This is a genomic window from Humitalea rosea, assembly GCF_003253705.1.
Taxonomy (GTDB): Bacteria; Pseudomonadota; Alphaproteobacteria; order Acetobacterales; family Acetobacteraceae; genus Humitalea; species Humitalea rosea.
Map to the genome: position 1 here is coordinate 53453 of NZ_QKYU01000008.1, position 57671 is coordinate 111123.

Below are 57671 nucleotides of genomic sequence, written 5' to 3' on the forward strand. Positions count from 1 at the left end.
TTCAAGGCATGCGCGACGTGCTGCCGCTGCTACGGCCGGATGTGGAGATCCTCGTGGAGGTCAACCAATCCGCGCTGGAAGGTCTCGGCGGCTCGCTCGACGCCTTCCTCGCCATCTTCGCCGAGGCCGGATTCTCGGCCTTTGAAGTGGCGAATGCCTATCAGGGCGGCTTCTACATCCAGCCGCCGCCGAGCCGCCTGGTGCCGCTGCAGCGACGGGACTTCGAGATGGCCGATCTGGTGTTCCGCCGGACGGCCGCGAAGGGCTGACGCCGATGCTGGCGACCCCTGCCGCCAGCATCAGCGTCGTGGTGCCGAGCTACAACCGCGCGGCGCTGCTGCCGGAAACCCTGGATGCGATCCTGGCGCAGACGCTGCCGGCTGTGGAGATCATCGTCGTCGATGATGGTTCGACCGATGCCACCCCGACAATTCTGGCCACACGATATGCCGGCCAGGTCAAACTGATCCGCATCCGGAACTCGGGCGATCTCGTTGCGCGCAATGTGGGGCTGCGGGAGGCGCGTGGCGAGCTTGTCGCCTTCTGTGACAGCGACGATGTCTGGCGCCCTGGCTTCCTTGCCGCGATGGCGGTGCTCTGGGTCGCCGAGCCACGCACCCGCGTCGCCTTCGCCGATTTCGCCATCATCCGCGACGGGCGGTGGCAGGACGCGCGCAAGTTCGACGCAGCCCCGGCCGGTTTCTGGAGTGGGCTGCGACGGGTGGGTTGCAGCGGTCTCGGCGTGTTCGATTCGCCCATCGTCGAACGGCTGATCAGGTTTCAGCCGTTCTTCCCGTCCTGCATGGTGGCGGAGCGGCGCTTCCTGCTCGGGATCGGCGGGTGGGATACCTCGGTCGGGCGCATCATGGGCACGGATTTCGCGACCGCGCTGCTGCTCGCGGAGCATGCGCCCTTCGGCGTGGTGCGGGACTCGCCGCTGGAGGCCGTGCCGCAGCCGCTGGTCGGCATCCGTAAGCATGCCAATAATTTCTCCGCCGATGTGCAGGCGATGAACCTTGGCGATGCCGCCATTCTCGAACATGTGCTGGCCCGACGGCCATCGCTGGCGCGCCATGCCGCGGCCATCCGCGACAGCGTCGCGCGCCGCCGCGCGGATGCGCTGGAACTGGCCTTCGCGCGGCACGACCATGACTCGGTGCGCCGCATCTATCCGCTGCTGCCGCCCACCCACCGCCGCTGGCCGCTGCGGCTCAAGGCCGGTGTCTCGGCGATGCCGGTGCCACTGCGGGAACGGATCGGGCGCACGCTGCTGGCGCTCGGCACATGGCGCGCGCGGACGGGTTGAGGCGGGGCGCTACAGCGGCGCGAAATACCGGGGCGCGGCCGGGGTCGCCGGCACCAGCTTGGGAAAGCCCCGGGTCACGATGCCGCGCCAGATGCGGGACAGCGCCTCCGGGCCGCGGCCATCGCGCAGCCGCGCGAGTGCGGCGGTCTGCTGGCCATATCGCGCGGTATCCATGCCGGCCATCACCGCATGCAAGGCCGCCTGCATCCCTTCGAGATCATCGCAGAGATGGCCGATGTCCTCGCCCTGGCGGAAGAGCGATTCGGTGATCGGCACGCGGCTGGCGATGACGGGCTTGCCCCAGGCCACGGCATCCATCAGCCCCCCGCTGGGCGACAGGCTGTAATACCCAGGCTGCAGCGGCAGGAAAACGTAGTGCAGCCGCGCCAGACCGGCCACGAATTTCTCCCGGCTGATGTGCCCGATCTCGACCTCATGCGCGATGTCGGCGAAGCGCTCGCGCGGCGTGGTATGCGGCCGGCCGCCGATGATGTGGAATTCGATCGCATCGCCATAGCGCTGCCGGAACAGCCGCGCGGTATCGAGGAAGGCGGTCAGCCCCTTCGCCTCCGTCGCCATGCCGACCAGGCCGACGCGCAGCGGCACCCCCAGCCCCGGTGCCGGATGCCCCGCGGCCTCTCGCCCATCCACCGGATGCGGCAACACATCGGTGCGCAGCGCGGTCTCGGGCAGGATCATGGCCAAGGCGTCGCGGATGCAATCCTCGAAGACCAGGAACCGCAGCATCGGATTCGGCAGGCTCAGCATGGAGCGCAGGTCGAAGCGCCGCGCCACCGGGTTGCGCGGCCGCCAGCCGATCACCTCATTCAGGTTCCCATGCAGCCCGACCTGCACCGCAACCGGCATGGGCGCCGCCGCGGCCGCCATCACCGCCGCGGCGATGGCCGTGGGCGTCGCGGAGGCGAGGACGATGAGATGCGGCTGCCGCACCGGCGCCGCCGCCAGTGCCGCGCGCAGCACCCGCCACTCATGCAGGAAGCGCCGTGCCGAGACGACATGCGTCTTCCAGCGGTACAGCGGCGACAGCGCGATCGGCTTGAATTCGACATTCAGCAGCCGCTCGATCGCGCGGTCGTCCCGAAGTGCGGCCAGATGATCGGCATCGGCATGCATGCGGATCTGCTGGCGCGGAAAGGCCAGCGACATCGCCTGGAGCAAGCCACGGTTGATCGGCACATGCCCGGTGCCGGTATTGGTCATGTCGAAGACCAGGATCATGGCTGCCTCACCGGGCGCAGGGCCGCGCTTCGCCACGCGGCACGATGTGGAGGATCGGATCGCGGATGAAATCCTGCCGCCGGGTGAAGGGCGGCGCCTCGGCCAGCAGCGCGACATAGGTGCCGCGCGCCTCGGCCGAGCCCAGCACATCCGACACCGCCGCCAGGGATTGCAGCGCGAGCTGGCCGTAATCGCCCTCGGTCTTGCTCCAGCCCTGGCCATTCGACAGGCCGCGCGCCCGCGTGGCGGCGCCGATCTCGGACCAGCTGCGCAGCGGCTGCCCGTTCGGCGACTGGATCGCGATCAGATAGGCCGCGCCATCATGCATGGCGAAGCCGCGCGGGGCGGCGTTGAAGCGCCCGACAAGGAAGCTCGCCATCCAGCCCAGCACCACGCGCGCATCCTCGCCACCGCGCCGGGCCGCATTCGCGGCGGTGGAGGCGAAGTAGTCCTGCTGCCACGGCGGCAGCACGCCCGGCGCGCCATATTCGCCGGGGATCCAGCCATGGGCGTCGCCCTGCTGAATGGTCCAGCCACGGATCTGGGCGCGGACCCAGCCCCAGTTGCCGGCGGCGGCGCCGCGCAGCCAGGGCAGGTTGGGGTCGTCCGCAGGGCTCGCCCATGCGGCATTGTCGAGCTGGCGCAGCGACCAGGCGGCCCCGCGCACCTGGTTGCCGCGCACGACATTCACGCCCTCGCCGATGCCGCCATCGCGCCCGCCGCCCCGGGCCGCCGCCGCGGGCCATTGCGAGATGACGCACCAGGAGGCCTGGGCCTGCACTTCATCGAGGAAGGCGCGCCGGCCGGTCAGCAGATAGGGCACGAAGGCGAGGTCAGGCTGATGCGCGCAATCGGCCGCCCAGCCGGTATCGCCGGCGATCGGCTGCAACAGCCCGCCCGGCGCCGGCCCGCCGCGCCCATCGCTCCAGAGCCGCGGCCAATGATCGGTGTCGATCCAGCCCCCCGCCCCGCCGGCGCCGCCTGCCGGGTCCCAGTAGTGCCAGGGGATGGCGCCGGCCGCCTCGGCCTGGCCAATGGCGAAGGACGCGGCGCGGGCATCGCCGCTGATCAGCCACACCGCCTGCGGCATGGTCGCCGGGCCGATATCGGCCCGGGCCCCGGTCTGCCCCATGTTCTGGGTGATCCCGCGTGTATCGAAGGGCTCCTGCCAGGCCGGTGCGGCCATCAGCCGCGCCATGCGGCCCACCAGCGCGTCATCGACCCCGGTCGAGACGTCATAGCGGGCGATGGCCCCGGCATCGGCGAGATACTCGGCATCATGCCGCACATGGGCGGGCGCGGGCGCCGCACCGCCACGCGCCGCCGCCGCCTCGCGGCCCCAGGCGGTGTACTGGTGGTGGCGCGGGATATCCGCGCGGATCGCCTCGCGCCCATCCAGCACCAGCCGGGCGCCATAGGCGGCCTCACCGCCACCGGGCCGCATCGCGACATCATTGCGGAACCAGCAATCGACCCAGAGCGTGCCATCGGCGCGCAGGGCGACATCGGCCACGACCCGCAGCGAGGTCACTCCCCCCGCGACCTCCGGCGGCACCGGCGCCACCACCCGTGCCGCGACCGCGAGCGGCCCGGCCTGCCACGGCGGCGTGGTCACGGCGGCGCCGAAGGGGCGCAGCAGGTCGAGTTCCCAGGCGCGCCCCCCGGCGAGCGGCCGGACCCCCACCACCGCCTGCCGCCCGGCCAGTGCCGCCGTGGGATCCATCCGCCATGCCGGTGGCGCCGCCGCGCGCGACAGCACCACCCCGGCCCGCGCCCCCGCCGCCAACGCCGGGCAGGCCAGCGCGATCACCGCCAGCCGCACCGAGCCGTCGGGATGCCGCGCCTTCGCATCCATCTGCACCGCCAGGGTGCCACCGCCCGTGAGCCGCGCGGCAAGCCCCGCCTCCGCCGGCACATCGCCCGGCCGGAAGGCCTGGCCGAAGACGGCGATGCTGCCGGCGGGGGTGCCCCTGCCCTCCAGCACCAGGCCGAGCACATCGCCCTCCTGCCCGGCGCAGGGCATCGGCGGGCTCCGCACCTCCGCTTGCGCGGCATGGGGCAGCGCGAGGCTCGCGCCCCCGGCGGCGAGCAGGATGCGGCGCCTCAGCATCGCGCGGCCATGACCCGGCGGAACAGCGCGAGCTGGCCTTCCGTGGTCGCCTCCCAACTGAAGCCCTCCGCATAGGCGCGGGTCGCGGCACGGTCGGGCGGGCTTGCCAGCAGCCGCCGCACGCCCTCGGCGATGGCGGCCGGGCTTGCCTCCTCCAGCACCAGCCCGGCGGCGGGCGCGGCCACCGCCTCGCGGCTGCCCCAGGCCGGGCTCGCCACCACCGGCGTGCCGCAGGCCATGGCTTCGAGCAGCACATTCGCCCAGCCCTCGCGGCTGGAGGCGAGCACCAGCGCATCCGCCGCGCCGAAATACAGCGGCAGCAGCGCATGCGGCTGGGCGCCCGCGAACTGGACCCGCTCGGCGACGCCCAGGCTCTGGGCCAGCGCGCCAAGGGCCGCGCGATCCGGCCCCTCCCCCACGATCAGCAGCCGATGCCCGGGCAGCGCCGGCAGCGCGGCGATGATGTGGTGGTGGCCCTTGCGCTCGATCAGATGGCCGACCGAGAGCAGCACCGGCTCCGCCCCCAGCCCCAAGGCGGCGCGCGCGGTGCGGCGGCAGGAGGGCGGGCGGAAGCTGCGCAGATCGACGCCGTTGCGGAGCACCGTGACCTTCCCCGGCGGCGCGCCCAGCGCCACCAGCCCCTCCTTCAGCCCGGCGCTGACGGCGATCAGCGCATCCGCCCCGACGATGGCCCGCCGGATCGCGCGGCGCGGCAGGCGGTAGCCGGGCAGTTGGCTCACATCCGAGCCGCGTGCGGTCAGCACCACCGGCTTGCCGAACTCCAGCCCCAGCCAGACCGCGACGATGCCGTCGGGGTAGAGGTAGTGGCCGTCGATCGCATCGATCTCCAGCCCCTCCGCCAGCAGCCGCGCCAGCGCGGCCCGGGCGGCGAGATAGAGGCTCGCCGGGCCGGTCAGCAGCCCCAGCCCCGGCAGCGCCAGGAAGCGCGGATGCAGCAGGCGCAGCCCGTGCCGCCGCTCCTCCGCCGGCACGGCGGCGTAGCGGGCCCAGCGGCCGAAGCGATCGGCGCGGGAGGGGAACCAGGGGGTCGGCGCGAGCACAAGGCTCCGCGCCTCACCGCTGGCGACGAGGTGGCGCAGCCTGCTCTCGACGAAGACGCCGTGATTGGGCTGCGCGGCGTTGGGGTAGAGCGTGCTGAAGGTCAGCAGGCGGATCGGCCGCTGCGCCGCGCCGGCCGGGTTGGGGCGGAGCAGCGTCCCGCCAGCCGCGGCGGTGGATGCGGGGGCTGCCTCGTTCTGTCGTGTCATGTTCGTCCGTCCCGCCCGCCGCATCCTTCATGTCGAAGGGCGCCCATGCCGTGCTGGTGGGTGGTGTCGCCGCCGCCCACCAGGCCAGCCAGCCGATGCCGATCAGCATCGCCAGGAAGTACAGACCATCCATGCGGGGCCTCCTCGGGGGTCATTGCGGCGCGGCCCGGGCAAAGGCCGGCGGCGCGGCGGCACGGCGCCGCCAGCCCGGCATCGCCACCGCGGCCTGCCCTGTCGGTGCAGCTTGCGCCAGCGCGGCCCGCGCCAGCCCATAGGCCCCCGCGACCACGACCAGCAGCGTCCAGTAGAAATCCCAATAGGACAGCGAAAGGAATGTCCCGCTGACCAGGTAAGCCACGATGGAGACCTGCGCCATGCGGCCAAGGTCATGCGCCCAGGCAAGCTCCGGCCGGTCGCGCGTCATGCGCTGAAGGCGCAAGGCATAGATCACGGTCATCACCGTCAGCCCGAACCAGACGAGGAAGGTCGGGAAGCCGTGTTCGCCCAGCATCTCGAACCAGATGCTGTGCACGGCGCGGGCGGGGCCGCCGGGGGCCACGGTATCCACCGCCGATTGCGTATAGGGGCCGGTGAAGCCCGCCCCCACCAGCGGCCGGCTCAGCGCGAGCTTGAAGGAGATGCCCCAGAGCACCAGCCGTTCGGAGGCGGATTCATCCTGCTGGTAGGTGGAGATGGTGTTCATCCGGCTGGTCCAGCCATCGGGCATGAAGGAGATCGCGCCCGCGACGCAGCCGGCGAGCACGATGCCGGAGACGACCTTGCCCTTGCTCCGCACCCACATCATCAGGGTCACCGCCGCGAGGCCGAGCAGCGCGCCGCGGGAATAGCTCGCGATGGTCGCGAGCAGGGTCAGCGCCATGGCGATGGCCAGCCCGACCCGCACGATGTGCCGCGCGGATTGCATCCGCAGATAGTTCATCAGCGGCAAGGTCACCAGCATGGCCGCGGCCAGATGGTTGTTGTCGGTGATCATCGTCTGCGCCGGGCCCCAGACCCGGTAGTTGCCGCCATTGACGATGGCGAAGATGCCGCCGCGCACGCCGTAATAGCCCAGCGAGATCGCCATGACCCAGACCAGCGCATGGATGCGCCGCCGGTCGGTGAGCAGCGCCGCCGTCACCAGCAGCCCGATCAGCACCTTGAAGACATGCTCCCACTTGGTCCAGACCGCCGCAGGATCGCCGAGCGCCACCGCCGAGGTGAGGGTGAAGCCGAACATCATCACCAGCAGCAGCACCGTCACCCCATTCCAGGCGAAGCGCTTCGGCTCCCCCGCGAGCAGGCAGCCGAGCAGGGTCGCGAGGAACACCGTCATCGCCCAGGGCAGTTCCGAGGCCGGACCCCAGACCAGCCGGTGCGGGTTCATGAAGGAGATCCACGACCACAGCAGGATGCCGGCGAAGGGCCGCGCCACCGCCAGCGCCAGCAGCAGCAGCATCGCCAGGATGAAGATGGCATCACGCATCTTCGCTATCCCGGCTCAACGCCCGCCGCGCAGGTCGCGCAGCAGCCGCTCGGCCTCGGCCCGTTCAGCGAAGGGCTGCGCGTCGGACATCACCGGCGCCAGCACCGACAGCGCCTCCTCCCGCGCCCCCGTCGCCTGCAGGGCATAGGCGAGGCGGAAGGAGGCCGCGGGGTCGGGCCGGGACATCGCGGCCCGCGCCACGGCGGCCTGCCGCAGCAGCGGCACCGCCTGTGCCGGCTGGCCGCCCCGCGCCAGGATCCAGCCCAGCGTATCCGCGGTGTCGATATTGGGTGCGAGGTAATAGGCGCGTTCCGCCAGGGCCCGGGCCGTCGCGTCATTGCGCTGGCCGAGCAGCCAGGCGAGGTTGTTCAGCGCCACCGCATCATCGGGCCGGTGCGCCACCACCTGACCGAGACGGGTCTCCGCCTCCTCCAGCCGGCCGGCGCCGATGTCGAGCTGCGACAGCAGCAGCAAGGCATCATCATTGGCCGGTTCCCGCTGCAGCCAGTCGCGCAGGGCAAGGGCCGCCTCGTCGAACTGGCGCGCGGCGATGCGGGCGCGGGCCAGACGCAGGGCGAGCGGCGCCGAGGGCGTCTCGGCATAGGCCGCGGCAAAGGCCTGGGCCGCATCCTGCGGCCGCTCCGCCGCCATCAGCAGATCGCCGCGCAGGGTCCGCGACGCCGGCTGCGCCTCGGCCTGCCGCGCCAGCCGGTCGGCCAGCTCCAGCGCCGCATCCGTGCCGCGCGCGCGCAGCACGAGGGTCGCCAGCGTGGCTTGCAGCGCCGCATCGCCGGGCTTCCGCCGCAGGCCAAGCTGGATCAGCGTCTCCGCGCCCGACAGGTCACCGGCATGGACCAGAATCCCCGCAAGCTGCTGCCGCGCCACGGTGGAGTCCGGCGTCTCGGCCAGGGCCTGGCGGCTGGCCGCCTCGGCCAGCGCCCATTGGTCGGCGGCGGCATGCGCATCCGCCCGGGCGATGAGCAAGGCCGGGCTGTGCTGCTCGCGCAGCAGCGGCCCCGCGGTCAACACCTCGGCGGCTTGCGCGGCCTCACCATGCCGCATCAGCACGTGCGCCAGCAGGAGGGCGAGGCGCGCGTCGCCCGGCGCCGCGGCCTGTGCCTGCGCCAGCACGGCGCGGGCCTCGGCCGCGCGGGGGCTGCCGGGCATCGCGGCGGCGGCCAGCTGCGCGGCGGCCTCGGCATTGCCGGGCACGGCGCGCAGCGCCTCGCCCAGCAGGCGCTCGGCCTCCGCCGGCTGCCCCCCGATCCGCGCCAGCCGGACAAGGCCAAGCCGGGCCGGCACCGAATTGGGATGATCCGCCAGGACCTTGGTGAAGGTGGCGCGCGACTGTTCGAGCTGTAGCTGCATCAGCTGCGCGGTGCCGGCCAGCACGCCCGCCGCCTCGCCATCGCGCGCCGCCGGGTCCAGCCGTTCCAGCTCGCTGCGCACGGTCGCGAGATCGCCCCGGTAGAGCGCGGCAAAGGCCAGCAGCTCCCGCGCGCCGTGACGCGAGGGATCGGCCCGCAGCACCTCCCCCGCCGTCGCCGCGGTGCCGGCGACATCGCCCGCGACCAGCCGCGCCGCCGCGAGATGCGACAGGATCTCGGCGTTTTGCGGCGCCAGCCCGGCGGCGCGCTCGAAGGCGGCGATGGCCTCCTGCCGCCTGCCCGCGGCACCATGCAGCCGGCCCAGCAGGTCGAGGCTTTCGGCATCCGCCCCGCCCCGCTCCGCCAGCCGCGTCAGCACCGCCGTCGCATCGCCGAGCCGGTTCGCCGCGAGATCGAAGGCGGCCACCAGCCTGGCGCCGCGCGGATCATCGGGACGCCGGGCGAGGTGGCGCCGGGCGGCATCCTCGGCCTGCGCCGTCTGGCCCAGGCCGCGCTTGGCCATGGCCTGCAACAGATAGCCATCGGGAAAATCACCGAGCACGGGCCCGATCCGCTGGATCTCGGCATCGACCCCGGCCCAGTCCCGCGACTGCGCCAGCAGCATCGCCCGCAGGTAGTGGCCGGCAACGCTGCCGGGCAGCACGGCCAGGGCGGCATCGATGTCCTGCTTCGCCTCGGCGGCCTGGTTGAGCCGCAGCAGGATCTCCGCCCGCCGCAGCCGGGCCGGGACATTGCCCGGCGCGATCGCCACGATGCGGCCGAAGGTTTCCGCCGCGGCACGGGCCTCGTTGCGGTCCAGCAGCAGCACGCCCTTCCGCACCAGGGCGTCGATGGAGGCCGGATCGCGGGCCAGCACGGCATCGACCCGCGCCTCGGCGCCGGCGCGATCGCCGGTCGCCGCGGCCACGGCGGCGGCGGCCAGTTCCGGCTGCGTCGCGCCCGGCGCCAGGCGAACCGCCAGTTCCGCGGTCTCGCGCGCCTCATCCTTCCGCCCCAGCGCCAACTGCGCCAAGGCCCGCCCCGCCGCGACCTGGCCCCCGGCCGGGGTGCCCGGCCCGGGCTCGGGGAAGGCATCGAGCAAGGGGTTGAAGCGGCCGGCGAGGAGATAGGCGCGCATCAGCAGCGTGGTGCCGGCCGCGGGGTCGTAGCCCCGCTCCAGCGCCGCGCGGGCCTCCCGCTCAGCGGTCTCGCCATCGCCGAGTTCGAGGCTGGTGGCTGCAAGAGAGGCGCGCCGCGCGGCGGAGGCCGGCTCCTCGCGCACGGCATTGCGCCATTCGATCTGCGCCGCCCGCAGATCGCCGCGCGCCGCCGCCGCCTCGGCCCGTTCCAGCGCCGCCGCCATCGCATCCGGCGCCCCCGCCAGGAGCACGCCGCCGAGAAAGGCGGCACCGAACAGGCCATGCGCGGTGCGGCGGGAGGAGGGGTTCATGCGGGACATGGCGGTCCTCCGGTCATTCCGTTTCGGGTGAGGCGGGCGGCGCGGGCGTTTCGACGACCGATCCGCGACTGACCGACAGACCATGCGTTTCGAGCAAGGCGTAGATCGTGGGGCGGCTGACGCCGAGCAGCCGCGCCGCGACCGACAGGCTGCCGTTGCTGCGGGCCAGGGCGCGCTCGATCATGGCGCGCTCGGCCCGCAACCGCGCGGCGCGCAGGTCGAGGTCGGTGTCGGAATTATCCGGCGGTTCGGCAAGTTCCATGTCGGCCGCGGTGATCATCTGGCCATCGGCCATCAGCGCCGCGCGCCGCACCCGGTTGCCCAGTTCGCGGACATTGCCCGGCCAGCGATGCGCCATGATCGCCTGCGCCGCCGTGGGATCGAGGCCACGCAGGCGACGAGCGAATTCGCGGGCGTAGCGCGCCAGGAACCAGCGCCCCAGCAGCAGCGCATCCTCGCCCCGGTCGCGCAGCGGCGGCACGCGGATGGTGAGGGAGTTGAGACGATAGAGCAGGTCGGCGCGGAAGCGCCCCCCCTCCGCCTGCTCCTCCAACGGTTGGTTGGTGGCCGAGACCACCCGCACATCGACGCGGATCGGGACCCGGCCGCCGACCCGTTCGATCACCTGGTCCTGCAGGAAGCGCAGCAGCTTGGCCTGCAAGGCCGGCGGCAGGTCGCCGATCTCATCGAGGAAGAGCGTGCCGCCATTGGCGGCCTCGATACGGCCCGTGACCTGGCGCACCGCGCCGGTGAAGGCGCCGCGCTCGTGGCCGAACAGCTCGCTCTCCAGCAGCGGCTCGGGGATCGCGGCGCAGTTGAGGGCGACGAAGTTGCCGCTCGCCCGCGGCCCCATTTCATGCAGGGCCCGCGCCAAGGCTTCCTTGCCGGTGCCGCTTTCGCCGAGCAGCAGCACGGGTGCGGACACCTGGGCAAGGCGCTCGACGGTGCGGCAGATCTTCAGCATCGCCTCGTCGCCGGTGATGATGTCGCGGATCGGGCTGGAGCGCGGCATCGAGGCGAGGCGGAGGTTCTCCTCCTCCAACTCCCGCAGCCGCAGCGCGCGGTCGATGATGGTGCGCAGCACGGCGAGATCGACCGGCTTCTCGCAGAAATCATAGGCCCCAAGCGCGATGGCGCGCAGCGTGTGCTCGCGCTGCCCCTGGCCGCTGACCACCACGATGGGCATGCCGGGGCAGATGCGGCGCAGCGCCTCCAGCGTCGCGAAGCCCTCGCTCACCCCTTCCTCATCGGGGGGCAGGCCGAGGTCGAGCAAGGCGGCCGCCGGCTGCTCCTTCTCCGCCAGCAGCTGCGCGTGGTTGCGATCGCTGGCCAGGATGACGCGGCAGTCGGAGAAGGCCCAGCGATACTGCGCGCCCAGGCCGGGATCATCCTCCACGACCAGGAGTTTGGGCTTGGTCACTGCCATGCGTGCACGGCAACCAAGCGGGCACCCTCCCTGCCATCAGGAACCGCCACGGGCACCGGCTGCAGCGGCAGGATGATGCGCATGGTGGTGCCGAGGCCCGGCTTGCTGAACACGGCCAGATCGCCGCCGGCCTGGCGCACCAGTTCGCGGGCCTGCCAGGCGCCGATGCCATTGCCGCTCGGTTTCGAGGTGGTGAGCGGCCGGAACAGCTCATCGCGGATGAAAGCTGGGGTCATGCCTTCTCCTTGGTCGGTAATGTCTACCACCACCTCGCGGCCTTCCTGCCGGAGGTGGATGCGGACGGGAGCACCTGGGGCGGAGGCCTCGACGGCATTGTCCAGCAGATGTGTGACGGCGGCATCGAACACATCGGGGGGCATCGCGATGGCATTGGCCGTGTCGCCATCGGCCTCGATGCGGATACAGCCGCGCCCCGCGGCCAGGCGGCGCAGCCGCGGCAGGGGCTCGACGGAGCCGCGCTCGGCGGCGCCATGGCGCCGCGATGCCGGCGCGGGAGCATCCTCCGGCGCACGCAGCCGCGCGATCAACGTGTTGATGCGATCGGCCGCGGCGCGGACCGTGAGCAGCATGTCCTGCTGGAATTCCGGGTCCTGGATGTTCGCATCGGCATTGGCCAGCAGCAGCGTGAGCTGGGTCGCCACGGTCTTCACGTCATGCGCGACAAAGGCGAAGCGCTTGGCATAGGCCTGTAGCCGCTCCTGATCCGTCAGCCGTTCCGCGCCGCGCCGTTCGGCGAGGAACATCGCGACCTCCCGCCCCAGCATGCGCAGCAGGTCGAAGACCTCGCTGTCCAGGATCACGCCGGCACGCGGCCGGGCGAGCAGCACGGCGCCAAGCAGGCCTTCGCGATGGTGCATCAGCGGCACCGCCAGCCACAACGGCCCGAAGACGGCCCGCAGATCGGCGAGTTCGCCCGGCCCCGGATGCGCGACCCAGGCGCCATGGCGCATGGCGGCGATCAGCGGATGATCCGGGGCCAGCGCCAGAGGCTCGGACGGGCCGTTCCAGGAGCCCGCCCATCGCATCGGCGCCGCATCTGCATCATGCCCATCCGCGTTGCGGAGCAGCAGGATGCCGGCCGGGCTGTCCGCCGGATCGGCGATGGCCCGGATCGCGCGGATATCGGCCGGCACCTCGGCATCCGGCGCGGACAGCCGCGCGATGCATTGCAGCCATTCACGGCGATAATCGTAGCGCGCGACGAAGAAATGATCGACCACCAGCCGGCGCAGCCGCGACCGCACGGAGCGCGCGGTGACGGCGACGGCGAGGGCCATCAACGCCCCGGCCATGATCCCGATCTGCGCCGCCCTGGCCCAATGGTCGCCGAACTGGCGCAGCGCCTCACCCGCCGCGCCGATGCCGAGCAGGAAGGTGCCCGCGACCACCAGCGTCGCACCGTGGAAGACAAGCTGCCGCGACACCGGCAGGTCGCGCCGCGAGCGGCGGTCGCGCACGGCGGCGATGGCCAGCAGCGGCGCCGCCATGGCCGTCAGCACCGCGCGCGCGTCGATCAGCAAGGTCGAGAAGTCGCGCGACAGCGCGGCATCGGCGTAGAGCAGCACATCGAAGGCGGCGAGGCCGCCGAGCGCGATGCAGGGCAGGACGACGTGCCAGCGTGCCGCTTCCGGCGCGTTGCGATACAGGTTCTCCGCCATCAGCACGACCAGCAATGCGAGTGCCAGCCGCGCCAGAACGCTGAGTGTCGGCACCGCCAGCGCCGTCGTCGTTCCGGGCAGCAGCGTGATGGTGGCGACGGCGGTCACCAGCAGCCCGATCAGGCCGAAGCGCCGCACCAGCGGCACCGGCACCGCCCCCGCGATCCGCACGCAGAGCAGCAGCAGGACCGCGAACCAGACGGCGCTGCGCACGACCTCCAACAGACCGGCGGGGCCTTCGAGGGGTGCCTCCGGCGCCAGCGCCACGGCGGCCGCCCAAAGTGCCGCGACGGCCCCGGTCGCGGCCAGCAGCAGTGCCGTGCGGCCGCGTCCCGCGCAGAGGATGAGCACCGTCCATGCGGCGCAGATGACGGCGCAGCCGGCATGCAGCAGCGTGGATGCAGCACCGGTCACCGCGCGCCCTCCTGGAACAGGACGACGCGCACCGTGGCGACGAGGATGAGCAGGTCGAGGAACAGGCTGCGCCGGCGCACATAATAGAGGTCGTAGGCAAGCTTCATGCGCGCATCTTCGACCGAGGCCCCGTAAGGATAGTTGACCTGCGCCCAGCCGGTGATGCCCGGCTTCACGCAGGCCCGGTCGTTGTAGTGCGGAATGACCAGGCCAAGCTGCTCGACGAAGCTCGGCCGTTCCGGCCGCGGCCCGACGATGGCCATGTCGCCGCGCAGCACATTGAGGATCTGGGGCAGTTCGTCGATGCGGGTCAGGCGCATCATGCGCCCGAAGCGCGTCACCCTGGGGTCGGACTTCGTCGCCCAGCGCGCCATGCCGCCCTGCTCCGCGTTCACGATCATGCTGCGGAACTTGTAGAGGGTGAAGACGCGCCCTCGAAGGCCGGAGCGTTCCTGGCGATAGAAGATCGGCCCCGGGCTGTCGATCTTGATGATGGCAGCGGCGACAAGCATCACCGGCAGCGCCAGCAGCACCAGCGTCAGCCCCACCAGGATATCGAATCCGCGCCGCAGCCCCGCCTCGACCGGCCCTTCATTCGCACCACGCGCCGTGCCCAGCCAATCGAGCGGCAAGGTGTCGCAGGCGACGCGGTTGATGCGGGCTTCGTGGAACTCCGCCTCGGTCAGGACCCGGACGCCGGCGGCCTGGCAATGCCGGCGCATCTCCGACGTGATCGCCAGCGGGTCGGCCGCGACCACCGCCCAGATATGCCGTGCCCGCAGCCGCGCGGGATGCAACTCGTCATCCAGGGTGGCGCTGCCCGAGGAGGTGATGGCGATCTCGAACGGGCTGAGCCGGGCTTCCTCGATGCCGGCCTCGCGTTCCGCGGCCAAAGGCGCGCGCGGATCGCGGATGATCAGCAGGCGGCGCTTGAGCAGGCCACGGCGGGAGGCGACGATGAACGCGAGACGCGTCCCGGCGACGCCCGCGACACAGCCCAGCACGACCCCCGCGACGGAGGACCAGATCGAGGCGCCCCCAGGTGGCGGCGCGAATATCTGAAGGCTCAGCCATGCGGCCAGCAACAGCAGCAAGGCTGCCACCAGCGCGCCCGATGCGAGCCGCCGGGAGCGGGACAGAACCTCGGGTTGATACAGGCCGCTGGCGCCCGACACGAGGCCGGAACACAGCGCCAGCGCCCCTGCCACGAGGCTGGCCTTGCCATGATCGACGGGTGCCCCCTGCGCGATGCCCCAGGCGGTCAGCCCATAGACGGCAAGAAAGACCGCGAACGCCTCCGCAATATAGAGGATCACCAGATCCGACCGGATGTTATGGCCGAACATGCTCGTCATCAGACAATCTCCCGCCAGGACGTGAGCGCGCTCGTTGCCGTAGTGCTAGCACTCCCGCTGTCGCCGTCAAAGGTCCATTAATAATAGGACGATTTTACAAGGCTTGAATTTTACACAAACATCGACTCTCTACTTGTGTTCCTGGCTGAAAGGTCAGTTTTGACTGCAATTTTGCGTCTTATGCAGCAAAGTTTGTTTTTAGGTATGCGATCATTTCGCGATTATCCGATTGCACCTTGCCGATGCCCTGTTAAGATATCTGACGATTGGCCCCCGCCGCGGCGGTTCAGGCCGGTTTGGTTGCGACACCGCGTGCCACACATAGAATAATGCGAGGGAATGCCATGCGCCGTTTGCGACACGCATCGACCCAGTTCTTCTGCGCGCTTGTATTGGCAGGATGCGCCGGACAATCGGGTTCTCCGGCGAGGTCGCCGGATGTGGCGAGCCTTGCCTCGTCCGAATACGTCCTGGGACCTGGCGATACCTTGACGGTCTTCGTCTATCGGCAGCCGGAACTGAGCGCGTCCGAATTGCCGATCCGGCCGGATGGGCGGCTGTCCTTGCCGCTGATCGCGGATATCGAGGCCGCCGGGCGCACGCCGTCCCAGCTCGGCAAAGCTCTCGAGGAGCGGCTGCGGACCTATGTTCGCGACCCGAATGTGACGGTCATGGTGCGCTCCTTCCAGGGCCCGCCGAGCCGCCAGATCCGCGTGATCGGCGAAGCCGCGCAACCCATGGCGATGCCCTATCGCGAGGGGATGACCGTGCTCGACGTCATGATCGGCGCGCGTGGCCTGACGCGTTACGCCGCCGGCAACCGTGCCGAGATCATCCGCCGCGGCGCGGCTGCCAGCGACCAGCGCGCCATTCCCGTGCGCCTGTCCGATTTGCTGCGTGATGGCGACATCAGCCAGGACGTCGCGATGCAGCCCGGCGACACGCTGATCATCCCGCAAGGCTGGTTCTGAGCCATGCAGGACGTGGCCCTGGTGCGGCGATACGCCGCGGCAGGCTGGCGGCACCGCTGGAAGGCGATGTTGCTTGCCTGGCTCGTCTGCCTGGTCGGCTGGGCGGGGATTCAATCCCTCCCCAACCAATATGAATCGAGCGCCCGCATCTATGCGGACGCCGATGCCATCCTCAGCATGCTGCTGCGCGGCATCGCCATCGACAGCACGCCGGCCGGACAGGTCGAGGTGCTGCAACGCACCTTGCTGAGCCGCCCCAACCTCGAGAAGGTCGTGGCGCGCACCGATCTGAACGGCCGCGTGGACAGTGTCGCCTCACGCGATCTGCTCTTGCAGGAGCTGACGCGATCCATCCGCATCACGCCGCAGACGCGAAACCTCTTCACCATCGACTACCGCGACCACAATGCCCGCGTCGCGCGCGACGTGGTGCAGACCACGCTCAACCTGTTCATGGAATCGGCCAGCACGAACGATCGCCAGCAGATGGAGAGCGCGAAGACCTTCGTCGCGCAGCAGATCGCCTCCTATGAGACGCAGCTGCGACAGGCCGAGCGCCGCAAGGCCGAGTTCCAGGCGCGCTACATCGACCTGCTGCCCTCCGATGCCTTCGGCGGCAGTTCGCGACTTGAGGCGGCGCGCACCCGCCTGCACCAGGTGCAGGGCGAGCTGCAGGACGCCCGGATGCGGCGCGACCTGACCCAACAGCAGATCGACGCCGTCCCGGCCCAGTTCGTGACCGAAGGCGGCGGCGGTGGTGGCGATGGCCGGCTGGCCGAGGCCGAACGCAACCTTCGCGACTTGCGGCTGCGCTACACCGAACTGCATCCCGACGTCGTGGCGGCACGCCGGGTGGTGGGGGAGCTGCGGGCGAGCGGCGGCGGTGGCCCCTCTCGCGCCCCGGCAGCGCCACGCGCGCCGCGCTCGAACCCGTTGCTCGAACAGCTTCGGGTCAGGCTGGTCGATGTGAACGCGCAGATCGGCTCGCTCGAACGCCAGGAGCGCGACGGGCGCAGCGAGGTCGAGCGGCTGGATTCGGTGGCCCGCAGCGAGCCCGAGGTGCAGGCGCAATATCTCAACCTCGACCGCGACTATTCCGTGCTCCGCCGCAACTATGAGGAACTGCTGGCACGGCGCGAGTCGATCCAGATCGCCGGGGCGGCGCGCACCAACGCCGACCGCGTGCGGTTGGAGGTGGTCGATCCGCCGACCCTGCCGACCCGGCCGGTCGCGCCGAACCGTCCGTTGCTCGCGGCCGGGGTGCTCGCCGCGGGGCTCGGTGCCGGGGCGTTGCTGGCACTGCTGCTCGTGCAGTTCGACCGGACCTTCTACACCGTCCACGACCTGCGCAAACTTGGCCTGACCGTGCTCGGTGGCGTCTCGGCACCGGCCGAACCCCGGCGCATCGGCCCCCCCCTCGCCTTCGCCTGTGCGGCGGCGCTGCTCTTTGCCGGCTTCGGGGCTGTCCTGGCTGGTGTTCCCGGTCTTCTGATGAGGACACTGCTGGCATGAGCTCGCTGACCAATACCCGCGCCCATCTCGTCGAACGCGCGGTCGAGGCGCTCGGCGCCGGCAGCGCCTCCCCGAAGGCGCCGCCGGTCCAGCGCCCGGTCGCGCCACCGCCCGCGCCCGTGGAGGCGCCGCCCCCCCCCTGCATCACCCTGGCGACGCTGCGGGACGCGGGCATGATAACGGCGCCCGATGGCCCGAACCGCAGCCGCGTGCTGGAGGAGCTGGCGATCGTGCAGCACCAGGTGCTGCGTTGCATCCAGGACGCACCGCTGACCCCACGCAGCCGGATCGTGCTGATCACCAGCGCCCTGCCGCATGAGGGCAAGACCTTCATCGCGCTGAACCTCGCCGCCAGCATTGCCGCCAGCGGCGCCCGCCGGGTCGTGCTGGTCGATGCCGACGGCAAGGCGGGCGGGATCAGCCATGCGCTTGGCGTGGCGAACGCGCCGGGGCTTCGGCATGTGCCGATGGACCCTGCCGGCCGCGCCGCGCCGCCGCCGGTCGCGACGGCGCTGGAACGCCTTGTGTTCATGCCCTATGGGCGGGCGGCCGGCTCCGAGGTGCCGTCGGGCAATACGATGGCGACGGCCATCCTGCGGCTGGCGAGCATCATGCCCGACCACGTCATCATCCTCGATTCGCCGCCAAGTCTTTCCACGAGCGATTCAAGTGCCCTCGCCCTGGTTGCCGGGCAGGTCGTTCTGGTTGTCAATGCAGAACGTACCCAACGCAACGAGGTAGAGGCCGCCCTGGACATGCTGGAAGCCTGCCCAAACCTTCAGCTGCTGCTCAATCGAGTCCGGCTGACCGCCAACGACACCTTCGGCGCCTATGGCGACTACGGCGTTCCCGATGCGGTTTGATACTCCCGCCCTGCGCGGCGCGGTCATCGGCGTGGCGCTCACCGTTGGCGGCAACGCCCGCGCGGAGCCACCGCCCCTGCCGATCCGCGCCGCCCCCGCCCTGCCGGCCACCGCGCCCGCATCGGGCGACAGCACTGGCCTGCCCTGGAGCGATGCGCCCGCCCGCGTCGGCGGCACAGGCGATCTCGGGGATTCGGGGGTGCGGCTCGGCACCCTCGGCTTCCCCTATACCGCCGTAGCACCTCCGCCGGGCCTCTCGGCCGAGGGCTGGAGCCTGACCCCAAGCATCGCGGCCCAGGTGCTGGCGACGGACAATGTCGATCTGACGGTGCGCGACCGACGCTCGGAGCTGATCACCACCTTCACCCCGGGGCTGCTGCTGTCGCTGGATACCGCGCGGGTGCAGGGCATCGCGAATTACGCGCCCAACCTCACCTTCTATGGCTCCGACAGCGATCAGAACCGGATCGACCACCGCTTCAACGGGCAGTTCCTCGCGACATTGGTGCCCGATGCGCTGTTCCTCGACCTGCGCGGCGCCGCGGCGGTGCAGGCGGTCAGCGGCGGCTATGCCCCCGAAGGCTCGCCGGCGGTCAATCGCAACGACCAGGTGCAGACGACCAGCTTCCAGCTCTCGCCCTATTTCGTGCATCGCTTCGGTGGCATCGGGACGATGCAGCTCGGCTACGCCTTGCAGCATGTCACGCAGGACTCCAACGGCACCGGCAGCGGCGCGCTCACGCCCACGGGCCAGCGCTTCTTTTCAGACCAGGACTTCACCGCGCATGAGGTCTATGCGATCGGGCGCACGGGGGAGGAGTTCGGTCGCCTGGCGCTGGAGAGCCGTATCAGCTCCACCGAATACGATGGCACCGGCATCCTGGATGGCGCCTATCGCCGTATCGCGACGGTCGAGACCCGTTACGTCATCATCCGCCCGGTCGCCGCGCTGGTCGAGGTCGGCTACGAACAGCAGCGCTACAACGGCACCCCGCCCGTGGACATCAACGAGCCGGTCTGGTCGGTCGGTGCACGGCTGACGCTATCGCCCGAAAGCCGGATCACCGCCAAGTTCGGCCATCACGACGGCTTCGATTCCGCGGTGCTGGATGCGGTGGTGGCGCTCGGCGGACGGACCACGCTCTACGCCAATTATGCCGAGCGGCTGACCACCAGCGCGCAGCGCGCCGCGGATCTGCTGTCCACCACCACCCTGGACCCGCTGGGCAATCCCATCGACATCGCCACCGGCGCCCCGGTGGCACAGCCCTTCGCCAATTCCTTCATGGGCGCGCAAAGCAGCCTGATGCGGATCCGGCGCGGCTCGGTCTCGATCAGCCAGATCTGGCCGCGCGATATCTTCACCCTGAGCCTGTCGCGGGAGGAGCGGCGTCCGGTCTCGGTCGAGACCGGCACCACCGCCTTCAGCCAGACCGGCAATTCGGGCAGCCTGACCTGGTCGCATGCGCTGACCGAAGCGACCACCGCCATCGGCTATGGGCAATACGGGACCTTCGATTCCCCGGGCCGCGGCAGCGGCAATGTCTTCACGGTCAGCGCCTCGCTCGCGACGGAATTGGCACCGGGGTTGAGCGGCGTGCTGACCTACATGATGACCAATCGCGGCGATGACATCGCGTCCGGCCGCGCGGTGCAGAACGTCGTTCTCGTTGGCTTGCGCCAGACCTTCTAGGGGGCCCGCCATGCAAATGGATTACTACGGTTTCCGCGAGCATCCGTTCCTGATGACGCCGGATGCGCGCCTGTTCTTCGCAAGCGCGGTCCACAGCCGGGCCTATGCGCATCTCATCTATGGCCTCGCGCAGCGCGAGGGCTTCGTCGTGGTGACCGGCGAGGTCGGGGCCGGAAAGACGACGCTTGTCGAGCGCATCTGCAACGAACTCGATCCGGACGGCTTCGCCATCGCGCGGATCACCACGACGCAGGTTTCGGGCGACGATGTGCTGCGGATGATCGCCGATGCCTTTGGCGCGCCCTCCGAGGGCAGCAAATCCGCCGTGCTGCGCGGCGTCACCGCGGCACTGCGGGCAGGCAACCGGCGGTATCTGCTGATCGTGGACGAGGCGCAGGGCCTGCCCCTCGCGGCGCTCGAGGAATTGCGGATGCTGTCCAATGTCACCGAAGCCGGGCAACCGCCGTTGCAGACCATTCTGCTCGGCCAACCGCAGTTGCGGCGCACACTCGCCAGCCCCGATCTGGATCAGCTCCGCCAGCGCGTGATCGCCTGCTACCACCTCGGCGGGCTGTCGCGCGAGGACACCCATGCCTATGTCGAGCACCGGCTGCGCGCGGTCGGCTGGAATGGCTGGCCCTCCTGGGAGGAGGCGGCCCTCGACCTGGTGCATCGCTACAGCGACGGCATTCCCCGCCGCATCAACCGCCTCTGTTCGCGGGTGTTGCTCGGTGGCGCGCTGGAGCAATCCGACTGCCTCACCGGGCCGATGGTGGAGGCGACGGCGCAGGAGCTTGAGGAGGATCTTGGCGGCCCGGCGTTCGCCACGACGCGCGATGCGCCCGCGGTCGATCCCGATCTCATCGACAGCCTCGAACATCGCATCGATGCGCTGGAGCGGCTGGCCGCACGGCGTGAACGCGTGTTCAGCCGCATGTCCGCGCTCTTCGCCGATAGCGCGGGGGCGCGGCGATGATCCGCAATGCGATGAGCGTGGATGTCGAGGACTGGTTCCAGGTGCAGGCCTTCGCCGGCGTCATCGACCGCGCCGACTGGGACCGGCTTGCCCCGCGCGTCGTCGCCAATACCGACCATGTGCTGGACCTGTTCGCGGGCGCCGGCGTGCGCGCGACCTTCTTCACGCTTGGCTGGGTGGCGGAGCGTCACCCCTCCCTCATCCGGCGTATCCTCGCCGGCGGGCACGAACTTGCCAGCCACGGCTATGGGCATGAGCGCGTGGATGTCATCGGCAGCGATGCCTTCCGCGCCGATATCCGCCGCGCGAAGCGGGTGCTGGAGGATACCGGCGGCCGCGAGATCCTCGGCTACCGCGCCCCCACCTTTTCCATCGGGCCGGGCATCACGCCCTGGGCGCATCGCGTGCTTGCCGAGGAAGGGTATCGTTACAGCTCCTCGGTCTTTCCGATCCGGCACGACCTTTACGGCTCGCCCGATGCGCCGCGTGGTCCGCACCGCCCCTGGCCCGACGGGGTGGTGGAATTGCCGATGACGACGCTGCGCAGTTTCGGCCGCAACCTGCCCTGCGCCGGCGGCGGCTGGTTCCGGCTGCTGCCCTATGCGCTGTTCCGCACCGCGCTGCGGCGGGTGAATGCCACCGAGCCGCATCCCGGCATCTTCTATTTCCACCCCTGGGAAGTGGACCCCGGGCAGCCGCGCATGCATGCCGCGCCGCGGCTGTCGCGGTTCCGCCATTACACCGGCCTCGCCAGCATGGCGCCGCGGGTCGATCGGCTGCTGCGCGATTTTTCCTGGGGCCGGCTCGACGACGTTCATGCGGCGGCAATCGGCACGCCGCCGTCCCTCGCCGCACGCGCGGCCTAGGAGAAGCCAGATGGCCGTGCGCATCCGCGAATGGGAGCCGTCCGCCGGCAAGGCCTGGGATGCCTTTGTGCAGGCAACGCCGGAGGCCACCTTCTTCCACCTCGCCCCCTGGCGCCGGGTGATCGAGGAAGCCTTCGGCCACGCCACGCATTACGCCTTCGCCGAACAGGATGGCGCCATCGTCGGCGTGCTGCCGCTGGCGCGCATGCGCACCCGGCTGTTCGGCGACATGCTGATCTCCACCCCCTTCTGCGTCTATGGCGGCCCCGTCGCCGTCACGCCGGAAGCAGCCGAGGCGCTGGAGGCGCATGCGCGCCGGCTGATGCATCGCATCGGTGCGCCGAGCCTGGAGTTCCGCCGCCTGCATGCGGCCGATCCTGGCTGGCCGGAGCGGCCCGCCCTCTACAACACCTTCCGCAAGCCCATCACCGGCGATGGGGAGACCGACATGAAGGCGATCCCGCGCAAACAGCGGGCGATGGTGCGCAAGGGCATCCAGAACGGCCTCACCTCCGTCAGCGACGGCGATACTGACCGGCTGCATCGCATCTATGCCGAGAGCGTCAGGAACCTTGGCACCCCCGTCTTCTCCCGCCGCTATTTCCGCCTGCTCGGCGAGGCCTTCCCCGGCGCGCATGACGTGGTCACGGTGCTGCACGAGGATCGCCCGGTCGCGGCCGTCCTGAACTTCCATTTCCGCGATGAGGTGCTGCCCTATTACGGCGGCGGCACACGCGAGGCGCGGGCGGTGGCCGGCAACGACTTCATGTACTGGGAGGTCATGCGCCGCGCCGGCAGCGAACGCGGCGCGCGGATGTTCGATTTCGGCCGCAGCAAGTCGGGCACCGGCGCCTTCGACTTCAAGCGGAACTGGGGTTTTGTGCCGCAGCCGCTGCACTACTGCTACCAGCTCGCCAAGGGCGCGCGGCTGCCGGAACACAATCCGACCAATCCGAAATACCGGCTGATGATCGCCGCCTGGCGCCGCTTGCCGCTGCCGCTCGCCAAGCTGCTCGGACCGCCGATCGTGCGTGGGCTGGGTTGAGCGCGATGGGCCGCCGCCTGCTCTTCCTCTGCCACCGGATCCCCTTCCCGCCTGACAAGGGCGACAAGATCCGCGCCTGGCACATGCTGGAGCATCTCGCCAAGAGCTGGGAGGTCGAGCTCGGCTGCCTTGTCGATGATCCCGCCGATCTCGACCATGCCGCGACGCTGCGCGCCACCTGTGCCGCGGTCGAGGCCCACACCACCGGCAACCGCGCCCAGGCGGCGGGGCGGGCGCTGCTCCGCGCTCGGCCGGGGCTGCCGCTGACCCTCGGCTGGTTCCACGCGCCACGGCTGCGGGACTGGGTCGCGCGCGGCCTTGCCGCCGGGCGCTACGATGCGGTCTTCGCCTATTCCTCGGCGATGGCGCCTTATGTGATGGGCGCGCGGACGCCCGGGGCCCCGCCGCGCCGCGTGCTGGATCTGGTCGATGTGGATTCGGAAAAATGGCTCGCCTATGCCGCCGGTGCGCGGGGCCCGATGCGGCAGGTCTGGGCGCGCGAGGCGCGCACGCTGCTCGCCTTCGAACGCCGCGCCGTCGCGGCCTTCGACCGCTCCATCCTGGTCTCGCGGCAGGAGCGGCAGCGCTTCGTCGAGCTGGCGCCGGAAGCCGCACCCCGCCTCGACTGGGTGGACAATGGCGTCGATCTGGCGCGCTTCGATGCCACGCGGCGCCATCCCAACCCCTATGCCGGCGGCCCGCCCGCGCTGGTCTTCACCGGCACCATGGACTACCGCCCGAACATCGAGGCGGTGTCGTGGTTCGCGCGCGAGGTGATGCCGGCCTTGCAGACCCAACGGGTCGCGCCGGTCTTTCACATCGTGGGCGCCAACCCGACCGAGGCGGTGCGTGCGCTGGCGCGGTTGCCGGGGGTCTATGTCAGCGGATCGGTCGCGGACACGCGGCCCTATATCGCCCATGCGACCGCCGCGGTGGCGCCGCTGCGCATCGCCCGCGGCATCCAGAACAAGGTGCTGGAGGCCATGGCGCTCGGCGTGCCGGTCATCGCCTCGCCCGAGGCCTTCGAGGGGGTGCGCGCCCTGCCCGGCCGCGACCTGCTGGTCGCGGAAGGTGTCGCCGAGACCGTCCACGCGGTGATGGCGGTGGTCGGCGGCGCGCATCCCGGCCTGGGCGCCGCGGGCCGCGCCGCCGTCGCGCGCGGCCATGACTGGGCGGTGACCCTGCGCCGCCTGGACCCGCTGCTGGGCCCGGGCACGGCCGCCCGAATGGATGCGGGGCTGGCGGAGGCCACGGCGTGACCATCGCCGCGACTTTGTCCATGCCCACGGCGCAGCGCCGGGCCTGGACGCCGGCGCTGCTGCTGCTGGGCGCGGGGCTCGGGCTGTTCGGCGCGGCTTTCGCGGAGGAGGTCGGCGCGGCGATCGACACCTGGGAACGCTCCACCGCCTACAATCATTGCTGGCTGGTGCTGCCGGTCGCGATCTGGCTGGGCTGGACCCGCCTGGGCCGGCTGGCGGGGCTGCGGCCCGCGCCCTCGGCGCTGCTCGCGCTGCTGGCGATCGGCCCCGCCTGCGCCTGGCTGGCGGCGGAGCGGCTCGGGATCATGGAGGGGCGGCAGCTCGCGGCGCTGGCGCTGGCGGAGGTGCTGGTGTTGGCCGTGCTCGGCTGGCGCATCTGCCGCGTCCTGGCGGCGCCGCTGGTCTATCTGGTGTTCCTGGTGCCCTTCGGCGCCTTCCTGGTGCCGGCGCTGCAGCATGTGACCGCGCGGATGATCACGGTCGGGCTGCAGATCTTCGGCATCCCGCATTACGTCGATGACCTCGTCATCGAAATCCCCGCCGGCGTCTTCCTGGTGGCGGAGGCCTGCGCCGGGCTGCGCTTCTTCATCGCCGCCCTCGCCTTCGGGACGCTCTACGCGCTGGTGATGTTTCGCAGCCCCTGGCGGCGCCTGGCGGTGCTCGGCCTCGCGCTCGTGGTGCCGGTGCTGGCCAATGGGGCGCGCGCGCTCGGGATCGTGCTGCTCGGGCATCATCTGGGCAGCGCCGAGGCCGCCGCGGCCGATCATCTGATCTATGGCTGGGCGTTCTTCTCCGTGGTCATCCTGCTGCTGGTGCTGGCGGGGCTGCCGTTCCGCCAGGATGGCGAGGTCGCGCATCCGCCGCCGCCGCTCCCCCCGGCCGCCCCCCGCGGCGCCACGGCGCTGGCCGCCGCCGCGGGGCTGGCCGCGGCCCTCGGGCTGCTGGCGCCGGGGCTGATGGCGGCGATGGGGGGCAATGGGGTGGCGCAGGCCACGGCGCTGCCGGCACCGCTGATCGCGCCGGAGGGCTGCGCCACGGCGGCCGGCGGCGGGCTGCGCTGCGCGGAGACGTCGGTCACCGCCCGCCTGGTGCTGTTCTCCCCCCGCGCCAACTGGTCGGCGGTGGCCGCGGAACGGCGGCGGCTGGCCGGTGAGGACGACGAGGACGTCACCTTCGGCGTCGCGGATAGCGCGGGCAGCTGGCGCGCAAGGCAGTCCTCCCGCCGCCCCGAGACGGTTGCCGTCGCCTCCTGGCTCGGGGGGCACATCGCCGGGGACGGGCTGCGGAGCCGGGCGGAGCAAGCCTGGAACAGCCTGAGCGGCGGGGGCGGCCGGCCGGTGGTCGCCCTGGTCACGCTGCGGACCGAGGCCGGGGCGGCGGGCGCCGCCGGCCAATTGCGGGACCGGGCGCTCCTGCGGCTGGTGCTGGAGGCGCAGCAGCACGGCCTCGCGCAACGCGCCGCACAGCTTTCGCAGCACCAATAGGGCCTGCCGATCGCGGGGCTGGCGCGCGGCCGGGCGCCTTGGGGCGGACCCCGCCGCAGAGGTGCGGTGACCATGCCCTCTTTCACGCCAGGGCCGGCCCGCTCCGGCGCGAAAACGCGTTTGTGATCCAGGGACGCTCCCGGCGCGTAAACCGCCGCGACGCGCATGAGGTCGTCGGAGGCAGCGCAGGATCAGTCACCAGGCGACGAAAGCGTGATCGCGCTATCGTTGGGCACGTCACCAATTTACAACATTGTCTTAGAAAAGATCGGTGCGGCGAGACCGTTCCGCGTCGATCCGCCGCCCGTCGGACATCGATGGCGCAAGCGGACAGGAACATTCACCGTCGCCCGCTCTGGCTCATGCAGGCGGCGGCGGCTGGTTCCGCTGAAAGCAGGTCGGGGGAAGCAGGTCGGGGGGATGGACGCGCGGGGGCCGGGGCGAGGCCCCGGGGGGGCTGCGCAAAGGGAGCCCCCGGACCAATCCGACCAAAGCCAGAGGGAGGATGGGGACGCCGCGCCTCTCGATGACGTGCGTCCCCCTCACCCAGGGCGTGCCAACCTATGGCCGTATGGTGCTTTCGGCCCGCCAAGGCCGAAATGGGCGCGTGCTACTCGGTCTCGTCGGAGGGGGTGTCGCTGCGCTGATAATGGGTGGCCATCATGCGGGCCACGGCGACCAGAGCGCTGCGATGCTTGGGATCGCTGATGCTGCCGAAGACCTGGATGAGTTCCACGATGTCATCGGCCGAGCGCCGGGAGGCGACATGCTTGGTGCCGCCGCGATCGCCGTCCGAGCCAGCGGAGATCAGCGTGTCCGCGCTGGTTCCGAGCGCGTCGGCGATGGCGATCAGGCGGCTGGCCGCAATGCGCGTCGCGCCGGTCTCGTAGCGATGCAGCTGCGCGCCCGTCACGCCCACCAGCCGGGCCAGATCCTTCTGCGTCTTGCCCTGGGATCGGCGCAGCTCACGAATTTCCCTGCCGAGGGCGAAGTCGGACACCGTGGGCGCGCGCTTGTTCATCGTCACTGGCGCAGCATGCTGCATCGCAACTACTCCTATCGAGGTGGCAGCGCCGCGTTCGGCACCGTCGCCCTGGATCGCGGCGGCCGGCACGGCGCGCGGCATGACAACCGGAGGCGACAAGGTGCTTGACGCCTTCAGCAATCCCGGAAGGTGACGCACAAAGCGAACCTGCCCATTGGAACCATTCGAGTCTGGTGACATGAGTTAATCTCCCACTGGCCGCCCGGCGATTTCCGGAGCAGCCGTCATGGCGTTCATGACGCCCAGGCAGAGAAGATCAGTTGGTCAGGCGGGCTGGAAAGCCTCCTCCGAGGCGCTGCTTGCGAAGGATGACCAGCAAATGATTCAGGGAGCGAGAATCCTCGCCTCGCCGTTGAGCGGGTGCCGCGCTATTTTCGAGATGTTTTCCGAAATATGAATCGTTTTATCGTCACGCCGAGAAACTGAACATCATAATAAACGATATGTATCATTTTTTGCAATGCATCGTTGTAAGGCAGAACAACAGAATCGCTCATTCCGGAATTGCACCGTCTTCGAGGTTGCAGGGAATCGCTTGATTAGAGGACAATTCCGGATCACGGTAAGTTGATCGAGTCGTTGCGAAAAACGGTGAGCCTTTATCGTGCCGTCCCGCATGTCGGCCGACAGTTTTCAGCCAGCTCACTCCTGGTGTAACGGGCGGCGGCCGCTGATGGCGCCGCCCCATGCGCGGGCCGCGCCGCGTGCAGTGCAGCGCCTCCAACCCCTTCGTGGACTCTGGCGCCTCTCCCGCGCCCGCGCCGCCCTGGCTTCCTCCTCTTGCACGGGCCTAGCCTCTTGTGGCTGAATCTCTTGTCTGCGGTGTCAGCAATCTTGGCAGCATTGTAATTCGAAGGCCGGTATCGCAACGCCGCAAAACGGGAGAATCCACAGCAGGACTTACGGTAGCACACGACAAAATTTCCTTGCCTATTGTCAGACTGAATCGCTCCATTTGTCGCATATGCGCAATGTTCTTAAACTGTCGTCCTGATGCGGTTCGAGCAGAGAAAGCAGCAGTGACTCTCATCCTCATCCCCATCACCAGATTGGTGACAGCCAAGCGACGGCTTCCCGGGACGATCTGGCATGGTCCACCCGAACCTGGGCCCGGCTGTCGCGTTACCGATTCATGACCATTCCCGCCCGCATGCTCGCAGCCACCCCTTCGGCCCTTGGCCAGACCGCCGGCCGGGTGCCCCAGCGGATCAGCTTCGAGGCCTGCAGCATGACACCGCAGGAAGCCGATGCGTTGCTGGCGTCACGGCGCCATGGTGCCCATCGCCAGGACGCGACGGTGGCCGCCTATCGCCAGGCGATGATCGAGCGGCAGTGGATCCTTAACGGTATGCCCCTCATCATTTCTCGCAGCGGCGTCCTGCTGGATGGCGTGCAACGCCTGCTGGCCTGCTGCGATGCAGGCGTTGCCTTTCCGACCTTCGTGGCCAGGGATGTGGACGATGACGTGCTGCACACGATCGACCAGCATCGCCGGCGTTCCCTGGCTGATATCCTCGGCGCCCGCGGCGTGCCCAATGCCCATGCGCTGATGGCGCTGATGATCCGGCTGATGCGCTACGAGGATGGCTCGCTCGTCCATGGCCTCGGGCCGTCGCCCTCCTGGGCCCGGACGCAGCGCATCCTGGGCGCCAATCCCAGCCTCGAGCAGGATGTCGCCACCAGCCTGCAGATGGCCGGCTCGCCGCTGCCCGAGCCGGTGCGAACCGCGATCGTTCACATGGGCTACCGGGTCGATCAGGCGAAAACCGAGCGGCTGCTGCAAGCCGTTCGCTATCCGGAGGCTTTCCCTCTCGACGATCCGGGCGCGCTGCTGCGGCTGGAGATCGACCGTCTGCGGGAAGACCCGACGACGATGCCGAGCCAGACCAAGCTGTTCGCGCTGGCGATCAAGGCCCTGAACGCGCTGCTGCGCGACGAGAAGCTGCGCCGCATCGCCTGGGTCGAAAGCCCCGGCACCGGCCGCCCCGCCGAGGATTTTCCGCAACTGGACAGCTATCCCGGCCTCATCGATCCCGGCCCGGAGGCGAGCCTCGCCGCCGCCGAGGGCTCGCCCGCGACCAGTGGCCATGGCGCCGTCCTGCCCGGCCAGTGCCAGGTCAGCCTCGAACGCATCGACCAGCAGCAGGCGGGGGAATACCTCGCCATGAACGTCACCGAGCGGGGGCTCATCAAGACCCATATGGACGGCCTCGCGCGAGACATGGCCGCCGGGCGCTGGATGCTCAACGCGCAGCCCATCTGCTTCTCGCGCAGCGGGCGGCTGATCAATGGCCAGCACCGCCTGATGGCCGTGGTCGCCGCCCGGGGCAGCATCGAGGTGCCCGTGATCCGCGGCCTCCCCGAGGAGGCCTATGCCACCTACGACATCCAGGCCAAGCGCCCACCGCCGGTGGAGGATCCCCAAGGCTCCTTTGGCGACCAGGCCCTGGCCGCGGCGATGGCCAACCTGCTGTGGCGCCAGGAGCGGCGGAGTCCGGCGACACGCAGCAAAAAGGCGACCACGGCCGAAATCCGGCAGATTCTCTTGGAGTTTCCCCGGCTCCTTGAGCTGCGGGGCTTCGGTCGGCGCATGGTCGCCTATGGCCGCGCCTCCGTGATGGGGTATGGCGCCTTCGTGATCGAGCGGGAGGATCCGGCGCAGGCGGGCATCTTCCTCAGGGCGCTGGATACCGGCGCCGACCTGCCCGGCGGCCATCCGATCCTGACCCTGCGCACCCAGATGCAGCGGCTGCGCCGGGAACGCGCCTCGCAGGAGGAGCAATTGGCCGCGCTGCTCAACGGCTGGCAGCGCTACAAGGCGCATGCCGCGGCCTGTGACGGCCCCCACCCCGCCGTGACCGCGCGGATCGAGGCGGGCGACAGGGCCCGCGTCCGCGCGGTTGCCCTGCCCGTCCTCGACCGTGCCGTCGTCGCCCCCCGGCCGGCGGTGGACGCGCCGCCGGACCAGCCGCCCTCCCCGATCCTGGCCCCCTATCTGGCCCAGGCATCAGCCGCCGCCCCTTACGGCACCGCGGCCGATGCCACGGCGGAATTGCTGCGCCGCACGCGGCAGCAGTCGATGGTGGCCGGCTTCGGCCGCATCGCCCTGCGCGGTGGCGACCAGGGGGCCTTGATGCAGGAGGCCGCGCGGCTGGCGGCGGAGGGCGTCCGCACCGCCCTTGCCATGGTCCTGCAGCATGATCCCGCGACGGACACCTTGGTGCTGCGCGCCGGTATCGGCTGGCGCGCGGGGGTGGTCGGGCACACGCGGCTGCCGGTGGGCCCCTCCTCCCCCGCCGGCTTTGCCTTCGCCACCCGCACCTCGATCGTCTGCAACGACCTCGCCGCCGAACGTCGCTTCGGCCTGTCGACGCTGCTCGCCGAGCATGGCGTGCGGCGCCAGGCGAATGTGCTCATCGAGGGCGCCGGCGCCCCCTTCGGGGTGCTGGAGGTGGACCACGCCGCCGACGGCGCCTTCAGCAGCGGCGATATCAGCTTCCTCGCGGCCCTGGCCAATATCCTGGCCCTGGGCATCGAACGCGGGCGGGAGGCCGCCCAGCGGGACCGCCTGATGGCCGAGCGCCCGCTGCTGCTGGCCGAAGGCCGCCATCGCGTCCGCGACGGGCTCCAGCTTGTCCACACCATCCTGACGCTGGAGGCCCATGGCGTGGAGAGCCTGGCCGCCCGGCGCGTGCTGGATACCACCGCCCGCCGTATCATGGGCGTCGCCGCGGTCTATGAGCGCCTCGACCACACCGACACCCCGGTGGATATCGGCGCCTATCTCGCGGGGGTGGTGGAGGCCCTGCGGGCGGGCCTCGATGGCCGGCTGCCGCGGCGCCGGATCGGCCTCGACGTGGAGCCGGGGGTGACGGTCCCGCCGAACCGCCTGCAGGTGCTGGGGCTGCTGCTCGCCGAATTGCTCAGCACCGCCCTGGGGCGTGGCGGGGGCGACATCCGGGTCCGCTTCGCCCGCACGCCCACCGGGGCGCGGCTGGAGGTGGAGAATGAGGAGACGGGCCTTGAGCCCCTCCCCGACCCGGAGCCGAGCGCCGATGTCGGCATGCACCTCATCGCGACTCTGCTGCAGGAACAGGGCGGCGTGTTCACCCTGACCCGTGACGGTCCCCGCACGCGTTTCATCGCTGCCTTCCCCTTGGGGGCACCACCGTCCTGACGGGCCTCGCACAGCCCGCATCCGCCGGCGAGGGTCCCACCCGATCCCGCCCAGGCCAAAGCCGGTACCCAGACGCCCGCGCTGCCCGGGTTCGCTGACCCATGGCCGATCCGCACGCCGTGCTGCTGCTTGAGGACCATGCGTTGCTGCGGGCCACCCTGGTGATGGCCTTGCGGCACGGCGGCTTTACCGTCTACCCGGCCGGAAACATCTCGGAGGCCCTGGCCCTGCTCGTGGACCAGCCGGCCATCAACGTGGTGCTGTCCGAGGTCGAACTCGGCGTGAGCGCGCTGGACGGCTTCACCTTCGCCGCGATGGCCACCGCCTTGCGGGCGGAGCTGGGCTTCGTCTTCCTGACCGGCCGCGACGACCTGCTGCTCAGCCGCACCGCCCGCGGGCGTGAGATCCATCTGGTGAAGCCCTGCCCCATGACCCGCGTGGAGGACTCCATCCGGCAATTGATGGCCCCTGGACTTGCGCGGCGCGCATGACCGGGGCGACGACGCGCCGCCCCGTTCCGGCTCAGAAGGCGAAGACGGCGTCTCCCGTGGTATACAGCGGCGCGGCCTGGCCGGTATCGGTGCCGTTGAACGTCACGGAGTCGACATAGAGGTTCCGGTCCAGATCGGCCGCACCGCCCCAGCCGTCGTTGAGGAAGCGCACGGTCAGCTCATGCGGCCCCTGGCCAAAGGCCCCGACGACCTCGACATACTCGACCTTATGGGCGGCATGGGAGACCGAGCTGACATGCTCCCCGCCCGTCTGCGCGCCATCGATGAAGAGCAGGAAGCGCGGGTTGCCCTGCCAGGCATCCGCCGAAACGCCGATGCGCAGCACATCCGGCGCCGTGGCGACCGGGACGGCGACGGGGGCCTGCGGTGCCGGCGCCGCCGTGGCGGAGATGTTCAGCGTCGCACCGCCATTCGACAGCAGCGACGCCGACCAGGCCTGATCCGTGCCATCGACCGATACCGAATTCACATACAGGTTGCGGTCGGTCGCCGCGGTGCCGCCCCACAGATCGTTGACGAACTGCACGGTCAGCGCATGCGGGCCGGCGGCCAGGTTGGCGTGGATATCGAGGTAGCCGGTCTCGCCCGCGGCATGCGGGGCGGTGGCGTATCGATCCGCGACGACGACCTTGCCATCGAGGAGGATGCTGTACCGTGCATCGCCCTGCCAGGCATCTTCCGACAGGCCGATCCGCACGAGATTGGCGCCGATGCCGAAGCTCGGCACGGCGGAGGGCTCCGGGACGGCGGGTGCCGGCTGTGCGGGTGCCGGTTCGGCAGGCACTGGTTCCGCGGGCACTGGCGTCGGATCGACCGCGACGGGCGTCGCCGGGATCGGGGGTGTCCCGCCGCCCAAGGCCGGCGCCTCGATCGAGAAGGTCGGATCGCGGTTGAAATCGGCGGCGGTGGTGAAGGGCGGCTGGTCGGCCAGCAGCGCGTAATAGGCATCGGCCGCCGCGGTCGAGCCTAGCACCTCGGCCAGCCCGGCCAGCGTCGCCAGCGCAAGCTGGGCGTAATCGCCCTGGCTCTGGCTCCAGCCCGTGCCATTGGTCCATTGGCGGGCCGTCATCTCGGCGCCGATCTCGGCCCATGTCTGGTAGGGCGTGCCGGTCACGGGGTCGCTGATGGCGATCAGATAGGCGGCGCCATCATGCGAGGCGAAGCCGTCGGCGGCATGGGTGAAGCGGCCGATCAGGAAGTTGGACTGCCATTCGAGGAAGGTCACCGCATCGGCATTGCCGTGGCTGGCCGCGGCGATGGCGGTGGAGGCGAAGTAGTCCTGCTGCCACGCCGGCATCGCCCCGGCCGCGCCATAGACGCCGGGCAGCCAGCCATGGGCCTCGCCCTGCGCGGCCGTCCAGGCCGGGATCTGCGCCACCAGCCAGGACCAGTTGGCCTCCGACACGCTGGTGAAATAGGCCTTCTCGGCGCTGCCGTCGGGGCTGGCCCAGGCGGCCTCGTCGATCTGGCGCAGGCTCCAGGCGGCGCCGCGGACCTGATTGTCCTTGACCACCAGCTCGCCGGCATCGCCCCGGACCGCCGGCCATTGGGCGACCACGTTCCACGAGGCCTGGGCGTTCAGAGTGTCGAGCATCCAGCGCTCGCCGGTCAGCAGATAGGGCACGAAGGACAGATCCGGCTGATGCGCCGAATCCAGGCTCCAGCCGCTGAGGGCGTCCGGCTGCTGCGTGAGGCCGGTCGAGGCCCCATCGCCCGGGGTGCCGGTGCCGCCGCGATAATCCGTCCATAGCTGCGGATAGTCATCGGCGCCGAGCCAGCTGCCGTTCTGGGCATCCCACATGTTCCAGGGCACGCCGCCGGCCGCTTCGGCCTGATCCATGGCGTAGCTCGCGACGCGGATATCCTGGGTCATGAGCCAGGCGGTATTGGCCGAGGTGGTGAAGCCGATGTCGCCGCGGGCACCCGTCGCCGGCATGTACTGGGTCACGCCATTGGTCGCGAGCGGATCGCCCCAGCCCGGTGCGGCGGTCGCATCGCCGAAGGCGCTCAACAGGCTCTCGGCGACGCCGGTCGTGAGGTCGTATTCGGCGATGGCGCCGGTCTGCTGCAGATGCGCGATGTCCTGGCGGATGTTCAGCCAGCCATCGGTGGCATCGCCCAGGCCCTGGCCGCCATCCTTGCCGTTGGCGAAGCTCTGGTGCCAGTTCTGGTACTGGCCCTGGTCGATGGCGTGCTGCGCCACGGTCTGCCCGTCCATGGTGACGGTGACGTCGTAGGCCGCGCGGCCCCCGGCCGCTTCCATGGCGCGGTCGTTGTTGAACTGCGCCTCGACCGACATGCCGCCGTTGGCGAACCCCGTGACGTCGAAGACCAGCCGCTGCGAGCCGGCGAGCGGGATCTCGACCCGCGCCTGGGTGGCAAGCGGGCCCTGCTGCCAGAAGGAGGCGGTGCCATCGGCCAGCGCGTCGCGCAGCGCCTCCAGCACATCGATGCTGTGGGTGACGCCATCGGCGCCGGTCAACGCCACGGCGAAGGAATGGCCCCCGAGGGTGGCCGCCAGGTCGAGCGCGGGCGCAGTGCCGGCGGCCGGCGCCGTGACCAGCACGGCCTCGACCTGCGCGCCAGCGGCGAGGGCGGGGCGTTCCATGGATAGGACAGCCATCTTAACGGAGCCGTCGTCGTATCTTGTCTTCACATCGATCTGAACAGGCAATGATCCGCCCGCGATCGAGGCCATCAACCCGACCCCGCTGGGCAGCTCCCCTTGGACGAACACCTGCCCGAGGGTCACGATCCCCGCCTTCAGCTCCGACAGGCCAGCATTGCTGTAAGAAATCCTGACAATTTCTCCTGTCATTGATTCTTGTTGCGATTTTCCAATAAGAACAGAGGTGGTTTCGGCCAACGGCATGCAGATGATTTCCCTGATTATGATACGAATTTCGCTTCAATGTGAATTTTATCGGATCATGTATCCCAGTCTGGACGACGTTGGGAAAGCGTATTACATGCAAATGCTGTACTTAAAAGAAGGAATTTCGGTATAGCGGACCTCTCATTTTCGTTATCGTTGATTATCTACACCATGATTGCCAGTCCCAAAAAATATGCCGGGCTGGACAGTGCGGTGATTGTATTGCGAGACACGTCATTGTCAGGTCTCAGCCTCACGCACCCGTGTTTTGAAGGTCCTAATGGCGCTTCACCGGGCCGGGTCAAAAATAATCCCACATCGGATCGATTCGAACGGCGTCCCATGGCGTCAGAGCCGATGCATCCCATGAGAATTTTTCCGGCAGGCCGATGACTGGCGTCCTTCCACGCGAAGGCGTCAGGATCGAAGGCTCCATGAAGCGCGAGGCAAGAAAGGCAGGAGAACCAGCACAGAGGCTGTCTCAGTCGTAGGAGAACCGCTCGGCCAGGATGCGGCGATCCGGCACGCCAAGCCCGCGCAAGGCGATCCGCGCCGCCTTCAACATCGGCGGCGGGCCGCAGAGCATGAACAGCCAGCCGGCCGCCGCGGCCGCCCCGCACCGCCGCCCGATCAGCGCCGCATCGAGCTGCCCGGTCGCGCCGGTCCAGCCCCGCGGTGGCTCGCCCAGCACCAGCACCAATTCGAGCCCGCCCGCCGCCGCCAGCGCGGCGAGCTCCGCGCGCGCCAGGATCTGCGCCTCCACCCGGTTGCCGTAGAGCAGCAGCATGGGGCGTGTCGCCCCGCTCGCCACCGCCTGCCGGATCATGCTGAGCGCCGGCGCGACGCCGACGCCGCCGCAGAGGAAGACAACCCCCGGCTCGCGCCGCCCGTCCAGGCAGAGGTGCCCATGCGGCCCGTCCACATAGGCCCGCGCCCCTGGCGGCAGCGCGCCGATGCCACGGGTGAAATCCCCCGCCTCCTTCACCAGGAAGCGCAGCCGCCCCGTCTCGACAGGGGCGGAGGCGATGGAGAAGGGATGCTCCCGCCGCGAGAAGGGGCCACGATCCAGCTTGATCCAGGCGAATTGCCCGGCGCGGAAGCCGAGCCCGGCATGGCCGACCGGCGCCAGCACCACCTCCCAGGTCGCACGCGCCGCTTGCGTGACCGAGGCGACGCGCCAGGGGCGGCGCGCCAGCGCCAGCGGCCGCACCAGCCAGACCCAGATCATCGTCAGCGCCGCGAGCGCCCCCAGCCCGAGCAGCGCGCCGCCCACGGCGGGGTGCGCCGCATAGCGCCCGGCGCCAAGCGCATGCAGCAGCCCCAGCACCGCCACCAGCAGCGCCCCCACCCCATGCAGCAGGCGCCAGGATTCATAGCGATAGGGCAGGCTGTCGCGAAAGATCGCGGTGAGGGTCAGCAGCGCCAGCAACAGCCAGGCGAGCATCCCGGTCACGACCTCCCCGGCATCCAGTTGCAGCGCGCCGGCCCGGGTGACGTCGTTCGGCCAGAGGAAGATCCGGCCTTCGGGGAGGGTATAGAAGAAGGGGTGCAGCAGCAGCGCGACCGTCAGCACCCGGGCCAGCAGCTGGTGCCAGCGCATGCTCCGGTCGATGCCCGCGCGCGCCGAAATGGCGCGGAACCGCCCGGAGAGCAGGAAGGCCACCAGCAGCGCCGCGAAGCCCAGCAGCCCCAGCGCGCCCGCCACCTCATCCGGCCAGGGCCGCGCCGGCCCGACCAGCGCCCAGCCGAGGGCGGCGGGCAGCAGGATCAGCAGCGCGAGCAGCGCCAGGAGCAGGGGCACGGGCATGGCGAAGCCTCGCACCCGCCCCATCCGCGCGCGTTGCGCCAAGTCAACGGCGCGGTCCGGTAACCCGGCAGACATCCTTCGTTGCCAAAAGGCGCTGGCACTTGGCGCCGTTGCGGGTAACACAGGGGCCCGAGGGCGCCCTTCGGTGCCCCCCAGCTTCCGGTGCACGCCCCTTGCCGCATGGCCAGCCTCGCCTATCGCCCTTCCCGGACCGGCCGCATACCTGCCGCACCCGGCGGTAGGGCCGCCACCGGATGTCGGTTTCCTCAACGGCCCGCCGGCCTTTGCTGCTCGCCATGGCCGGGCTGCTGAGCGGCTGCGCGGTGCCGATCGATCCGGCGGAGTCCGGGCTGCGCCTGCCCGCCCTGTTCCGCAGCCGCCCCGAACCGGTGCCGACCGCGATGCGCTGGCCGGACCCGCGGTGGTGGGAGGGCTTCGGCAGCCCGCAGCTCGACCGGCTGATGCGGGCGGCGATGGCGGACAACCTCGACATCGCGGCGGCCGTCGCCCAGCTTCGCCAGGCCGATGCCCAGGTGCGGATTTCCGGCGCCGCCCTGTTGCCCACGGTGGACGGCGACCTGTCGCTGGACCGCTCGCGCGGCACCAGCCGCAACGCCGGCACCGCCGGGACGGCCGGCAACAGCTTCGGCGCCTCGCTTTCGGCGGGGTATGAGGTGGATTTCTGGGGCCGCAACCGGGCGGCGCTGGACTCCGCGCGCTCCAGCGCCACCGCCGCCCGCTATGCCATCGGTGTCACCGCGCTCAGCATCCAGTCGGCCATCGCCACCACCCTCTTCGCGGTGCTGGGGGCGCAGGAACAGCTGGAGATCCAGCGCGGCAACCTGGAAGTCGCGACCCGCAACCTCGGCATTTTGCGCCAGCGGCTGGCGGTGGGGACCACCACCGGGCTCGATGTGGCGCAGCAGGAGACGGTGGTGGCGCAGCAGCGCGCCGGCATCCCCCCCCTGCAACTGAACGCCGAGCAGAACGGCTTCGCCCTCGGCACCCTGACCGGCGTGGCGCCCGAGGAGATCGACATCGCCGCCGTGCGGCTGGACCGGCTGCTGGTGCCGGAGATCGCGCCGGGGCTGCCGGCCGAGGTGCTGGCGCGGCGGCCGGATGTGCAGCTCGCCGAGGCCAATCTCCAGGCCGGCAACGCCGATGTGGCGGCGGCGCGGGCGGCGCTGTTCCCGACCATCTCGCTGACCGCGAGCGGGGGGCTGCAAAGTGTCGCGCTGGAGACGCTGCTGCGCCCGGGCTCGACCTTCTACAGCCTCGCCTCCGGGCTGACCGCGCCGATCTTCAACGGCGGCGCGCTGCGGGCGCAGGTCGAGCTTTATACCGCGCGGCAGGCGGCGCTGCTGGCGAATTACCGGAAGGCGATCCTCTCCGCCTTGCAGGACACCGAAAGCAGCCTCTCCGCGCTGCAACGCAACAGTGAACTGGTGGTGCTGCAACGAGCGCGGGCGGATGCGGCGCAACGCGCCTATACCATCGCCGAGGCGCAGCTTCAGGCCGGGACCGTGGATCTGCTGACGGTGCTGAACACCCAGACGACGCTGTTTTCCGCGCGCACCGCCTTGGCCCAGGCGCAGACCGCCCGGTTGCAGGCGGCGGCGGCGTTGTTCACGGCACTCGGCGGCGGCTGGACCGGCGCTCCGAGCCCCATCCCCCCCGCCGACGGCGGCAGAGCGAGCCCCCCGCGATGAACGAGCTGCCCCGCCCCCCCGAGCCCCTGCCCTCCCGGACCGCGACGCCGGCGGCGCCATTGCTGCTGCCCGCGCCGCCGCGCCGCCGGCGGGTCTGGCCCTGGCTGCTGCTGGTGCTGCTGGCGGCGGCGGGCGGCTATTATGCCTGGACGCGGGGCTGGCTGCCCTTCCTGCCCGCGCGCCCGGCCACCACCCAGACCGCCGCCACCCCGCGCGGGCGGGTGGCGATCCCAGTCAGCACCGCGGCGGCGGCCGTGACCGACCTGCCGATCCTGCTGGATGCGCTCGGCACGGTGCAGGCCTTCAACACGATCACCGTGGTGCCCCAGGTCTCCGGCCGGATCACCGAGATCGCCTTCCAGGAAGGCCAGGAGGTGAAGGCCGGCGAGGTGCTGGTGCGGATCGATCCGCGCACCTATCAGGCCGCGCTGGATCAGGCCGTCGCCACCAAGGCGCAGCACGCGGCCCAGCTTGCCAATGCGCGGCTGGATCTGCAGCGCTACACCCAGCTTGTGCGCAGCAACGGCGCCTCGCAGCAGACGCTGGACACCCAGCGCGCCACCGTCGCGCAATTCGAGGCCCAGGTGCAATACGATCAGGCGACGATCGACAATGCCCAGGCCCAGCTCGACTACACCACCATCCGCTCGCCGGTGGAGGGCCGGGTGGGGCTGCGGCAGGTCGATATCGGCAATCTGGTGCAGAGCAGCAGCAGCACCGGCATCGTCGTCGTCACCCAGCTTCGCCCGATCAGCGTGACCTTCACCCTGCCGCAGCAGAACCTCGGCCAGGTGATGGAGGCGTTGCAGGCCGGCCCCGTGCAGGTGGAGGCGCGGCTGGCCGAAGCCGCCCCCGCGCGGCTGGATGGCAGCGCGGCACCGGCCAACCCCATCGGGCAGTTGGTGACGGTGGACAACCAGGTCGATCCCGCGACCGGCACGATCAAGCTGAAGGCCACCTTCGCCAATGCCGATGAGCGGCTGTGGCCGGGCGCCTTCGTGAACACCCGTATCCAGGTGGCCCTGCTGCGCGAGGTCACGGTGCTGCCGCTGGTCGCCGTGCAGCGCGGGCCGGACGGCGCCTATGCCTTCATCGTCAAGCCGGACAATACCGTGGAGCAGCGGCCGCTGACCCTCGGCACCATCGCCGGCACCCAGGCGGTGGTGCTGCGCGGCATCGCCCCGGGCGAGCGCGCCGTCTCCTCCGGCGCGCTGCGGCTGGTGGCGGGCAGCCTGGTGGAGGTGGCCGAGCCGGTGGTCCCGGTCACGGCGCCGCCGCGGCCGCAGCGCCGGCGGGCACCTGCCGGAGCGCCGAGCCCACGGCCGTGAACATCTCCGCCCCCTTCATCGCGCGGCCGATCGCGACGGCGCTGCTCGCGGTCGCGGTGCTGCTCACCGGGCTCTACGGCTACATGCGGCTGCCGGTGTCCTCCTTGCCGGAGGTGGATTTCCCCACCATCCAGGTGACGACGCAGTTGCCCGGCGCCTCGCCCGACACCATCGCGGTGCTGGTCACCGCCTCGCTGGAGCGGCAATTCGCGCAGATCGCGGGGCTGGCGGAGATGGTCTCGGTCAGCGGGCCGTCGGTCAGCCGCATCACCTTGCAGTTCAACCTCGACCGCGACATCGACGATGCGGCGCAGGATGTGCAGGCGGCGATCAATGCCGCGCGCGGCACCCTGCCGAGTTCGCTGCCCTATCCGCCGACCTATGCCAAGGTGAACCCGGCCGATCCGCCGATCCTGACCCTGGCGCTGACCTCGGACACGCTGTCGGTGTCGCGGCTGTCCGATACGGTGGATACGCTGCTGGCGCAGCGCCTCGCGCAGGTCGGCGGCGTCGGGCGCGTGTCGGTGCAGGGCAACATGCGCCCGGCGGTGCGGTTGCAGGTCGATCCCCAGCGCCTCGCCGCCTATGGCATCGGGCTGGAGACGGTGCGGACGGCGGTGATGGCCGCCAATGTCGCGGGCGCCAAGGGCTCGGTGGATGGGCCGCAACAGGCCTCGACGGTGATGGCCAACGACCAGATCTCGACCCCGGCCGCCTTCGCCGATCTGGTGATCGCCTGGCGCGGCGAGGCCCCGGTGCGGCTGCGCGATGTCGGCGTCGCGGTCGAGGATCTGGAGAATACGCTGACCGCCGCCTGGTTCGACGGGCATCCGGCGGTGCTGCTGGATGTGCAGCGCCAGCCCGGCGCCAATATCGTGCAGACGGTGGAGCTGGTGCGGCGCCAGCTCGCCAGCCTGGAACGGGCGCTGCCGGCCGGGGTGACGCTGTCGGTGGTGGCGGACCGGACCGAGACCATCCGCGCCTCGGTGCATGAGGTGCAGATGACCCTGCTGCTCTCCGTCGGCCTCGTGGTGATGGTGATCTTCCTGTTCCTGCGCACCGCGCGTGCGACCATCGTGCCGGGCGTGGCACTTCCGCTCTCGATCATCGGCACCTTCGGCATCATGTCGCTCTGCGGCTATTCCATGGACAACCTCTCGCTGATGGCGCTGACCATCGCGACCGGCTTCGTGATCGATGATGCCATCGTGATGATCGAGAACATCGTCCGGCTGATCGAGGCCGGGCGGAAGCCGCTGGACGCCGCCTTCGAGGGCGCGCGGCAGATCGGCTTCACCATCGTCTCGCTGACCCTGTCGCTGATCGCGGTCTTCATCCCGCTGCTGTTCATGGAGGGCGTGGTCGGGCGGCTGTTCCGCGAATTCGCCATGGTGCTGACGATCTCGGTGCTGGTCTCCATGGTGGTGTCGCTGACGCTGACACCGATGATGTGCGGCATGCTGCTGCGCCCCGCCGGGGAGGATAGGCCGGGGCGCCTCTCGCTCGCCTTCGAGCGTGGCTTCGATCGCTTGCGCGATGCCTATGCCCGCACGCTCGACTGGGCCCTGGCGCGGGAGGCGCTGATGCTGCTGCTCGCGACCCTGACCGTCGCGGGCACGGTCTGGCTCTACATCGTGGCGCCCAAGGGCTTCCTGCCGTCGCAGGACACCGGGCTGATCACCATCACCACCGAGGCGCCGCAGGATGTCTCCTTCCGCCGCATGTCCGAGTTGCAGCGCCGGGTCGCGGATGCGGTGCGGCAGGACCCGGAGGTGATCGCCGTCACCTCCGTCGCCGGCGCCGGCACGGTGAATGCCGCGCAGAACACCGGGCGGCTGACCGCCGTGCTGCGGCCGCGCGCCGAACGGGACGAGGATGTCGGCACCGTCATCGACCGGCTGGCGCCGCGGCTGGCGGAAATCGCTGGCGTGGTCGCCTATCTCCAGCCGGTGCAGGACATCCAGATCGGCACCCGGCCCTCCAGCACCCAGTACCAGTACACGCTGATGGACAGTTCGAGCGAGGAGCTGTCGGTCTGGGCGCCCCGGCTGGTGGCCGCGCTGCGCGAATTGCCCGAGTTGCGCGACGTCGCCAGCGACCGGCGCGAGGACGGGCTGCGCGTCATGCTCCAGGTGGATCGCCAGCGCGCGGCGCGCCTGGGCGTGACGATGCAGGCGATCGACGACACGCTGTACGATGCGCTCGGGCAGCGCCAGATCTCCACCATCTACGCCCAGAACAACCAGTACCGCGTGGTGCTGGAGGCCGATCCGAAACAGGTCGGCGATCCGGCGGCGATCGGGATGCTGCGGGTGCCGGGGGCGAGCACGACGACAGATGGCGTCACCAGCACGGCGCAGATCCCGCTTGCCGAGATCGCCGCCATCACCCGCGGCACCGGCCCGCTGACCATCACCCGGCAGGACCAGTTCCCCGCCGTCACGCTCAGCTTCAACCTGCCGGCCGGGGTGTCGCTGGGCGATGCCATCAACGCGATCCGCGCGACCGAGGCCGAGCTTGGGATGCCGGACACCATCTCCGGCAGCTTCGGCGGCGATGCGGCGGAGTTCAACCGCTCGCTGGCCGGCCAGGGCTGGCTGATCCTGGCGGCGATCATCGTGATCTACATCGTGCTTGGCGTGCTCTACGAAAGCGTGATCCACCCGATCACCATCCTCTCCACCTTGCCCTCCGCCGGCATCGGGGCGCTGCTGGCGCTGCGGCTGTTCGGGCTGGATTTGTCGGTGGTCGGGCTGATCGGCATCGTGCTGCTGATGGGCATCGTGAAGAAGAACGCGATCATGATGATTGATTTCGCGCTGGAGGCGCAGCGCGAACACGGCATGACGCCCCGGCAGGCGATCCGCGAGGCCAGCCTGTTGCGCTTCCGCCCGATCATGATGACGACGATGGCGGCCTTGCTCGGCGCGGTGCCGCTGGTGCTGGGCAGCGGGGCGGGCTCGGAACTGCGGCTGCCGCTCGGCGTCTCGGTGATCGGCGGCCTGCTGCTGAGCCAGGTGATCACGCTCTACACCACCCCCGTCGTCTATCTGGCCATGGAGGCGATCCGCGAGCGCGCGCAGCGGCTGGTCCATCGCGCAGCCCCCCCACCGGCGCCGGCCGAGTAGCGCCATGGCGATCTCCGCCCCCTTCATCGCCCGGCCGATCGGCACCTCGCTGCTGGCGATCGGCCTCGCGCTGGTCGGCATGGTCGCGTATTTCGACCTGCCGGTGGCGCCGCTGCCCAAGGTCGATTTCCCCACGATCGCGGTCAGCGCCAGCCAGCCGGGGGCCGATCCGGCGATCATGGCCTCCTCGGTCGCGGCACCGCTGGAGCGGCGCCTGGGCGAGATCCCCGGGGTCAGCGAATTGACCTCCAGCTCCAGCCTCGGCAGCACCACGGTCATCATCCAGTTCGACCTGTCGCGCTCGATCGAATCCGCGGCGCGGGACGTGCAGGCGGCGATCAACGCCGCGGGGCCCGACCTGCCATCGGGGCTCAGCAGCCCGCCGCGCTTCCGCAAGCTGAACCCCGGCGACGCGCCAGTGATGATCCTGGCGCTGACCTCGGACACCGTCACCTCGGGCGAGATCTATGACGCCGCCGACAGCGTCGTGGTGCCACGGCTGTCGCAGGTGGAGGGCACCGCGCAGGTCAACATCGCGGGCGCCGAGCAGCCCGCGATCCGCATCGCCGTCGATCCCGCCGCCGCCACCGCGGCCAATGTCTCGCTGGAGCAGATCCGCAGCGCGATCACCGCCGCCAACGTCACCCAGGCGACAGGGTTGCTGGACGATCCGCTGCAATCGGCCGCGATCGCGGTGAACGACCGGCTGGAGACGGCGGAGGAATTCGGCAACATCATCGTGCGGCAGGCCAATGGCGCGATGCTGCCGCTGCGCGGCATCGCGACCGTGGAACTGGGCGCGCGCGACCGGCGCCAGGCCGGACAATACAACGGCCGCCCCGCCGTGATCCTGACCGTCTACAAACAGGCCGACGCGAATGTGCTGGAGGTGGTGGGCAATATCCGCGCGCTGCTGCCGGATCTGCAGCGCTGGATGCCGGCGGGCATCGACGTCACCATCATGCGCGACCGCTCCGAAACCATCCGCGCCAGCGTCGAGGAGGTGCAGGTCACGCTGCTGATCACCATTGTGCTGGTGGTGCTGGTGGTCGCGGCCTTCCTGCGCCGGACATCGGCGATCTTCGCGGCCGGGGTCGCGGTGCCGCTGTCGCTTCTGGGCACGCTGGCGGTGATGTGGCTGGTCGGCTACTCGCTCGACAATCTCTCGCTGATGGCGCTGACCATCTCGGTCGGCTTCGTGGTCGATGATGCCATCGTCATGATCGAGAACATGGCACGCATGACCGAACGCGGCATGCGCCCGATCCAGGCGGCGCTGGAAGGCGCGCGCCAGATCGGCTTCACCGTGGTGTCCATGAGCCTGTCGCTGATCGCGGTCTTCATCCCGCTGCTGTTCATGGGCGGCATCGTCGGGCGCATGTTCCGCGAATTCGCCGCCACCTTGTCGATCGCCGTCGCCATTTCCGCCGTGGTGTCGCTGACCGTGACGCCGATGCTGGCCGCGCATCTGGCGCGTCAGGCACCGCGCCCGCCAGGCTGGTTCGGCCGCGGCTTCGAGGCGGTGATGGAGTGGCTGATCCATGGCTACATGCGCAGCCTGGCGGTGGCGCTGCGGCATCGCACCCTGATGCTGCTGATGACCTTCGCGCTCGTGGGGCTCACCGTCTGGCTCTATACGGTGGTGCCGAAGGGCTTCTTCCCTGAGCAGGATTCGGGCCTGCTGCAAGGGGCGGCGATGGCCCAGCCCGATACCTCCTTCCAGCAGATGACGGTCTATCAGGAACGGGTGATGGCGGTGATCCGCGCCGATCCGGCGGTGGAGAATGCCTCGGCCTCGGTGGGCGGCGGCGGCTTCTTCGGGTCCAGCAGCAGCATCCGTTTGCAGATCGCCCTCACGCCCCAGGCAGCCCGGCCGGGGATCAATGCGAATGCGGTGATCAACCGCCTGCGCGGGCCGCTCGGCACCGTCACGGGCGTGCAGACCTTCCTGCGCCCCACAGGGGACATCAACATCGGCGGGCGGCAGGGGAATGGCTCCTACTCCTATGCGCTGCTGACACCGGACCTGGACGACCTCGGGCTTTGGAGCGAGCGGCTGGTGCAGCAGCTCCGCAGCCTGCCGGCGGTGACCGATGTCTCCTCCGATCAGGAACGCACCGGGCTCGTCTCCCGCCTCGTGATCGACCGCAATGCGGCGGCGCGGCTTGGCGTCTCGATCTCCGCACTGGATGGGGCGTTGAACAATGCCTTCGCGCAGCGTCAGGTCTCGACCATCTATCGCAGCCGCAACCAGTACAAGGTGATCCTGGAGATCGACCCGCGGCTGACCGAGGACCCGGCGCAGCTCCAACGCATCTTCGTCCCCGGCCGCGACGGGCCGGTGCCGCTGGGGGCGCTGGTGCAGTTGGAGCGCGGCATCGCGCCACGCTCGATCCGGCACCAGGGCCTGTTCCCCGCGGCGACGATCAGTTTCAACCTTGCCGAGAACACCTCGCTCGGCGAGGCCGCCGCGGTGATCGAGAAGGCGGTGCTGGACATCCAGATGCCCGCGACCGTGCGCGGCGAGTTCGCCGGCAATGCGCTCGCCTTCCAATCCTTCCAGAGTGGGCTGCCGTTGCTGATCCTTGCGGCGCTGCTGACGATCTACATCGTTCTGGGTGTGCTCTACGAGAGCCTGATCCACCCGCTGACCATCCTCTCGACCCTGCCCACCGCGGGCATCGGGGCCTTGCTCGCGCTGTTGGTCACCGGCACGCCCTTCACGGTCATCGCATTGATCGGGGTGATCCTGCTGATGGGGATTGTGAAGAAGAACGCCATCATGATGGTGGATTTCGCGCTCGACCATGAACGTGCCGGCGGCGAGGGCGGAATGGTCGCGATTCTTGAAGCCTGCCGGGAACGGTTCCGGCCAATCCTGATGACGACCTTGGCCGCGCTGTTCGGCGCGGTGCCCCTGGCCTTCGCCACCGGGCCCGGCGCCGAGTTGCGCCAGCCGCTCGGCATCACCATCATCGGCGGCCTGCTGCTGTCGCAACTGCTGACGCTCTATACCACGCCGGTGATCTACCTTGCGCTGGAACGGCTGGCGGCGCCGCGGCGGGCGCCGTTGCAGCCGATCTCAGCAACCGCCCTGGCTCGGGCGGGCGATTCCGCCTGAGCTGACGTGCTCTACCGCCCACCACCCGCTGCCCATACCCTCGACGGTGCTGGCCGTTGCCGCGGGCAACCTTCGTGCCTTTTGCTGTCCTAGCCTTGCGGCGCCTGCAAACTCCGCGGCGCGCTCACCGCGCAGCGGGCCCGTGTCAGCGCGCGCAGCGCCTGCGCGGTCGCGGCATGCGTGGCCGAGCCGGGGTCGTGCAGCCCCGCCCTGATCCCGGCAGCGAGCCCCGGGGCGATCTCCGGCGCCGCCGCGGCCTCGGATGCGCGTTCGGCGATGCCCATGGCATTGGCAATCATGCGCGCCTGGAACTGCAAGGCCTCGGGCAGCGCCGGCAACAGCGCGTGCAGCAACAGGCTGCGTGCGGTGGCGAGCAGATCGCCGGCATCGGGCTTTTCAAGCATTGGCCGCCTCCACCATGTCCAGCACTTCCCATTCCAGGCCCGGCACCAGGTGGCCGGTCAGGGCCAGCTCCAGGCTACGCTCGGTGCCGGAGATGTGGCGCTCGGCCTGGTCGATCGCGATCAGCGCCCAGCGGATCGTCGCCGCCAGTTCCCACCAGCGCACCCGCGCCGGCTCGGCCCTCGTGCCCGATGCCGCCTCGTAGGCTGCATAAAGCTCCGCGCGATCGCCGATCCCTCCGGCCTCGCGCAAAAAATTGCCGAAGCGCCAGCAGGGCGCGCAGAGCCAGCCCAGATCGGCGTGCGGATCGCCCCAGGCGGCGAATTCCCAGTCCAGCACGGCGGTCAGCCCCGCCTCGGTGACCATCAGATTGCCGGTACGGAAATCATTGTGGCAGAGCACCGCCGGGAGCGGCGCCGGCGCCGTCAGCTCCAGATGCCGCAGCCCCCATTCCAGCACCGGCCGCGGCTCCCGCTGCCGGTCCAGCGCGGCGCGGGAGGCGGCAATGAAGGCGAGGCCCGCATCCTCCGGCGGCGCGCCCAGGAAGGGCAGCTCCGGCCGCGGCGGGCGGATGGCGTGGATGCGCGCGAGTTCCTCGCCAAGCCGCCGCACCAGCGCATGCCGCCCACCGCCGGCGGTGTCGGATTTCACCAGCCGATGCCCGGCGGTGATGCCCGCGACCCGGCGCATCACGAAGAAGGGCGCGCCCGTCACGGACAGATCCTCGCAGAGGAACAGCGGTTCCGGCACCGTGACCCCGGCGGCGAAGGCGACGCGCAGCAGCGCATATTCCGCCGCGCGCGGCAGCGAGACATCCAGCACCGCCGCACTGTCCGTGCGCAGCACCCAGGCGGCCTCCCCGCCCGGCCAGGACACATCCAGCGCCCAGTTCTGCTGGATCGCGCCGCCGGCCAGCAACCAGCGTTGCCGGATGACGAGATGCGGCTGCCCCGAGGCCTGCCGCAGCCAATCGGTCAGCCGCAGCTCATCCATGCGCGGGCTTGCCCCAGGCGAAGAACTCCGCGCCCTCACGCCGCAGCGCATTGGCGATGACCATGCGATGCACCTCCGAGGCGCCATCGACCAGCCGCGCCTGACGCGCGTAGCGGTACATCCACTCCACCACCGTGTCCTTGGAATAGCCGCGCGCGCCGAGCAGTTGCAGCGCGGTATCCACCGCCTTGTGCAGCGCCTCCGATGCCACGATCTTGGCCATCGACACCTCGTTGCGCGCGAAGCCGCCCTGGTCGATCACCCAGGCGGCCTTCATCGTCAGCAGCCGGCTCATCTCGATCTCCATCGCGGCCTGGCCGAGCAGCCCCTGCACGCTTTCCTTCTCGATCAGCCTGGTCCCGAAGGATTCCCGCCGCGACGCATACTCCATGGCGATTTCCAGCGACCGCTTGGCAAGCCCGGTCCAGCGCATGCAATGCGTCAGCCGCGCAGTGCCGAGCCGGATCTGCGTCAGCTTCAGCCCGTCACCGATGCCCATGAGCCGGTTCTCATCGGGAATCTCCAGACCTTCAAAGGCAAGTTCACAATGCCCGCCATGTTCCTCCGGCCCCATGATCGGAATGCGCCGCACCACGCGCCAGCCCGGCTGGTCGGCATGGAACAGGAACGCCGTCAGGCCTTTTCGCTCATCATCCGAGGTCCGTGCGATCAGGATGAAGTGCTTCGCATTTCCCGCCCCGGTGATGTAGTGCTTCCGCCCGGTGATGACCCAGGTATCGCCGCGCCGCTCCGCCTTGGTATAGGTCAGCGAGGGGTCGGAGCCGCAGCCATCGGGCTCGGTCATCGCGAAGCTGGACTGCACCGCGCCATCGACGATCGGTTGCAGCCAACGGGTTTTTTGGACCTCGGTCGCGACCTTTTCCAGCACGATCATGTTGCCGTCGTCGGGCGCGGCGGAGTTGAACACCACGGGGCCAAAAATGCTGCGGTTCATCTCCTCGTAGCAGGGCGCCATCTCCGCGACCTTCAGCCCGCCGCCGCCACGGTGTTTCGGCATCTGCAAGGCCCAGAGCCCGGCCGCCTTGGCCTCCGCGCGCACCGCCTGCAACAGCGGCGGCTGGATGTTGTCGTGCTCATCATAGCTGGCGCGATCGGCCTCCAGCGGGATCAGCCGCTGATCGACGAAACCGCGGATACGCAGGCGCAGGGCCTCGACCTCGGGGCTGAGCGAGAAATCCATGGTTGCAGTCCTAGAGTGGGTTCACGGAATGCCCGCCATCCACCACCAGCACGGCGCCCGTCATATGGGCGCCGGCCGTGGCGGAGGCGAGGAGGAGGAAAGGCGCGGTCAGATCCTCGGGCGTGCCGAGGCGCCGCTGCGGGATGCGGCGGATCATCGCCTGGCCAGGTTCGGAGGCGAAGAATTCGGCATTGATCCCGGTCGCGACATAGCCCGGCGCCAGCGCATTCACCCGGATATTGTAGCGCGCGAGTTCCACCGCCATCTGCCGCGTCAACTGGTTCAGCCCCGCCTTGGCGGCGGTGTAGCCGGCAACCCCGGCGATGACGCGATCGCCGAGGATGGAGGCGATGTTGACGATGGAGCCCGGCTGCTTCGCCGTGACCAGACGGCGCGCGCCCTCCTGCCCCACCAGGAAGCAGCCACGCAGGTTCACATCGAGCACGCCGTCCCAATCCTCAATGCTCTGTTGCAGGAAGGGGCGGGTGACCGCGATGCCGGCGCAGTTGACGATGATGTCGCAGACGCCGCCGAGCCCCTGTTCCGCCGCATCATAACCGGCCAGGACGGACTCCGGCGAGGTCACATCCATCGCCACCGCCACCGCGCCCTCGCCCAACTCCGCTGCCAGCGTCTCGATCCGATCGACACGCCGGGCCGCCAGCGCCACGCGCGCGCCCGCCGCGTGCAGCACGCGGGAAAAATGCGCGCCCAGGACGCCGGATGCGCCGGAGACCAGCGCGACCCGCCCGTTGACGCTCACGACGGCAACTCCCGCGCCTGATCGCGCAGCACGTTCTTCTGCACCTTGCCGGTGGCGGTGCGCGGCAGCGGGCCGAAGACCACGCTGCGCGGCACCTTGTAGCGGGCGAGGTTCTCGCGGCACCAGGCGATCACCGCCTCGGCGTCCAGCGCCTCGGCATCCTCGGGGCGGATGCTGACGAAGGCGCAGGGGCTCTCGCCCCAGACGTCATCGGGCCGCGCCACCACCGCCGCCTCCAGCACCAGCGGATGGCGGTGCAGCACCTCCTCGACCTCAAGGCTGGAGATGTTCTCGCCCCCGGAAATGATGATGTCCTTGGAGCGGTCCTTCACCTCGATGTAGCCATCGGGGTGTCGCACCGCGAGGTCCCCGGTATGGAACCAGCCGCCGGCAAAGGCCCGCGCGGTCGCCTCCGGCGCCTTGAGGTAGCCGGTCATCACCGTATTCCCACGGATCATGATCTCGCCGAGGCTGACGCCGTCACAGGGCAGTTCGCGCATGGTGTCGGGGTCGGCGACCATCGCTTCCTCCAGGGTCAGCAGCGGCACGCCCTGCCGCGCCATCAGCCGCGAGCGCGCGACGACACCCAGCCCATCCCACGCCTCCTGCCAGGCGCAGAACAGCGAGGGGCCATAGGTTTCGGTCAGCCCGTACAGATGGGTGACGCCGAAGCCCGCCGCCTCCATCGCCTCGATCACCGCACTCGGAGGTGCGGCGCCGCCGGTCGCGATCTGCACCGGATGATCGAAGGCGGTGCGCTCGGCGGCGGGCGCGCGGGCGAGCATGCCGAGCACGACCGGGGCGGCGCAGAAATGCGAGACCTTGTGCTGTGCCACCAGCCGATAGATCGCCGCGGCCTCGACCTTGCGCAGACAGACATGCATGCCGCCCGCGGCGGTGACGGCCCAGGGGTAGCTCCAGCCGTTGCAATGGAACATCGGCAAGGTCCAGAGATACACCGAGCGCGGCCCCAGCCCGAAGGTCAGCGCATTGCCCATGGCGTTCAGATAGGCGCCGCGATGGCTGTAGAGCACGCCCTTCGGGTCGCCCACGGTGCCCGAGGTGTAGTTCAGCGCGATGGCCGCCGTCTCATCCTCCGGCGGGGTCCAGGGGAAGGCGGGATCGCCGGCCTCCAGCAGCGCCTCGTAGCTGGTCGCGGCCAGCGGCGGGTGGCCGGGGGCGGCGGGGTCGTCGATCTCGATCAGCACCGGCGGCGCGGCCAGCAGCGCCAGCGCGGCGCGGACCACCGCGCCCCATTCCCGGTCGGCAATGAGAAGCTTCGCTTCGCCATGGCGCAGGATCAGCGCCAGGGTCGCGGCATCGACGCGGGTGTTGATGGCATTCAGCACGGCGCCGGCGGCGGGGACGCCGAAATGCGCCTCCAGCAGTTCCGGCCCATTGGGGGCCAGCACCGCCACGGTATCGCCCGGCCCGATCCCCGCGCCACGCAGCGCCGAGGCGAGGCGGCGGCAACGGGCGAAGACCTCGGCATAGCTGCGGCGCAGATCGCCATGGATCACCGCGGTCCGGTCGGGCCAGGCCTCGGCCGCACGGCGCAGGAAGCTGATCGGCGAAAGGGGGACGTGGTTGGCCGTCCGGTCAGCCATGCGGCCCATCCTGCCGGCCCCTGTGTAGCCCTGGCCCCCTGCACAACCCTGGCATCGCATCCTCCGATTTTTCGCCGATCTTCGACCATCGGCGGCGTGCGGTCACGCCCTATCGGGCGGGCGGGATCGGTCGCCGGGCGGCGTTTGCGCGACGAAGCCCTCCGGAGCCCGTCATTGCTGCCATGAACGGGCGGGCCTATGGCCGTGGTGCGGGGGGTGGACGCTGCCCCCATCATGCAGGAGATGCGCATGGGCTTCCCTCCCCCCTCCGGCGGCACGGCGGCCCTGGCGGGACTCTGGGCCGCACTCGGCCTGCCGGAAGCGGCGCTGTCCCAGGTGGCGCTGACCGGCACCGATCCGGTGCTGCCCTCCTCCTTCGCGGTCGGCACCGCGGCGCAGGCGAGCATCGCCGCGGCCGCCCTGGCCGCGACCGAGGTGCATCGCCGGCGCGGCGGCGGGCCGCAGCAGGTGGCGGTGGCGATGCGCGATGCCGCCATCGAATTCCGCTCCGAACGCTACCTGCGGATCGGCGAGGGCGTGGCGCCGGAGCTGTGGGACGCGATCGCCGGCCTCTACCGCTGCCAGGATGGCTGGGTGCGGCTCCACACCAATTTCCCGCATCACCGCGACGGCATCCTGCGCCTGCTCGGCGTGGCCCATGACCGCGCTTCGGTCGCGGCGGCGCTGGCGCGGCGCGGGGCGAAGGCCTTCGAGCAGGCGGCGGCCGAGGCCGGGCTGGTCGTGGCCGCCTTGCGCGACTTCGAGGAATGGGATGCCTCCGAGGCCGGGCGCGCGGTCGCGGCCGAACCGCTGGTGGCGGTGGAGCGGATCGGCGATGCCCCGCCCCAGCCGATGCCGCTGGGCGCGCGGCCGCTCGAAGGGCTGCGCGTGCTGGAGCTGACGCGGATCATCGCGGGCCCCGTCGCCGGGCGCGTGCTGGCCGCGCATGGCGCGGAGGTGCTGCATATCTCGGCACCGCATTTGCCGCAGGTCGAGCCGCTGGTGATCGACACCGGGCGCGGCAAGCGCAGCGCCACGCTGGATCTGCGGCAGGAGGCCGATCTTGGCCGCTTCCGCGCGCTCGCGGCCGGGACGGATGTGGTGCTGCAATCCTACCGGCCGGGGGCGCTGGAGGGGTTCGGGCTGGGCCCCGAGGCGCTGGCCGGGCTGCGGCCGGGGCTGATCCACGCCTCGCTCTCGGCCTATGGCTTCACCGGGCCCTGGGCCGGGCGGCGCGGCTTCGACAGCCTGGTGCAAAGCGCCACCGGCCTGAACCGCGCCGAGGCCGCGGCCGCCGGCGGCGGCGAGCCGAAGGCGCTGCCGGCCCAGGTGCTGGACCATGCCGGGGGCACGCTGCTGGCGCTCGGCATACTGACGGCGCTGCTGCGCCGGATGGAGGAGGGCGGGTCCTGGCGGGTGCGCGTGTCGCTGGCGCGGACGGCGCTGTGGCTGCGCGGGTTGCCGCGGGTGGCGGCGGGGTTTGCCGTGGCGGACCCGGGGTTCGAGGATGTCCGTGACCGGCTGGACAGCGTCGAGAGCCCCTTCGGGCGGCTGTCGCTGGTGCGTGGCGCCGCCCGCCTGTCAGCCACGCCCGCGACCTGGGCGACGCCGCCGGTGACACTCGGCACGCATCGCCCGGAGTGGCGCGCTTAGCTGTAGCGATTCTTCGGCATCTTGGCGCCGAGGTTCTCGCGCAGCGTGGTGCCCTCGTATTCGGTGCGGAACATGCCGCGGCGGCGCAGTTCCGGCATGATGAAGGTGACGAAATCATCGAGGCCGAGCGGCAGGATCGGCGGGCAGATGTTGAAGCCATCGGCCGCACCGGCGTCCACCCATGCCTCCATCTCATCCACCACCTGCGGCCCCGTGCCGATCAGCACGCGGGTGCCGAAGCCGGCCGCGGTGATGGTGTAGAGGTCGCGGATCGAGAGATTGTCGTTGCGCGCCATGGTCAGGAGATTCCGGGCGATGCTGCGGACCTTGGGATTGGTCGGCTCCGGCACCGGGCCGTCGAGCGGATAGGCCGACAGATCGCCCATCTGGCCGTAAAGGTAGGACAGACCAAGCTGCGGCGGCACCAGCGCGTTCATCATGTCGTATTTTTCGCGCGCCTCGCTCTCGGTATGGCCGGTGAAGATGGTCAGCCCCGGCATGACCTTCAGCTCATCGCGCCCACGGCCGTATTTCTCCAACCGGTCCTTGAGGTTGTTGTAGTAGCCAAGCCCGGTTTCGAGATCATGCGAGACGGCGTAGACGACTTCGGCGCTGGCGGCGGCGATCTCCATGCCGACCTCCGACACGCCCGCCTGCACCAGGATCGGCCGGCCCTGCGGCGTGCGCTTCACGCTGAGCGGCCCCTGCACGCGGAAATGCTTGCCGACGTGGTTCAGCGCATGCAGCTTGGCGGGGTCGAAGAAGCGCCCGCTCGCCTTGTCCATGCAGAGCGCGTCTTCCTCCCAACTGTCCCACAAGCCCTTGACCACCTCGACGAACTCGGCGGCGCGCTCGTAGCGCGTGGCGTATTCGACGTGCTCCTCGCGGTTGAAGTTCCGCGCCTCGGCATCGGACCAGGAGGTGACGATGTTCCACCCGGCGCGCCCGCCGCTGATGTGGTCGAGCGAGGCGAATTTGCGCGCGATGTGGAAGGGCTCGTTGTAGGTGGTGGAGGCGGTGGAGACCAGGCCGATGCGGCTGGTCACCGCCGACAGCGCCGAGAGCAGGGTCAGCGGCTCCAGCTCCGCCGTCTGCGCCGATTGGCTGAGCGCGCCGGGGGGCTCGTCCCGCGCACGGATGCCGATGCCATCGGCAAGGAAGACCATGTCGAATTTCGCGGCCTCGGCGGTCTGCGCCACGCGGATGAAATGCGACAGCTTGGACGCGCCGGCCGGGTCCGCATCCGGATGGCGCCAGGCCGCGGCGTGATAGCCGAGGTAGCGCATGGACAGGCCGAGCTTGATCTGTGGACGAGTGGTCATGACGGTGTCCTCGCGCGCGCTTCGCGTGCATGCAATGTGCCGAGCAAGGCACGGGTATAGTCGTGCTGCGGATGTTGGAAAACATCCTCGGTCGGCCCGATTTCCAGCAGCTTGCCGAAATGCATCACCGCGATGCGATGGCACAGGAAGCGCGCCACATGCAGGTCATGCGTGATGAAGACCATGGCGAGGCCGGTGCGGGCCTGCACCGCGCGCAACAGGTTCAGGATCTGCGCGCGGACCGAGACATCGAGCTTGGACACCGCCTCATCCGCCACGATCAGCTCCGGCGACAGGGTCAGCGCGCGCCCGATCGCCGCGCGCTGCAACTGCCCGCCCGACATCTGATGCGGGTAGCGGTCGGCGAAGTCCGGCCGCAGCCCCACCTCCTCCAGGCTGCGCGCGACACGCGCGGCGAGGTCGCTGGGCGCGCAGAGCCGGTGCAGGCGTAGCGGCACGGCAAGGGCCTCGCCGACGGTATGCCGCGGGTTGAAGGAGGAGAGCGGGTCCTGGAACACCATCTGCATCGCGCGGCGATGCGGGCGCAGGCCGGCCTCGTCCAGATGCGTGATGTCCAGACCCTTGAGCCGCAGCCGGCCTTCCCGCGGTTCGTAGAGGCGCAGGATGGTCTTGCCGAGCGTCGTCTTGCCGCTGCCGGATTCACCGACCAGACCCAGGATCTCGCCCGGCGCGATGGTGAGGCTCACCCCATCCACCGCACGCAGCACGCCGCCCGGACGGTGCGGATCGCGGAATTCCACGACCAGGTCTTCGATGCTGAGCAAGGGGTCACGCATCGAGCAGGCACCGCATCGCATGGCCCGGCCCGACCGGGCGCATCGGCTGCGGCTGGGCGCAGGCCGGCCGCGCCTGGGCGCAGCGTGGCGCGAAGCCGCAGCCCGGCGGCAGCGCGTCGAGCGCGGGCAACTGACCCGGAATCTCCGCCAGGGTCTCGGCCCGCGCCGCCAGCGCATTGGCGGTGGCGATCAGCCCGCGGGTATAGGGGTGGCGGGGCGCGGCAAGGATGTCGGCGGTGGGCCCGGTCTCGACGATCTGGCCGGCGTACATCACGGCGATGCGGTCGGCGATCTGGGCCGCGACGCCGATGTCATGGGTGATGAAGATGAAGCCCGCGGCCAGGCGTTTTTGCAGGTCGCGGAACAAGGCAAGAATCTGTTCCTCGACGATGTTGTCGAGATTCGTCGTCGGCTCATCGGCGACGATCAGGCTGGGCTTGAGCGCCACGATCATCGCGATCAGCGCGCGTTGCAGCATGCCGCCCGAAAGCTGGTGCGGGTAGCGTTCCAACACCGCCGCCGGCTGCGGGATGCCGACGCCATCGAGCAGTTCCAGCGCCCGCTCGCGCCACGGGCCGTCGTGCCCCGCGCGCGCGATCGCGGTGCGCAGATGCCAGCCGATGCGCTTGGCCGGGTTGAAGGACCCGACCGGGTCCTGGAACACCATCGCAAGCTCCCGCCCCCGCAGCGGGCGGAACTCGCGTTCGGGCAGAGAGGCGATGTCGCGATCCTTGTAGATCAGCACATCAGCCTCGGTCCGCAGCCCGTCGGGCAGCAGCCGCAGCAACGACAGGCAGGCGACCGTCTTGCCCGAGCCGGATTCCCCGATCAGCCCGAGCGTCTCGCCTTCATCCAGGTCGATGTCGATGCCGCGCACCACCGCCAGCGGCCCGGCGGTGACGCGCAGGTTGCGCACCTCCAGCAGCCGGCTCACGGCCCGGCCGCCTGCCGCAGCCGCGGGTCGGTCAGGTCGCGCAGCGCATCGCCCAACAGGTTCAGCCCGAGCAGCGCCACCGAGACGACAAGGCCGGTCATCGTCAGAACCCAGGGTCCGCGCGTAAAATACTCGCGCCCATCGGCAAGGATGACGCCGAGCGAAGGCATCGGGGGCTGCACGCCGAGGCCGAGGAAGGAGAGCCCCGCCTCCATCACGATGCCGAAGGCGAGGCCGACGCTCGCCTGCACCAGCAGGGTCGGGAAAATGTTCGGCAGGATCTCGCGCAGCAGGATGCGCCCGCCCCCCTGCCCCATCAGCCGCGCGGCCTGCACGAAGGGCTCATGCATCAAGGTGCGCGTGAGGTTGCGCGCCAGCCGCGCGAAGATCGGCAGATAGGCCAGCGCCACCGCGATGATGATGTTGTGCAGCCCGAAGCCGAGCACGACCATCATGAACAGCGCGAGCACGAAGCTCGGGAAAGCGAAAAGCAGGTCACAGGCGGCCATCAGCGCGACCTCGAACATCCCCCCGCGCCAGGCCGCCGTCATGCCCGCCGCCACGCCCAGCACCGCGCCGATGCCGACGCCGCAGAGGCTGATGAACAGCGACACCCGCCCCCCCGACAGCACACGCGACAGCACGTCCCGCCCGAAGGAATCCGTGCCGAGCCAATGCGTCATGTCGGGCGGCGTCAGCACCGCGATGAAATCCATCTCGGTGGGGGAGAAGGGCGTGATCCAGGGCCCCGCGATCACCCCGAACAGCGTGAGCAAGGTCAGCCCCAGCCCGACCACAAGGGTGCGGCTGCGCAAGGCGCGCCTCATCGCCCGCGCGCCTTGGGGTCCAGCCGCGCGCAGAGCAGATCGACCAGAAGATTTGTTCCCAGCACGATGACGAGGAAGGTCAACGCGCAGGCCTGGATCACCGGATAATCACGCCCGAAGGCGCCATCGACCATCAGCGAGCCGATGCCGGGGATGCCGAAGACGCGCTCGATCACCACCACCCCGCCCAGCAGATAGCGCACCTGCAAGCCGATGATGGTGACATAGGGGATCAGCGCATTGCGGAAGATCGTGTGCAGGAACACGAAGGAGGATGACAGCCCGAGCGAGCGCTGCACCTGCACATAGGGCCGGTGCATCACCTCCAGCAGCGCCGCCCGCAGCACCCGCGAAAACACCGCCGCCATGGGCGCGGCGATCGCCAGCGCCGGCAGGAAGCCCGAAAGCAGCGCGCCCGGCAGCGAGTCGGACGGCGAGACGAAACCATAGGAGGGGAAGATCGGCAGGTTCAGCGCCAGGAAGAAGACCAGCACATAGCCCAGCCAGAAATCCGGCATCGACACGCCCAGCACCGCGAAGGAGGTCATCAGCGTATCCAGCGCCGTCCCGCGCGACAATGCGGCGACCGTGCCGACGATCATCGAGATGACGCCGGCAAGGATCAGCGCATAGAGCCCGATGAAGGCCGTGACCGGCAAGCGCCCGGCGATGAGCTGCCCGACCGGCACCCCGCCCGCGAGCGTCAGCGATCGCCCGAAATCGCCGCGCAGCGCGCCGGAGATCCAGGTCGCGAATTGCTCGCCGACCGGCAGGTCCAAATTGTGCAACCGGCGGAAGGCCGCGACCAGCTCCGGCCGCGCATTCTCGCCGAGTGCGGACAGCGCCGGATCGCCCGGCGCCGCCTTCATCGCGAAGAACACCACCATGGCCCCGGCGAGAACGGTGAGCAGCAGGACCGCCGCCCGCCGGGATGCCGCCATCAACAAACCGCGTTACCCAATCGCCATGGTCGCGAACTGGTCGCCGAAGTTGGAGTAGGGCAGTTGCGTGAAGCCCGTGACATTGCTCGCCAGCAGATTGTGCACATTGGAGCAGAACAGCGGGATCACCGGCATATCCTCGATCCAGAGATGTTCGCTCTGCTTGTACAGCGCGCCGCGCCTGGCCGGGTCCAGCTCCCGCCGTGCCTGGATCAGCAACGTGTCCAGCGCCGGATTGGCGTAGCCCGCGAAGTTGCGCCAGCCGCTGCTGTGCAGCAGATCGTAGGAATACTCATCCGGATCGATCATGCCGAGCCAGCCCCAGGTCCCGGCCTGATAGTCGCCCGCGCGGATGCGCGAGAAGACGGTATTGGCCTCGGTCACCTCGACAGTGAGGTTGGTGCCGAGCACCTGGTTGACCTGCGCCGCCACGACCTCGCCGAAGCGCTTCCACCAGCCCGAACCCCAGGTCAGGATCGCGCCCGTGGTGCCGGCGCCGTATTTCGACTTCGCAAGCTCGGCCCGCGCGCGTTCGGCGTTGAAGGTGGTCAACGGCTTCGGCGTGGCATCGTAGGAGGCGGTGAGCGAGGGCGGGATCAGCGCCGGCGTGGCCACGCCCTCGCCGAACAGCACGATGCGCACCAGCACGTCGCGGTTGATGGCGAGCGAGACGGCGCGGCGGAAATGCACGTCGTCGAAGGGCGGCTTGCGGGTGTTGAGTTGCAGGAAGCGCGTGTTCAGGCCCGGCTGC

General features: G+C 70.3%; 41 protein-coding genes (2 of these 41 running past the window's edge). 19 read left to right on the plus strand and 22 right to left on the minus strand.

Going from position 1 to position 57671, the window contains the following annotated elements; genetic code table 11:
* Positions 1-269, plus strand: partial view of an FkbM family methyltransferase gene (locus C8P66_RS08435; RefSeq protein ID WP_111397807.1) — the 3' end only. Its footprint begins 673 nt before the window's first position; only the last 269 of its 942 coding nucleotides appear in the window; its start codon lies off the left edge, out of view; its stop codon occupies positions 267-269.
* Between the two features lie 5 nt (positions 270-274).
* Positions 275-1306, plus strand: a complete 1032-nt coding sequence (locus tag C8P66_RS08440) for a glycosyltransferase family 2 protein (RefSeq protein ID WP_111397808.1) — start codon at positions 275-277, stop codon at positions 1304-1306.
* A 9-nt stretch (positions 1307-1315) separates the two neighbouring features.
* Here the strand turns inward: C8P66_RS08440 and C8P66_RS08445 are convergent, their stop codons facing one another.
* The 8 genes from C8P66_RS08445 to C8P66_RS08480 form a co-directional block, all read right to left on the minus strand.
* Positions 1316-2545, minus strand: coding sequence for a glycosyltransferase (locus tag C8P66_RS08445; protein ID WP_146422772.1), 1230 nt, complete (start codon positions 2543-2545; stop codon positions 1316-1318).
* Positions 2546-2552: 7 nt separating this feature from the next.
* A complete protein-coding gene (locus C8P66_RS08450; RefSeq protein ID WP_111397810.1) occupies positions 2553-4655 on the minus strand; it encodes a hypothetical protein in 2103 nt (700 codons plus the stop codon).
* Positions 4649-5923, minus strand: a complete 1275-nt coding sequence (locus C8P66_RS08455; protein WP_111397811.1) for a glycosyltransferase family 4 protein — start codon at positions 5921-5923, stop codon at positions 4649-4651. Before C8P66_RS08455 ends, C8P66_RS08450 begins: the two co-directional genes overlap by 7 nt.
* 151 nt (positions 5924-6074) lie before the next feature.
* Positions 6075-7409 (minus strand): putative O-glycosylation ligase, exosortase A system-associated, encoded by a 1335-nt coding sequence (locus C8P66_RS08460; protein ID WP_111397812.1) that lies wholly within the window; start codon positions 7407-7409, stop codon positions 6075-6077.
* A gap of 15 nt (positions 7410-7424) precedes the next feature.
* Positions 7425-10235, minus strand: a complete 2811-nt coding sequence (gene prsT, locus C8P66_RS08465) for an XrtA/PEP-CTERM system TPR-repeat protein PrsT (protein ID WP_158537156.1) — start codon at positions 10233-10235, stop codon at positions 7425-7427.
* Positions 10236-10248: 13 nt separating this feature from the next.
* Positions 10249-11661, minus strand: coding sequence for a PEP-CTERM-box response regulator transcription factor (gene prsR, locus C8P66_RS08470; protein WP_111397814.1), 1413 nt, complete (start codon positions 11659-11661; stop codon positions 10249-10251).
* Positions 11652-13754 carry an XrtA/PEP-CTERM system histidine kinase PrsK gene (prsK, locus tag C8P66_RS08475; protein ID WP_111397815.1) on the minus strand — a complete coding sequence of 701 codons (2103 nt, stop codon included), beginning with the start codon at positions 13752-13754 and terminating at the stop codon, positions 11652-11654. The genes prsR and prsK overlap by 10 nt, the downstream gene beginning before the upstream one ends.
* Positions 13751-15109, minus strand: coding sequence for an exopolysaccharide biosynthesis polyprenyl glycosylphosphotransferase (locus C8P66_RS08480; RefSeq protein ID WP_111397816.1), 1359 nt, complete (start codon positions 15107-15109; stop codon positions 13751-13753). The genes prsK and C8P66_RS08480 overlap by 4 nt, the downstream gene beginning before the upstream one ends.
* A 266-nt stretch (positions 15110-15375) precedes the next feature.
* Between C8P66_RS08480 and C8P66_RS08485 the strand changes: the two genes are divergently transcribed.
* The 9 genes from C8P66_RS08485 to xrtA are packed head-to-tail and all read left to right on the plus strand — an operon-like array spanning position 15376 to position 25778.
* Complete coding sequence (locus C8P66_RS08485) at positions 15376-16080, plus strand: XrtA/PEP-CTERM system exopolysaccharide export protein (protein ID WP_245903329.1); 705 nt, start codon at positions 15376-15378, stop codon at positions 16078-16080.
* Positions 16081-16083: 3 nt separating this feature from the next.
* On the plus strand, positions 16084-17592 hold the full coding sequence (locus tag C8P66_RS08490; protein WP_111397818.1) for an XrtA system polysaccharide chain length determinant: 1509 nt from the start codon (positions 16084-16086) through the stop codon (positions 17590-17592).
* Positions 17589-18455 carry a P-loop NTPase family protein gene (locus tag C8P66_RS08495; protein WP_111397819.1) on the plus strand — a complete coding sequence of 289 codons (867 nt, stop codon included), beginning with the start codon at positions 17589-17591 and terminating at the stop codon, positions 18453-18455. Before C8P66_RS08490 ends, C8P66_RS08495 begins: the two co-directional genes overlap by 4 nt.
* Positions 18456-18486: 31 nt before the next feature.
* Positions 18487-20148: a TIGR03016 family PEP-CTERM system-associated outer membrane protein gene (locus C8P66_RS08500; protein ID WP_158537157.1), complete on the plus strand. Its 1662-nt coding sequence runs from the start codon at positions 18487-18489 to the stop codon at positions 20146-20148.
* A 16-nt stretch (positions 20149-20164) separates the two neighbouring features.
* Positions 20165-21124, plus strand: a complete 960-nt coding sequence (locus C8P66_RS08505; RefSeq protein ID WP_245903331.1) for an AAA family ATPase — start codon at positions 20165-20167, stop codon at positions 21122-21124.
* On the plus strand, positions 21121-21990 hold the full coding sequence (locus tag C8P66_RS08510; protein ID WP_111397822.1) for an XrtA system polysaccharide deacetylase: 870 nt from the start codon (positions 21121-21123) through the stop codon (positions 21988-21990). The genes C8P66_RS08505 and C8P66_RS08510 overlap by 4 nt, the downstream gene beginning before the upstream one ends.
* 10 nt (positions 21991-22000) lie before the next feature.
* Complete coding sequence (locus C8P66_RS08515) at positions 22001-23035, plus strand: FemAB family XrtA/PEP-CTERM system-associated protein (RefSeq protein ID WP_111397823.1); 1035 nt, start codon at positions 22001-22003, stop codon at positions 23033-23035.
* A gap of 5 nt (positions 23036-23040) precedes the next feature.
* On the plus strand, positions 23041-24294 hold the full coding sequence (locus C8P66_RS08520) for a TIGR03087 family PEP-CTERM/XrtA system glycosyltransferase (RefSeq protein ID WP_111397824.1): 1254 nt from the start codon (positions 23041-23043) through the stop codon (positions 24292-24294).
* Positions 24291-25778, plus strand: coding sequence for an exosortase A (gene xrtA / locus C8P66_RS08525; protein ID WP_111397825.1), 1488 nt, complete (start codon positions 24291-24293; stop codon positions 25776-25778). The genes C8P66_RS08520 and xrtA overlap by 4 nt, the downstream gene beginning before the upstream one ends.
* A 610-nt stretch (positions 25779-26388) precedes the next feature.
* Here the strand turns inward: xrtA and C8P66_RS08530 are convergent.
* Positions 26389-26904: a helix-turn-helix domain-containing protein gene (locus C8P66_RS08530; RefSeq protein WP_158537158.1), complete on the minus strand. Its 516-nt coding sequence runs from the start codon at positions 26902-26904 to the stop codon at positions 26389-26391.
* A gap of 145 nt (positions 26905-27049) precedes the next feature.
* Here C8P66_RS08530 and C8P66_RS23795 point away from each other — a divergent pair, with 145 nt between their 5' ends.
* From C8P66_RS23795 to C8P66_RS08540, 3 genes are all read left to right on the plus strand, one after another.
* Entirely contained in the window at positions 27050-27220 is a 171-nt protein-coding gene (locus C8P66_RS23795; protein ID WP_158537159.1) for a hypothetical protein, read from the plus strand.
* Positions 27221-27973: 753 nt separating this feature from the next.
* On the plus strand, positions 27974-31000 hold the full coding sequence (locus tag C8P66_RS08535) for a histidine kinase dimerization/phosphoacceptor domain -containing protein (RefSeq protein WP_158537160.1): 3027 nt from the start codon (positions 27974-27976) through the stop codon (positions 30998-31000).
* 101 nt (positions 31001-31101) lie between these two features.
* The gene (locus C8P66_RS08540) at positions 31102-31491 is read left to right on the plus strand and encodes a DNA-binding transcriptional response regulator (protein WP_111397828.1); all 390 of its coding nucleotides are present in this window, start codon (positions 31102-31104) and stop codon (positions 31489-31491) included.
* A gap of 31 nt (positions 31492-31522) precedes the next feature.
* Here C8P66_RS08540 and C8P66_RS08545 read toward each other — a convergent pair whose 3' ends face one another.
* Both C8P66_RS08545 and C8P66_RS08550 read right to left on the minus strand, forming a co-directional pair.
* Positions 31523-34135, minus strand: a complete 2613-nt coding sequence (locus C8P66_RS08545; protein WP_158537161.1) for a carbohydrate-binding domain-containing protein — start codon at positions 34133-34135, stop codon at positions 31523-31525.
* A 733-nt stretch (positions 34136-34868) separates the two neighbouring features.
* Complete coding sequence (locus tag C8P66_RS08550) at positions 34869-36194, minus strand: ferredoxin reductase family protein (protein WP_158537162.1); 1326 nt, start codon at positions 36192-36194, stop codon at positions 34869-34871.
* Between the two features lie 254 nt (positions 36195-36448).
* On the opposite strand from C8P66_RS08550, the gene C8P66_RS08555 reads away from it, so the two are divergent.
* From C8P66_RS08555 to C8P66_RS08570, 4 genes are read left to right on the plus strand one after another with little or no spacing between them, the layout of a single operon-like run.
* Entirely contained in the window at positions 36449-37903 is a 1455-nt protein-coding gene (locus C8P66_RS08555; RefSeq protein ID WP_245903332.1) for an efflux transporter outer membrane subunit, read from the plus strand.
* Positions 37900-39231 (plus strand): efflux RND transporter periplasmic adaptor subunit, encoded by a 1332-nt coding sequence (locus C8P66_RS08560; RefSeq protein WP_111397831.1) that lies wholly within the window; start codon positions 37900-37902, stop codon positions 39229-39231. Before C8P66_RS08555 ends, C8P66_RS08560 begins: the two co-directional genes overlap by 4 nt.
* The gene (locus tag C8P66_RS08565) at positions 39228-42359 is read left to right on the plus strand and encodes an efflux RND transporter permease subunit (protein WP_111397832.1); all 3132 of its coding nucleotides are present in this window, start codon (positions 39228-39230) and stop codon (positions 42357-42359) included. The genes C8P66_RS08560 and C8P66_RS08565 overlap by 4 nt, the downstream gene beginning before the upstream one ends.
* Positions 42360-42363: 4 nt before the next feature.
* Positions 42364-45480, plus strand: coding sequence for an efflux RND transporter permease subunit (locus C8P66_RS08570; protein WP_111397833.1), 3117 nt, complete (start codon positions 42364-42366; stop codon positions 45478-45480).
* A gap of 89 nt (positions 45481-45569) precedes the next feature.
* Here the strand turns inward: C8P66_RS08570 and C8P66_RS08575 are convergent, their stop codons facing one another.
* The 5 genes from C8P66_RS08575 to C8P66_RS08595 are packed head-to-tail and all read right to left on the minus strand — an operon-like array spanning position 45570 to position 50446.
* On the minus strand, positions 45570-45884 hold the full coding sequence (locus C8P66_RS08575; RefSeq protein WP_111397834.1) for a DUF6285 domain-containing protein: 315 nt from the start codon (positions 45882-45884) through the stop codon (positions 45570-45572).
* Positions 45877-46875 (minus strand): phosphotransferase family protein, encoded by a 999-nt coding sequence (locus C8P66_RS08580; RefSeq protein ID WP_111397835.1) that lies wholly within the window; start codon positions 46873-46875, stop codon positions 45877-45879. The genes C8P66_RS08575 and C8P66_RS08580 overlap by 8 nt, the downstream gene beginning before the upstream one ends.
* On the minus strand, positions 46868-48076 hold the full coding sequence (locus tag C8P66_RS08585; RefSeq protein WP_111397836.1) for an acyl-CoA dehydrogenase family protein: 1209 nt from the start codon (positions 48074-48076) through the stop codon (positions 46868-46870). The genes C8P66_RS08580 and C8P66_RS08585 overlap by 8 nt, the downstream gene beginning before the upstream one ends.
* Positions 48077-48086: 10 nt before the next feature.
* Positions 48087-48839 (minus strand): SDR family NAD(P)-dependent oxidoreductase, encoded by a 753-nt coding sequence (locus C8P66_RS08590; protein ID WP_111397837.1) that lies wholly within the window; start codon positions 48837-48839, stop codon positions 48087-48089.
* A complete protein-coding gene (locus C8P66_RS08595; RefSeq protein WP_245903334.1) occupies positions 48836-50446 on the minus strand; it encodes an AMP-binding protein in 1611 nt (536 codons plus the stop codon). The genes C8P66_RS08590 and C8P66_RS08595 overlap by 4 nt, the downstream gene beginning before the upstream one ends.
* 249 nt (positions 50447-50695) lie before the next feature.
* Between C8P66_RS08595 and C8P66_RS08600 the strand changes: the two genes are divergently transcribed.
* Positions 50696-52099 carry a CoA transferase gene (locus C8P66_RS08600; protein ID WP_211314081.1) on the plus strand — a complete coding sequence of 468 codons (1404 nt, stop codon included), beginning with the start codon at positions 50696-50698 and terminating at the stop codon, positions 52097-52099.
* Here C8P66_RS08600 and C8P66_RS08605 read toward each other — a convergent pair.
* The 6 genes in view from C8P66_RS08605 to C8P66_RS08630 are tightly spaced (at most 12 nt apart) and all read right to left on the minus strand, a layout consistent with a single transcriptional unit that may run on beyond the window.
* A complete protein-coding gene (locus C8P66_RS08605) occupies positions 52096-53421 on the minus strand; it encodes an LLM class flavin-dependent oxidoreductase (RefSeq protein WP_111397839.1) in 1326 nt (441 codons plus the stop codon). The two genes, C8P66_RS08600 and C8P66_RS08605, sit on opposite strands and share 4 nt — an antisense overlap.
* Positions 53418-54218, minus strand: a complete 801-nt coding sequence (locus C8P66_RS08610; RefSeq protein ID WP_111397840.1) for an ATP-binding cassette domain-containing protein — start codon at positions 54216-54218, stop codon at positions 53418-53420. Before C8P66_RS08610 ends, C8P66_RS08605 begins: the two co-directional genes overlap by 4 nt.
* Positions 54211-55152 (minus strand): ABC transporter ATP-binding protein, encoded by a 942-nt coding sequence (locus tag C8P66_RS08615; protein WP_111397841.1) that lies wholly within the window; start codon positions 55150-55152, stop codon positions 54211-54213. The genes C8P66_RS08610 and C8P66_RS08615 overlap by 8 nt, the downstream gene beginning before the upstream one ends.
* Complete coding sequence (locus C8P66_RS08620; RefSeq protein ID WP_111397842.1) at positions 55149-55979, minus strand: ABC transporter permease; 831 nt, start codon at positions 55977-55979, stop codon at positions 55149-55151. The genes C8P66_RS08615 and C8P66_RS08620 overlap by 4 nt, the downstream gene beginning before the upstream one ends.
* Positions 55976-56920 (minus strand): ABC transporter permease, encoded by a 945-nt coding sequence (locus C8P66_RS08625; protein WP_111397843.1) that lies wholly within the window; start codon positions 56918-56920, stop codon positions 55976-55978. Before C8P66_RS08625 ends, C8P66_RS08620 begins: the two co-directional genes overlap by 4 nt.
* Before the next feature lie 12 nt (positions 56921-56932).
* A protein-coding gene (locus tag C8P66_RS08630; RefSeq protein WP_111397844.1) for an ABC transporter substrate-binding protein crosses the window boundary here: on the minus strand, positions 56933-57671 show its final stretch. 827 nt of this gene lie beyond the right edge of the window; only the last 739 of its 1566 coding nucleotides appear in the window; the start codon falls outside the window, past its right edge; its stop codon occupies positions 56933-56935.

Coding starts and splice junctions, on each gene's coding strand:
- C8P66_RS08440 (WP_111397808.1), top strand. CDS start 275: ATGCTGGCGACCCCTGCCGCCAGCATCAGCGTCGTGGTGCCGAGCTAC.
- C8P66_RS08445 (WP_146422772.1), bottom strand. CDS start 2,545: ATGATCCTGGTCTTCGACATGACCAATACCGGCACCGGGCATGTGCCG.
- C8P66_RS08450 (WP_111397810.1), bottom strand. CDS start 4,655: ATGCTGAGGCGCCGCATCCTGCTCGCCGCCGGGGGCGCGAGCCTCGCG.
- C8P66_RS08455 (WP_111397811.1), bottom strand. CDS start 5,923: ATGACACGACAGAACGAGGCAGCCCCCGCATCCACCGCCGCGGCTGGC.
- C8P66_RS08460 (WP_111397812.1), bottom strand. CDS start 7,409: ATGCGTGATGCCATCTTCATCCTGGCGATGCTGCTGCTGCTGGCGCTG.
- prsT (WP_158537156.1), bottom strand. CDS start 10,235: ATGTCCCGCATGAACCCCTCCTCCCGCCGCACCGCGCATGGCCTGTTC.
- prsR (WP_111397814.1), bottom strand. CDS start 11,661: ATGGCAGTGACCAAGCCCAAACTCCTGGTCGTGGAGGATGATCCCGGC.
- C8P66_RS08480 (WP_111397816.1), bottom strand. CDS start 15,109: ATGACGAGCATGTTCGGCCATAACATCCGGTCGGATCTGGTGATCCTC.
- C8P66_RS08490 (WP_111397818.1), top strand. CDS start 16,084: ATGCAGGACGTGGCCCTGGTGCGGCGATACGCCGCGGCAGGCTGGCGG.
- C8P66_RS08495 (WP_111397819.1), top strand. CDS start 17,589: ATGAGCTCGCTGACCAATACCCGCGCCCATCTCGTCGAACGCGCGGTC.
- C8P66_RS08505 (WP_245903331.1), top strand. CDS start 20,165: ATGGATTACTACGGTTTCCGCGAGCATCCGTTCCTGATGACGCCGGAT.
- C8P66_RS08510 (WP_111397822.1), top strand. CDS start 21,121: ATGATCCGCAATGCGATGAGCGTGGATGTCGAGGACTGGTTCCAGGTG.
- C8P66_RS08515 (WP_111397823.1), top strand. CDS start 22,001: ATGGCCGTGCGCATCCGCGAATGGGAGCCGTCCGCCGGCAAGGCCTGG.
- C8P66_RS08520 (WP_111397824.1), top strand. CDS start 23,041: ATGGGCCGCCGCCTGCTCTTCCTCTGCCACCGGATCCCCTTCCCGCCT.
- C8P66_RS08530 (WP_158537158.1), bottom strand. CDS start 26,904: ATGCCGCGCGCCGTGCCGGCCGCCGCGATCCAGGGCGACGGTGCCGAA.
- C8P66_RS23795 (WP_158537159.1), top strand. CDS start 27,050: ATGGCGTTCATGACGCCCAGGCAGAGAAGATCAGTTGGTCAGGCGGGC.
- C8P66_RS08535 (WP_158537160.1), top strand. CDS start 27,974: ATGCTCGCAGCCACCCCTTCGGCCCTTGGCCAGACCGCCGGCCGGGTG.
- C8P66_RS08540 (WP_111397828.1), top strand. CDS start 31,102: ATGGCCGATCCGCACGCCGTGCTGCTGCTTGAGGACCATGCGTTGCTG.
- C8P66_RS08545 (WP_158537161.1), bottom strand. CDS start 34,135: ATGGCTGTCCTATCCATGGAACGCCCCGCCCTCGCCGCTGGCGCGCAG.
- C8P66_RS08550 (WP_158537162.1), bottom strand. CDS start 36,194: ATGCCCGTGCCCCTGCTCCTGGCGCTGCTCGCGCTGCTGATCCTGCTG.
- C8P66_RS08555 (WP_245903332.1), top strand. CDS start 36,449: ATGTCGGTTTCCTCAACGGCCCGCCGGCCTTTGCTGCTCGCCATGGCC.
- C8P66_RS08560 (WP_111397831.1), top strand. CDS start 37,900: ATGAACGAGCTGCCCCGCCCCCCCGAGCCCCTGCCCTCCCGGACCGCG.
- C8P66_RS08570 (WP_111397833.1), top strand. CDS start 42,364: ATGGCGATCTCCGCCCCCTTCATCGCCCGGCCGATCGGCACCTCGCTG.
- C8P66_RS08575 (WP_111397834.1), bottom strand. CDS start 45,884: ATGCTTGAAAAGCCCGATGCCGGCGATCTGCTCGCCACCGCACGCAGC.
- C8P66_RS08580 (WP_111397835.1), bottom strand. CDS start 46,875: ATGGATGAGCTGCGGCTGACCGATTGGCTGCGGCAGGCCTCGGGGCAG.
- C8P66_RS08585 (WP_111397836.1), bottom strand. CDS start 48,076: ATGGATTTCTCGCTCAGCCCCGAGGTCGAGGCCCTGCGCCTGCGTATC.
- C8P66_RS08595 (WP_245903334.1), bottom strand. CDS start 50,446: ATGGCTGACCGGACGGCCAACCACGTCCCCCTTTCGCCGATCAGCTTC.
- C8P66_RS08600 (WP_211314081.1), top strand. CDS start 50,696: ATGGGCTTCCCTCCCCCCTCCGGCGGCACGGCGGCCCTGGCGGGACTC.
- C8P66_RS08605 (WP_111397839.1), bottom strand. CDS start 53,421: ATGACCACTCGTCCACAGATCAAGCTCGGCCTGTCCATGCGCTACCTC.
- C8P66_RS08610 (WP_111397840.1), bottom strand. CDS start 54,218: ATGCGTGACCCCTTGCTCAGCATCGAAGACCTGGTCGTGGAATTCCGC.
- C8P66_RS08620 (WP_111397842.1), bottom strand. CDS start 55,979: ATGAGGCGCGCCTTGCGCAGCCGCACCCTTGTGGTCGGGCTGGGGCTG.
- C8P66_RS08625 (WP_111397843.1), bottom strand. CDS start 56,920: ATGGCGGCATCCCGGCGGGCGGCGGTCCTGCTGCTCACCGTTCTCGCC.